Source organism: Legionella feeleii (assembly GCF_001467625.1).
In the GTDB taxonomy this organism is placed as follows: domain Bacteria; phylum Pseudomonadota; class Gammaproteobacteria; order Legionellales; family Legionellaceae; genus Tatlockia; species Tatlockia feeleii.
Genome location: NZ_LNYB01000080.1, coordinates 130,762 through 188,432, shown reverse-complemented (window position 1 = coordinate 188,432; position 57,671 = coordinate 130,762). Strand labels below are relative to the sequence as shown.

Sequence of the window (57,671 nt, the reverse complement as noted above, 5' to 3'; positions counted from 1 at the left end):
TAGAATTAAATCTGGCAACTAATGTCTTATCCTTTGATATTTCTGTTGGTGATTTTTTTATCGTGTTGTAATCACTGTTGGATTTTATTTCCAGAATATAATTATCTGCTTTTCCAGTCATTTTCTGGGACACAATGAAACAGTCTGGATTTAAGTACTCCATTGTTGCAATATGGGTTAGTGTACGAATAGTTTTTTTATCCAGATTCTCCAAAAACTCGTTTTCTATAACTATATCTCTAATATTTTTCTCTATAATAGTGTCACATGGGGGTATTTTAATCGTTGCTTTTGTGAAACCAGTTTTTTTGCATTCATAAATATGGAGTATCTCATATCCAGATTTAGGATCAGTTTCAGTCATAAAATCCTTAAATATAAGAGTCAGCCAGTGATCCCAGCTTGTTTTTTGATTCATTATTTCCTTTCGCAATAAATAACCCATTTTATTTCTACGTAGGTAATTCTATTAATTATTTATTCTTACAGTGGAATTAATTAAACTAATTAATAAATGAAAGATTTCGCCATACATGGTAATATAACCATTTGTGGCGAAAATTACTATATATGGCGAATTATGTCAATCGATTTTGTGCTAGCTGAACTTCTAGAAAAATTTAATCTAAATGTTTTAGAGTTAGAAAGGATGACGGGTGTGCCGTCAAGCACAATTTATAGATTGTTAAAAAACAAAAATGGGAATCCCACAATTGAGGTCTTAAAGAAATTATCATCTTTTTTTCAAATTACCGTGAGCCAATTAATTGGTGAAGAACCTATTGGTTGTAAACAAATACCGTTGATTCAACCTACAGAAATATGTTCATTTTTAAAACTATCCCAAGAGGGGAGAACTCAATTAAATACAATTCCTATTGAATTTCCAACAAATAACCGGTGTTTTGCAACGTTCTCTCAAGACAATATGATGGAACCATTTATACTTGTAAACTCCATAGTTATTGTCGATCCCGAGCGAGATATAACCAACAAGGATTTTGTTCTACTCATTAAAAATGAAAATGATCCCCCTAAAATTAGACAAATAATTTCAGATGGGGAGGATTTTTATATAAAAATCCTCAACTCAAATTTTCCTATACAAATTAAGAGAATAAATTTAAATGCATACACTTTTAAAGGGGTGATCGTCCATTACCGAACAAATCTTTTTGATATGGGAAAGAATAATACTCAGCATGCTTTATCTACTTCCATGAGGGTGAAGACTAATTAACAAGGATAGTCCTGTGAAACTACCCATATTAAAAAATGTAAGAAATTACTTCTATACCATTGATAAGGGCACGTATTTGGTTTTACTTGGTATGTTGTATGCGACGATATTCTTCTGCTCTTTTGTAATGGGCTATAAAACAGTAGAACTATATGGCCGAATTTTATGCTCCTCTGTCTTTGTTTTTCCATTTCTTTTCCCACTTAATGATTCAATAACAGAACTACTAGGAGCCAGAGTTTCTTATTTTATGATTTTGGCAATTATCATTTGTGAGTTCCTATTCAGTTTTGTTACATATGGTTTATCACTGTTGTCATCACCTTCTAATTGGCACAATCAGGAAATCTATTCTATTTTTACTACCGGCTTTGTGCATATAGCATTTGCAGATTCAATTTCTCTGGCAATTGGTTTTTTTGCTAATACCTATGTAATGGATAGATGGGGAATGAAATGGTTTGGAAAGGGTTTTTTTAGAAGAAGCCTAGGTGCAACTGCTATAGGGGAATTGCTTTTTACAATTTCCACTAATTTAATAACATTTCATGTTCTAAGTGACGCCAGCTTGCGGGATACAACCAATATTATTATTTCGGATTACATACTGAAGATGCTATATTCTTTCATAATTTGCATACCAAACGCTTATCTAGTAAGTAAATTTAAAAAAATAATGCCTAACAATACTATTTCATATAACAGTGAGAAGGTTCTACATTTCAATCCGTCAAGAGTAAAGTATCGAACTTAATAATATTTTCTGTCTTTGCCTCTTTTCGTATTCTAAATTCTTGTTCGGTTTCATGGCTACCAACTATATTTCCTATGCAGGCGCTATCTTCGGAACTAAACATCCTAAGACTTTCTATATTAGAATATATTTCCTTTGCTGGTTTAATATAAACTTTATTGGTTGAATCATTATAAACGATCAATGGTTGTTCCAATTGCTCAGAAAATTGATGCTTTATCAAGTGAAATTTTTTCTTATATTTAAATTCAATCAATTTTTTCTGATTCTCAAGTAGAGCTGCAATTATTCGATCGTAATCATCTTCGGAAAAAAAATTTTTAGCTCGCGCTTCTCTAAGAAGTTCTATGGGGTCTTTTTTTATCAGAGGAGTGCATTTGCCATGAAGTTGTACCCAGAAATAGATTAACCCTGTTTCTGTGTCTACATTTTCTGATTCTATTTTAAAGGACGGAATTCTTAGTTCTTTAAAATAAGAAGATATTTTGAGAAAGAGCATTCGTTTACTAATCCCTTGATAAGCAATTGCCCGCAACCAACACGATATTAACATATTCCTTGCATTCTGTATCTGTATTGTTTATTGATAAGTGTAAAAGTTCTCTCTTGCCTTAAGTTGCTCAATTATGAATGATCATGTTTACAAGAACCCAATTAAATATAGTAAAAATAATGAGTTACAATACAATTTTGCTATGAGCGTTTTAAGTAAAATATTTTTTTCCTCTAACGCAAGGGTGTTAGATATAGGATGTGGGGATGGAGTTATTACAAGCGAGGTTGCTAAAATTGTTAGCACTGGCTGTGTAATAGGCACCGACATATCAACTCAGATGATTGAATATGCTGCAGAGAAATATTCAGCTCAAGACAATATGCGCTTTATTCAAATGGATGCAAGTAAAAATATTTTCCGCGCACAATTTGATATTATAACTTCATTTAATTGTTTGCATTGGGTGAAAGATCAGATGGGAGTCCTCAAAGGAATTGCAGACTCTGCCGTTGAAGGTGCTCAAATTGCATTGCTTTTATCTCACAGGAAATCAATTTATCATTTTGTTTTGGATGAAATTTGTGCGCGTGAGAATTGGAAACAATATTTCACAGATTTTATAAATCCACGATTCTTCTTTGAGCCGAATGTGTATGAGGAAATGCTAATAGAAGCTGGATTAAAAACTATAGAGATTACTGAAGAAAAAATGACTTATACTTTTCCATCAAAAGAAAAGCTCAAAGGTTTCTTTAATGCTGCCAGTGCTCAAATTAAACAGATTCCAGTAAGTAGAACAGAAGAATTTTTAAACGATTTTGTAACTGAATATCTAAAGCAAACAAATTACGATGACGAAATAATTCCCGTCCATTTCTGGTGCTTACAAGTGATAGCAACCAAGCCTAAATTAGTGTCAACAAAAGCTGTTGAACTCGCAAACCACGGCGCATAGTGGAGAGTGGGTTGATTTAAGGGGCTATTGCGGATTTATTGGCTACCTTATGAAGGTTGGGTCGCGACCCAACCTACGGACTGAATTGGTATCAACAAAAGCCTTTGAGCTCGCGAACCATGGCGCATGGTGGCGAGTGGGTTGATTTGAAGGGCTATTGGGGATTTATTGGCTACCTTATGAAGGTTGGGTCGCGACCCAACCTACGGACTGAATTGGTATCAACAAAAGCCTTTGAACTCGCGAACCGCGGCGCATGGTGGCGAGTGGGTTGATTTGAAGGGCTATTGGGGATTTATTGGCTACCTTATGAAGGTTGGGTCGCGACCCAACCTACGGACTGAATTGGTATCAACAAAAGCCTTTGAACTCACAAACCACGGAGCATAGTGGTGAGTGGGTTGATTTGAAGGGCTATTGGGGATTTATTGGCTACCCTATGTAGGTTGGGTCGCGACCCAACTTACATCGGTTCGGAGTTTGGGATTAGCTTCCGTAATCGCTGAGAATTCCCCGCAATGATATTTCAGAGGTTTTTGTTGGGTCGTGACCCAACCTACTTCTGTTCGGAGTTTGGAATTAGCTTCCGCAATCGCTGAGAATTCCGCAATGATAGTCCAGAAGTTTTTGTTGGGTCGTGACCCAACCTACATCGGTTCGGAGTTTGGAATTAGCTTCCGTAATCGCTGAGAATTCTGAAATGATATTTCAGAGGTTTTTGTTGGGTCGTGACCCAACCTACATCGGTTCGGAGTTTGGAATTAGCTTCCGTAATCGCTGAGAATTCTGAAATGATAGTTCAGAGGTTTTTGTTGGGTCGTGACCCAACCTACCCTTACATACTCGGTGCTTGTGTTTGTGTTTCAGTGGGATCGACTAATTTATTCATACCAGTCAGTGATTTCAGAAAATCCACGACTTTTGCAAGGATTCCTCAGGTATCAAATATTTTTGTTGTCGTATCGTTGTGGTGATTTAATACCAGGTCGACGCATTCTACCGCAGGTTCTTTAGCGGTTAGATCAATAGAATAAACGGCTGTCCCACTGAGTAAATGCTCCCCTTCTGCTGCCAATAATGGCTTTACGCCGTGCTTGGAATTTGAATTCAAAAGCATTTTATCCAAATGCATGTCTTCTTTGATAATCAGCTTATTGTCTACTACAGTAAAATTCATCGTGCCATTAACGCCACTTGCCCCGACCATATGTCCTTTGGTTGAAGCGACGTCCGTAAGCCGGCTTCGCAATGCACAAGGCACACCGCCCTGATGAAATAGTTGTTCCATGAATGCAAGCATTTTATCTTGCTCGGCCTTTGGCAGCTCGGCAAGCAGCGTTTCTCGCCAAACTGTTCTTAACTGTTCGCCGGTCAGGGTTTCGGCTGACAGTCCACGCGATGCAAGTAGTCTGTCAAACCTGATTCCGTTGACGGTAATATTTTCTTCCTCACCTCTAGTCCAGTCTTTCACGCACTGTTCAATGTCACTTTTCTTTATCTTATCGTGCTTAAATAAAGAGGCTTGGCGGTACTGCCAGAATGGAGTAATAGTAGGCACGGTGACCCCTATTAATAATAGGTCTCATAGTTCTATTTTAGATCTTTTTTATTACATAAAGATTAACAGAAGATCACTTGGTTCTTTATTAATGGCTACAGGGTGGCTTGAATGCACCTCGATGTATAGAGATATTCCTAATAAACAAATCGAAAATGACCTTGCGTCTGGGAGGGAAATTATTGTAACCTTTTCTACCCTTCGAAGTATTAAATGGATTTAATTTTGTTAAGGATTAACCCGGGTCCGTGGACCCTGTCTTTGCTGTTGACCCTATTTAGTTGTTGCGCTATTAGTACTGCTTGGTCATCACAGGTTATTTATGGAACACAAAATGCGGTGCGTTTTGTGGGAAACCCCCATAAGAAAATTTATTTCTTGCAATTAGGCGCGTTTTCTAACAAAAGTAACGCTCAAACTATAGCCAGGAAAATTAAAAGCAAAACCCAATTTCCTGTCACTATTACCCCTGTATCGACTATGTTTGCTGTTCGTATAGGACCTCTCAATGCGCAGGAACTTCATCAACTTGGGGCAAAATTTTCAGGGAATTTAAAGCAATGTTGCGTGCGGAAACCGATTGTTCCCCATCAGCAAACTCATCAAGTTCAGGTTAATCCCCCACGATTAACGCCAGCCAAGACAGCAAAGAATGTTAAAGCCACAACCTGGTTCACCTCTTCTTCGGAAGCAACGAATAGTTGGTATCTGACAGCAAAGATTGGCGCTCAAAGAACCCATGTCGATGATCAATTAACAGTGGATAACGGCAGTGGTTTTTCTAGCCCTAGTGATAAAGATACCTATACGATGGACTCAGAATCCTCTGCGGTGCTAGGCGTTGGTGGCGGTTATCGCTTTACTCATTTCATTGTTCCGGCTGTATCGGTTGGAATCAATTATTCTCATTTCTTTAACAGAAAAATTAATGGGCAAATTATGCAGTACAGCTTGCCCGAATTCACCAATTATAACTATCAATGGAAGCTCTCATCCGATTTAATTTTAGCGTCATCAAAAATTAATATCCTGGAAATCCATCATGTCTCGCCCTTTGTTCAGGGTGGTATTGGCGTCAGTATTAATCATGTGAGCGACTACAGTGAAACGGTACTGCCTAATGTAACACCACGCGTGAGCCCCGGTTTTTCTAATCACAACCAAACTTCATTTGCTTACCAGTTAGGTGCTGGATTGGATTGGGCGGTCAAACCCCAATGGTTGGTTTCTTTAGGATACGAATACACGGATTTAGGTAAATTCCATTCGGGACCAGGTCTTCAAGAATGGAGTAATGCAACGTTATCGTCTCGAACCTTGACTAGCAACGCAGCGGTATTCGGAATGACCTATCTGTTTCATGGCTAGAACCAATTCCTGTGCAAAGGCGGGGATCCGCAAACAGGCCCGGGATGAGAACGAAATACCACTGATTTCAATGAGTGTAATTTTTAAGCGAGATGGCGTTTAAACGCCATCAGAATAATGAGAAGGACCATCATGAACCGCTCTGCCCGTATCATCACAAGTTTTTTTCTATTCTTGGTTGCTTTTTTTGCTTATGCAGGGAAAGATCCTATCGCCTGGCGGGTTTCGAATACCTTTCCTGCACAAACCTCAGTTGGCCAAACGTATACGATTGTCTATACATTCACTAACCAACTACCTTTTTCTTTAGTCAGGCCATTAGTTATCGAGCATCTGACAAGTCCTTCGGTGGAATTTATTTTTAATGACCAATGCACAGGCCGTCTATTAGCTTCAGGAGCATCCTGTACAGTCACTGTCGCGTTAAACCCACTGGTGATTGGCCAAAAATCCTTGAAATTGACTATCGCAGGCTATAGCAGGGATAGAGTCCCATTACCAGAAATAACGACAATCGCAACAGGCCAATCGTTAAGTGCGGTCACAGTGGCTGTGACTGACTCCTTGCCATTCCAGGTAACGAATGGTTCCTCGTCCAGCTATAAATTTACCTTCACCAACAACAGTGCAATCGATGCAACGAGTCTTTCAGTGGATGTCACGCAAACACTAGGGATACCGAATCACACCTCGACTTGTATTGGTACGCTTCTGGCAAACGGGGGAACTTGCTATGTAGAAGGGACTTATACAGTGACCTCGACTACTCCTTCTATCCAACAAGTCACTGCAACACTTTCTTATAGTGGCCCGCCCGATAGCCCGGTTCAAGCCAGTACATTAACCCAAGTAGTTAATCCGGCAGCGCCCCTGGTCGGCACCGTCGTGACGGAGTTCGCTTTACCGCCGTTGATTGTGCAAAACAGTGTCCATCAAGTTCAGTTTTTATTTACAGCAACCGGTTCTGTCGATATTCCCGGGGGGGCAACGATTAATTGTGATCAGGGAGGAAATGATTGTTCAGCAACACTATCAGCAGTCGCTGGCAGTTGTCTGATACCTCAAACCCTCACCAATGCTGCTTGCCTGTTAACCGTCACTTTCACAGCACCTGTAGCCAATAACCCACCCGATACCTATGTGTTAACAGCGCAGGTTCCTTATTCGGTTAATGGTGTTCCTCAAACCGCTGCTACGGCGATTACTTCGGGTTCTGTCGTCACGGCATTGCCAACAAGCAGAACCGTTACCTTGGTCAATGACTGTGATTTCGATGTGTGGTTTTCACTTAACGGCAGCAGCTTGACCAGTACACCTAATTGCCCAACCCAAGCTTGCCCTGCCGGTACCAGCTGTAATACGTCTACTCACAAATGCTATTGGAATAATCCCACACCCAATATTGTTGTTGCTCCCCAGGCTTATTTATTAAGTGCCAGTGGCGGTACCAATAATGTGACTATCGATGTGAATCCAGGGACCGATCCCAGTATTCAATGGAGCGGCAATATCTCTGCAAGTACGCTATGTAATGGAACATCATCCTGCCAACAAGCCTCTTGCGGTAATAATGGTGGCAGTACAGCCTGTGCACCGGGAGTAGGGTTCACCCAACCGGCAACCCAGGCTGAAATCACGATGAATCTTACCAGTGCAGATAGCTATGATGTGGAAGTGATCAATGGTTTCCATATCCCGATTTCGATGCAACCGGTTTATTATCAATCCGGGGCAACTTCAATTCCGGCCACTCCCAATAACTACAATTGCGGAACACCGGGTAATAACGTAGCAACCAATGGATTTGGTGCCTGCAATTGGAATAACGCGGTAGTACCTGTTATTAATCAAGTGCCGGGTAATGGATTTTATTGGGTTACGAACGGCGGAACATCTTGTTCTATTACTGCAGGCAATCAGGGTTGCCCAGCGAATACATTCTGCGGGCTCGATAGCAGTTTTAACCAGGTCTGTGGAAATTTCCTGGGATACTGGTCTGCTGATCAAGTCTGCGGCGCTAGTCCTCCTGCCGCAGTGCAAAGCTACTTTAAATGTAATCAGGCACTCCCCACGGCGACTACACCGTTTTATCCATCCGGAGCAGTTTTATCTAATTTGATGCTATGCGCTGTTCCTACCGGTTATTCCGGTCCAAGATATAATACCTGTTATAATGCCTATCCAGGATACTCAGCGACCGACATAGCGCAATGTTGCGGCTGTGCTGACTGGTGGAACCCGGCACAAACAAATAATGTGGCTATTGCTGCAAATTCCAATACCCAAAGTTGTACGCAAGTGGGCGCTTCGCAACCACAAACCAATGCTCAGTGGAATTCCCTTGTTCAACCGATGATTCAATGGATGAAGCAGGCGTGCCCCTCAGCCTATGTTTATCCTTTTGATGACAAAACAAGTGGTTTTGGTTGTACCAATAACATCAATGTAGCCGGGGAACCTAATTCTACCAGTTATATCATCACCTTCTGTCCTGGTGGTATTACGGGGCTTCCCGCTGGAATTAATGAGGGACGGGGATAATCTTCCGGGTTAAAGCCTGCTGGCTTTAACCCGAATTGCTGAAGGCGTCTTATTTACTGTGTTCCTGACTCACTCATTACCCTGGTTAAAAAGTCCAGTGGTTCTGCAATAATTTTTTGCTTGTCACTGTGAGACAGCTTTTTAATGTAGCGCTCTATTCTCAATGCCTGAGCCTTGGAACCATTAATTTTCCAGGACTGGGCGATACAAACCGGTTTAAAACTGCGTGTATATTTACACCGTCCCGTACCATTAACATGCGATTGATAGCGTTTATCAAGATCCGTGGTATAGCCGGTGTAATAGGTATTGTTGCTGCACAGTAAAATGTAAACCCAGTAACATTGATTATCTGCTGCCATTGCCTCTTCACCTAAATTATTCCAGTGATTTATTATATTCTTTCCAACAGGCCCGGCATAGGTAACCTGCAATAAACAATAGGAAAGCCCAATCGATTTTAACTCAATAACTCATTGAATTTATTTGATTTTTTAGGAATAAGCCACTGACAAGGGATCTGTGAACTATAATAGATAGTAATGAATGGTTTACTAATATTTTACATTGAATATGGTCAAAACATGACCACATAAATTGTATAATAGGTCTTACAGGCTGATTGATAGAGAGAAGAATGATGGCTGATCAAAAAGACAAAGAGTTGGAGCAAGAAAGAAGAGAGCTTGAAGGCGAACTGAATCACGAATTGGAGAAATCAAAAGACATCGATGAGAAGAAGCCTTTTGATTGGCTTCTCCATATGATGAAAAGTTTTTTGCTGACTTTTCAGTTAATGTTTTTCCCCCAAAGTGATAAGAAAGAAGAAGAGGATCAAAAGAAAAGTTTTGAAAAAGAAGATAGCACTGTAGAAGAAGATACTAATACAGAGCTTTCTGACTCCAAAATGCTGAAGGGGCTTGGCGCTCAACCCAAACCAAGTACTCCAAAACCCGTTCCCGTGATACCAATAAACCCATTGGATATGGATCCCGATGAGGAAGACAAAGATGAGGAGGAAGAGGACTTGGATCAAAATGATAAGTTTGCCACTCCTTTTGATATGAATCCTCTTTCAACCAAATTGCAGCGGAAAAAATAGCCGTCGAAGATCAGCCCTCACTTATTTTCAACCCCTACCGGATAGGGGTGTTTTTTATATACCGATAAATTTATTGATTTCAGGAACGATCATCTTGCGAAATTTACTGCCATTGAATAATCCATAATGGCCGACACCTTCCGCCAGATAATATTTTTTCATCTTGGCAGGAAGATTTTTGCATAAATCAATGACTGATTTCGTTTGCCCAAGTCCAGTAATGTCATCCCGCTCACCTTCAATGATTAACAGCGAAGTATTTCTTATATCGTGTAATCGAATGTCTTTTCCTTTTGATTTATAGCGTCCTTTTACCAGTAACTGTTCCTGAAAGACGGTATGAATCGTTTGCATATAAAATTCAGCAGTCAAATCCATTGTAGAAAAATATTCAAGGTAAAACTGGATAATTTTCAACGCCTTATCGCGGTGGTTTGCGGCATAGCTATTAATAGCATTTTTAAGTGATTCCATGTGCCGTGGTAAATTCATACTCATAAAACCGGACAATTGCATAAATCCCGGATAAACAAGTCTCATCGCACCAGGAAAACGATTTGGAACCATTGAAATAACATTTTGATGAAACCAATCATCATCCCTGGACGCAACGAGTTCGTTAACCGCAGTGGGTGATTGAGACGTATCAATGGGTCCACCTAACAAGATGGCAGTTTGCGGTAATTTGGGATCATTGTCGGTGGACATTAATGCGAGTGCTGCCAATACGGGAACTGTAGGTTGGCAAACAGCCAAAACATTCAGATCAGGTCCTAAGAGTTTGAAATAGGAAATGATATAAGCAATAAACTCATCCAAATCAAACCCCCCTTCTTTTAGCGGAACATCACGGGCATTTTTCCAATCGGTGATGTACACATCATAGAAAGGTAATAGGCCTCTCACCGTATCTCTGAGCAGGGTTGCATAGTGGCCTGACATAGGCGCAACCACCAGCAATTTAGGAAAGGGTTTTTCACGCAAGATCTCTCTTTTTTTAAAGCGAATTAAATTGCAAAAACTTTTTTGATCGATGGTTTCCTCATAAATATCACAATAATCATCCCCTAATTTAACTTCCTTGATACCAAATTCCGGTTTTTCATAGATATTGGTGATCATATGGTATACATACAGGTGGCCAGCAACTTCCCTGTAATTTTGTATTCCCACCTGGGCGACATTCTTTAATAGTTCATTTTGTAATTCAGAAAGAAAGGGAATAGTCATTGGTAGACTCAAGCTATCTGCCAGCCGTTGAAACCGTTTTGACAGGGTGTGGCAATAATCGGAATAAGGCTGAATAGCCCTCATGGTAAAATCGTACCAATTATAAAGGGAGCGATTATCAAGCGGGTTATGTAACATAGAAGTTCCTTGTCTATTTTGTCACGGTTTTACACCCCAATTACTCTGCTTAGTATAGGATCACTTCTGAAATAAGAGTAGAAGTGGAGAAGCCTGAGTCCTTCATATCATTTCCCTCTTAAAATAGAACAAAAATAGTAGAATTTACAGTTTCTTACTTAACCTCAGTCGTTTCAATTTAAATCACCTCTAAAAACCGGGCTATCCTTAATGTAATATGCTTTATCAATTAGCAATAGAGTAACCCATGTCAGTTAAAACGTGTAAAGACAACGATTGCAGAGAATGAAAGGGAATGGAGGCAAACTATGAAATTAAGTAAAATGGGTGCGAGTAACGAACCAAAAGATTTGCTCTATTTTCAAAACCTGGTACCTGGCACATCGGATTCACCCTTTATTGATCGGTATAAAAAAGAATGTTTGGACGATAATGATCCAGATAATGAGCAAAGAAAATCGTTGTTAGACGAATATCCACCCATTCTTTCTTTTCATCCGCAGCAGAAGAAAAAATTTTATGAAGATGAAGCAAGGATGTGTTCATTTTGCTGCGGCGGTGTGCTCACTAGCGATAATGGCCTCAAGAATATAGACAACTACATGTATTCAAACAATTCTGGCAAGCTCTATGAAGGCAGTGCTGCGAATATAAAAAGCCAGCTGCAAGAGGAGGCACGGCAGGAAAAATTTGGCAGTGCCGAGCAAAATCAGCGAATGACTGAGATAAACCAGTTTAGTGCGGTCGTGGATCAACGAGAGAAAAATAGTGCTCCCGCAATGACCAACGCCGCTACACAAAAACAATCAAGCACTCTCAACCCGTTAAAAACAGATCTTAAACCACGCGATGCTGATTCGTAGTATCCATTAGGGCAACCTGCCTGGTCTATCCTCTAATCCCATGGTTGCCCTCATTTCTCTGGCGGTGCCAAGGGATTCTGGCGGTAAAATCTCCTCAGTAATTCATAAACCTCAGGATAATGCTGTTTAATAACCATAGGCCGCTCGAAAAAAATCTCGCTAAAAACAGCAAAAAACTCGGCCGGGGAGGTCAATGCATAGGGATTAATGGGAATCGTCTTGTGCTGTTGTAACTGTACTTCCAGGTCGGCGTATGCGCGATTGAAAACCGTTGCCCATTGTCGAACTGACATCCATTTATGGAGCGGTGGCAAACCATTGGCTTTTCCATTGAGCATATCTAATTTATGGGCAAATTCATGAATTACTATATTAGAACCATCATTTTCACTGTGATTTAAAGTATCCCCCCAGGACAAAATGACCGGACCGTTTTGCCAGGATTCGCCACTAAGATTGGCTAGGCCCTGGTGAACGATGCCACATTCATCTACTTCAACGTTCTCCCTGCGGTAAGCGCCAGGATAGATAATTACGGAAACCCACCCGTTATACCAGTCTAATCCAAGATTTAAGATTGGCAGACAAGCCTGCAGGGCAATGGCTACGCGGACAGAGGGGGTTATTTCAAAACCACCCGCACCTTCCAGGGACTTATAGTGAAGAAATAGAATGGCTAATTTTTTTAACTTTATCTTCTCGCGCTCACTCAAACGATGGAGCAACGATAAATTTCTGAAAGCAGTTTGCCATTCAATATCAGTGATCGCTGAGTGCTTGATAAGATACCCATGCCACCAATTTTTTATCCAGTGAAACATTCCTATTCCCTTAACTTATTATTCTTTTCGAAACGCGCGCCCAACCACAGTGTACACGCCAGTGCATGAAGATTCGAGCACCGTATGACGAAGCAATTCTCCAGGGCAGTAGCGTTTCGAAACAAGCTCAATGATTCGAACTCGAGATATATCTAATAACTAATCCCGTATCTTTTTCCCCTCTTTCAGCCAGTAATTGATAAAATGTTATTATGATTTCTGCTGCCGCCTTTTTATCTAAAGCCGGATCATCAGGATGTTGAAAAGTCATTTCTACCTTCTCACCATACTTTGTTGATAGTGTTTCAATGATTTTGTTGAGTATCATTTGAGCCTTGATCGTATCAGCTTTAGACAACGGAGGGTGAGGCGTTTCCAATGCACTTTTTATGATGTTCTGATTGGCAGCAGGGATAGGGTTCTCAGGGCCCTCGCCGACCAATTCTATTTCCTTCTCACTCAATTTATCTGCAAAAATATTGGGGTATTCCAGGAACAAGACTAATACAGGATTAATGGCGTCAAGTTTATTGTAATAATCAATGGTCGCTTTAACCTGGTTATAAATTGCTTCATTGGTTGCCTGTGCACCGTATTTTGTCATTTGCGAGCTAACCAATTCACTGGTGTAGGCAATCACATTTTGTGAATCATTATGAATGATGTCTTTTTTCGTTTTATCGATATACTCTTTAAACGCCTGCGGTGATTTGTTGGCAAGTAAATCAAAGAAAGAAGACTCTTTCCTTAAATCACTCTCAAAGATCCAGGCCTGGTAGTAGGGTACGCCATACCATTTCGTGATCAGGAGAACAACAACGACGGCAAAGGCAGTTATCCATAATGTAGTTAGGGGTTTATTGCGGAAATAATATTGCAATCCACCGACTAGTAAAGCAGTTAGTCCACCAACAACCAGATATAGCCAAATCATAATCGATGGTCACCTTAATTGAATTGGTTTTGTCCATGCCCTTCTATTAGGATAGTTGTTATTTATCAAACTGGATCAGAGGGTCGTAAAAAACTAACTCGCAGAAACAACAGGATTGATGGTTTTATATTGGAAAAACACCGGTTATGATGTTTTATGGCAACAGGATTTAAAAAGGAATTGGTATGACGCCGACGATAAGGGACATTCTGATTAAAATAAGGGAGCAACGACCTTTCATACTTAATATGACGGACTATTTCCCGGTTGACCTTGTAGCGAATGGAGTACGAAGTATAGGTGCATTGCCTATTATGAATAATGCCAGGCAAGAAGTAGAAGAGTTACTGAACCTATCCAAGGCGGTTGTGATTAATCTGGGAAAACTGGACGATGATTTTATCAAACTTTGTAATCACATCTGTAAAACAGCCAATCAATTCAAAATCCCTATTATTTTAGATCCGGTAGGAGCGGGGGCGAGTCACTATAGAACGGATACCGCCATCCAGATTATCAATAATCACGCTATTTCTGTTATTCGGGCTTATCCCAGTGAAATTGATGGTTTATTGAGTGGGCAAATCGGGCTGCAAAATCATAATGCCACCAATTTTACTGTAATGACTGAAAAAGCGAAACTATTAGCAGGTAAATACAAGTTAACTGTTGTTGTCAGTGGAAAGAGACATATTGTGGCTGATAAGGATAGAGTGGACTCTTTTAATTTTGACTCCAATCTGCTGCAACGAGTAGCTGGTATAGGCAGTTTGCTTTCTGCCATTATTGGCGTTTTCCACTCAGTCGAGGAAGACCGTTACATCGCTGCTAAAAATGCAGTGGAGTTTTATGCCCATTGTGTTGGGCCTACTTCCTGCGATGCCCCTGGCCCCGCTTCTCTAATTACCAGGATTATTGATAAATTATATATCACGTCATCTGAAGCGTTAATTCAGTTATTGTAATTCAGCCTCCCGAGCAGTTCTCCCGGAAGGCAGAAAATCGGCTGAGCTATGGTGTGGTCGCTGTTTATGCTCCAAACCCATGCGTTCCCGCAGAGATGTCATCATTTGAATCATCATGTGGACGATTTGCAGTGCCTGCACCTGTAAGGGGCGGTGATGGAGGTTTTGAGAATAGCGGAAGCTTGGTGTTTAGATAAGTATACGCATAGGAACCCAAGGAGTAGGTTATATTGGTAACAGCTGCTGCAGCCAAAATAGTCCCAGTACCTTTGGCAGTCTGCCAGGCTGCTTGTTGGAAAAAGCGTAACATAATTCTATCCCTAATATTTAGTTGGCTTAAAAATGTCCATTATACAGCAAATGAGGCAGGAAAACCATTTTTACAGAATAAAAACAGTTTTCCCACTCAGTCCTGTAACTATTTAAGCCCTGGAGTTTCTTTTGTAGAAGAGTCAGTATTTGCTACAGAAGAAGGCGTATTTTTTACAGAAGAGGATACGTCTTCAGAAGCAGAGGGTTTGGCAAAAAATCCTTGTGAGTTATTTCCAGGCTGAAACCGCTCAGGAACAACGGCTTTCAATGGCTCAGTTCCCAATGTTTCACCAACCCCTGATACGATAGAATAAATGATTGCAGTGAGCCCCATTCTTATAGGCAGCTGTTTGGCAGCATTTCCAAAAAAAGTATGCATGGCTTGTTTTGGATTATCTCTAACTGTTTTAGCAATCTCTTGGGCTATGCTCAGAGTACTTCTACTGGATAAGATACCTTGATCGTTAACAGACGTCCGAACTACCATATAATCGCAAGTAGCAGCGAAAGGATAGGCGAAGAAGGCAGCTAATGACCCGCTGACCGCACCCGCAAGAAAGTGCTGGGCCTTTCTATCCTCGATACGTAGATTCTTCGCCATATATCCCGCAATGTAGGGCTCCATAACAAGAAGACTGGTGTAATTAGTCAGTCCAGCCAGATAAGCCGGTATAAATCCTGCTTTCATGGCCTGAAAAATGTTAGCAGGCTTGGAAAATCTAAAATTCTCAGGTAGCAGGCCGGGTATTTTTCGCAACGTCGTGTAAGTGCCGGGAACCTGGGTTACGCACATATCACCGAAAGTCGCGGACGCAACAAACCCCATCTTTTGCCTCGAGAGTTGCTTCATTCTCCCTTCCTGCATCAGTTCTTCTTCTCTGATTAAAGAAGCAGCTTCTTCACTTAAACCCTCAACAGGCTTATTCCCTTTAACGCCAGTCACATAAGCGGTTCTGAATCGGGATCATTTCGACATCAGGTAATACGTTATGTTTAGCACAAAAATCCAGCATTTCCTGTGTCTCTTTAATTCCACCAATCAGCGACCCTGCAACACTCTTGCGCCCGAAAACTAAAGGACGCGTATCTAATGGCGATTTAAGTATCTCCACTGCGCCAACGATAACCATCGTGCCATCGCGCTTTAGTAAATTCAGGTAAGGATTAAGATCATGAGTCCTGGGAATGGTATTGATCATAAAATCAAAATAGTTTGCAAATTGAGCAATCATTTCCGCATGAGTAGAAATTAAAACCTTGGATGCACCCAGGCGCCTGGCATCTTTTTCCTTATCTGGCGAGGTTGTTACCATAGTGACTTCAGCACCCAGTGCATGGGCAATTTTAATAGCCATGTGTCCCAAGCCACCTAAGCCAATCACACCTACTTTATCTCCCTTTTTAACGTTCCAGTGACGCATTGGTGAATACGTGGTAATCCCGGCACAAAGTAAGGGAGCAACAGCTTTAACATCCAGGGAGGCAGGTACTTTTAAAACAAAATCCTGATTGACGACAATGCTGTCGGAATAACCGCCATAGGTCATCGCACCCGTTTCTTTCTCCGGGCTATTATAGGTGAATACTTGCCCAGTCTCGCAATATTGCTCAAGGCCATCCTGACAGCTGGCGCATTTCTGGCAGGAGCCGACAAGACACCCAACCGCAACGGTTTCACCTTCTTTAAATCGGCTTACCTTGTCCCCGACCTTGATCACTTTGCCAACAATTTCATGGCCAGGGACAACCGGATAAACCGTCCCTTGCCATTCATTGCGCGCTGTGTGCAGATCAGAATGGCAGATACCGCAATACAGAATTGCAATGTGGACATCTTCACTGCCAGGGGTGCGGCGTTCAAAAGCAAACGGCTCAAGCAAACTGGTAGGGGATTTTGCAGCATATCCTTTGGCTTTAATCATGGTACTCTCCCTGTGCCTTACTTTATGTCATATTAGTAGGCATTTGGAGGTACTTCAAATCGCAGGCTATATTATCTGACTTTCTTCAGCACTTACGACCATTCCTCAATCCCGGTGTGTCTACCACACTCTCTTGGGCAGCTTGCTACGCTATATGCCCGTTTCTGTCATTAAGCCAACTTTCACCTGATTGCCTAGAAGCCCAATCTATTCTTTCGTTTACATTGTTTTAAATTTTGCTGAATTGCCAATACAGTTGGATGTCTGGCACCTAAGCTTTGGGTACTGATTAGCAACGCTTTTTCAAAGAGCGGTTTCGCCTTGGCGTACTGTTTTTCAGCCAGGTATAATTCGGCAAGATTATTCATATAGGTAGCCAGATCAGGGTGTTCGGGTCCCAACGTTTTTTCAACAATGCCTATGGCTTGCAAGTAAAGGGGCTCTGCTTTGGCGTATAAAGCCTGATTGGAATAGGCCTGTGCCAAATTATTCAAACTGCTAGCCACCTCAGGATGATTAACGCCTAAAGCCTTTTGTCTCAAGTTAACTACCCGTTGAGAAAGTGTTACCGCTTCGCTGTACTTACCTTCACGAAGATAAAGCTCTGCCAGATTATGCAATGCATCAGCTGCATTCGGGCTTTCCGGGGGTAAGCTTTTTTCGTTGATAGCAATGGCACGCAGATAAAGTTGTTCCGCTTTTTGGTGTTGATTTTTTTCAGCATAAACAGTCGCAAGATTATTCAAAGAAGTGGCAAACTCAGGATGTTCAGTCCCATAGGCTTTTTCTAAAATTAATACCGCTTGCTGGTATAAATCCTCAGCTTTCGCCGCCTGCCCTTGAGCGTCATAAATCCTCGCAAGATTATTCAAATCACGCCCAATGGAAGCATGATTTGCTGGTAAGAATTTTTTATCCATTTTTAGAGCTTCCAAAGCAAATTCTTCAGCCTGATGATACTGCCCGAGAATTCGATAGACTCTGGCAAGATTACTTAAAGAAGTTGCAACATCGGGTCCCTCCCTCTCTATTTTTTTATCAATTGTTAAAGAGCGCTGATACATTAATATGGCTTTCTGATAATTCCCTTGCTCCGTGTATAAGAGACCTAAATCATTGAGTGTGACCGCTGTCATAATATGTTTTGAGCCATAATATTTTTTTTCAAGGAATAAAGCACGATTCAAAAGTGGCTCTGCTTTACTATAAAGCCCTAGAGTAATATAGAGGGAGCCTAGATTATTGAAATTTGTAGCTAACGTTGGATGGTCTTGCCCTTGAGCTCGTTCGACCATTTGTATGACTTGATGGTGAAGTTGCTCGGCCATTTCATATTTCCCTTGTGTTTCATAAAGAGAAGCGAGATTGTTTAATAAAGTAGCAAGTTGACGTACGTTTTGCACAGGCTTTTTCTCCAAGAGTGCTTGTGCTTTCTTATAGAGCGCCTCAGCTTTTAAATAATTGCCTTGTTCATCTTGAATCCAACCTAAATTAGCGAGCTGTGAAGCCCACATGCGGCCATTTTTACCGTATTTTTTACCTAAGATTCTCATCGCTTTGCGAGCAAACTGCTCTGCCTCTTTATATTTTCCTTGGGCAGAATAATTTTTAGAAAGACTATCCATTGCTCCAGCAACTGCAAGGCTATCGGAGCCATAAATCTTTGTCCACAGGGACAAAGCATAGTTATACATCATTTCAGCATGCTTATAGTTACCCTGATCATGATAGGCTGCGCCTAAATAAAGACAACTCATGGGGAATTGTTTCAGCTCGCTATGCCTAGCTACCGCAAAAGCCTGGCGCGCAAACGTAAGGGCTTCCTGGAAGTGCCCTTGTTTCTTTGCGACTAAATATTGTTTCTCGAGCTTTTCCCATGGAGTTAATTGGGCAAAGCTGGCGTGACTTAACCCTAGTAAAAGGAAAAGTAGCAACACTAGCTTTGTTTTTTTCAAGTTCACCATGAACGTTTTTCCTGTTGTGAGTAACTTTCCTTTACAACATTTTCTTTTTTCTGGTCTCCAGATTTACCGGGTGTTTGGGAAAAGAAACTATTGCGATTGGGTGCGGGGGTAGGTATTTGGGGAGCCTCAGGGATTTCCCGCTTTCCTGCTACTTTATCCCAAACGTAACTAAAAGGCTTTGCGAAATAAGATGGCCATGTCAACAAATAGTGAGCGGCCTGGGCCTGACTGGCCAATTTTAGTTGTGCGGAAGCAGTAATCTGCGCGCCAAGACCTTCTGATAGCGCACCCTGGTCAAGCAATTTTTGGCCTTCACGCATCCTGCTGAGGCTATCCTTGAATAATTGATCGACGGATTTTTCATCATATAAAAATGAATCAGCAATCCCTAAACCAACAAAGGTCCAATTAATGGGGCCGGCTAAAGAGCCGGCGGTATAACTTAATAAAATACCAAAACTAATATCTCCTGCCGTATCAGTAATTGCTTCTTTAAGTAGATCTTTATCACCATCTACGGATTTCAAACCAAGATTGAAGGCAAACGTAATGAATACACCTTTAGTACCCAAATAAGTTTTGATCCCTAGTTTAGAGGCCGCATCGGGAGACGAAAGAATCTTGCCAAGTTTTTCGCTAGTCCCGGGGCCCAATTGCTTACTGAGCCGACCCCAACTATCTTCTGAAGCAGCTTTAAATACTTGCAGAATGGCAGACTTGATTTGTTGTTGAAGAACCATCTGGGACTTTGGATCAACTTTCCCAGTTTGTTTCCGCTTATTTTCAAGCTCAGAAACAAGTATTTTAATTTGCTCTTGCTCCTCACTCGGTATGAGTGAAAAAGCAGCCTCTAGAAGCGCTTTTTCTTCCTCAGGAGAGAATACAATCTTTTCTTCAGCACTCTTTTCTCGCTCAGAAGCGGATTCTTTTCTTTCACTAGTCTTGTCTTTTTCAAGACTATTGTCTATTTCTTCTTCCTCCTCTTCTTCCTCATCATCATCCTTTCTTCTTGAAGGCAGTGTTTTTTCATCCAGCAAAGGTATCTCAACTTCAGGTACCTCATTTATCCCTAAAGCTATGGAAATTTTATCTAAACCGGCTTGAATGTTGGCACGGGATTTCTCAAGATAATCACTATTAGTAACAGGAATATCTAAAGTTAAATGCAATTCATCCTGTTTAATAACCTTGGTTCCATCAACAGATTCAGTATGCAGTTCGCCAACCAATTCTTTAATCGGTGCCTGTGTCCCTTGGGTTCCGTGAATCACCGCCGTTTTTTCTGCCTTATAATCAATGCGGTCAAAACTCATCTCAGCAACAGCAATGGCCTGTTCACCTGTTTCATTTGTTGCTTTTTGACCTGTTAAACGTTGCAAGTCATTCACATTAAGGCTAATGCCAATCCCGCTGTAAGATTGGTGATCGACGACTTGCTCAGTAACTAGTCGGTCAATTTGAATAGTATTGACACCCTCCGTAAGAATTTCTCCGCCATGCATGGAGGCTTCATCAACATGAACGGAATGTCCGTTGTTATTAATCCCCTCAATAACATGGATAGCGCTATGCTCAGTAGTAATGGCTGACGTCCCTTTACCTTTATAGGCAGATACCTGACCTGACAGGCTGACACTGGCAAATTCAGTTTGAGTCACTGTCAGGTCTTGCTTGTCAATCACATCTAATTTTTCAATTTTGGCATCCAGCGTACGTGCCTCAATTCGACCGCCATCGAGCCTGACATGATGCATGGCCTCCCCTTGGTAATTTAAATCCATATTGCCGTTAGCAGATAACTCGGCATTTACATAATGGGTTGCCTGTGTCTTTTGGTGAGAATATCCGACAGACGCATCCTGCAATTCCCCAGTCAGAGAGAGCCCGAGGCTTTGGGCTGTCGTTTTTTGATCAACACAGGAATGTAACTCCGCTGCTTTAGCGATCAACTCAGGTGCATTAACTTCCATATCGCCGCCTGCATGAACCCGAACTCCATTTTCCAGGTCAATCCCTTCGCTGGCTTCGAGGTAAACATCGCCACCTCGATTAACACCACCTACCCCTTGCGTTTGGTATTGGGCTGTTGTTCTGCTTTCAGTCATAGAGAGAGTAATGGTTGGAGAAAATCCATTGGCTCCTCCAAGTCCATAGCGTGCTAATAATTCACTAGTCAGGTTATCGTTTCCAAGACCGCGCATTATGCCATTTGTGGTGTTATACAAATTAATACCCAAGTTGGCTGAGTTAGCTAATAATTCGCTCGTATTGTTACTGGATAGCATGGAATTTAGCTTGGCTAAGGTTGCATCTTCAGCAGTGAGTGTATCCATCAAGTTACCAGTGCTCTTCCAAGCTTGCCAGGCTCCCATACCAGGTACCGAGAGGCCTAAACGTCGTGTTTTTTCCACAACGTCATGGTCAAGAATATCCACGCCAAACTTAATGCGACCATGGGCTCTTAAGTCTAAATCGCCAGCACCTGTAAAATAAGCACCACGTGCGTCAATAGAGCCTTCTGAAGAATGGATACGTGTTACCCCATTGTCAATAAATAAGGTCGGGGTGGACTCCTGATCAATTTGTAATCGGGAGTGTTTTGATAATCCCCACAAACTGCGCGTGGATTGATAATCGCGCGATTCGGTCCTTAGACTATATAAATCAACATTATCACGGGCATAAATTTGCGTTCCTCCAGGCGATGAGAAACGGGTTGCTACTGATTTAACTCCTCCATGCTTAGTGACTAAAATATTCTGTCCAATTGCAGAATGAACCATAGAGTTGGTAACAGTAGTCGTCATGGTTACATGACGGGTAGTTTTTCCGTACCAATTTTTAGTGGTTGTAATATTTGAAATATGGGTTTCTTGCCGGGCAGCAAATTCAAGGCCTTTGTCCCCTTCGATATAATTGACGCCATTACTGACGAAATTGGAGGCATCTGAATAAACTTGGCCGTCAGCTTTAATATAAAGGCCAATACCATTGGTGCCCACGCCGCTACCACCGGCAATCAGGCCGCCATTATAGGTAGTAATCAAATCATAAGCACCTTGGTAAGAACCTATATTGCACTGATTAAGGACACTTCCCCGGGCAATTAACTGCGTGTAATTTCCTGAACGAATAATCCCGCCATAGTTTTCAATATTAGCTGCGGTTGCCTCTAGATAGGCATCTGTGCGGCCATTAATAATGCCAGCGTTCCCCATCGGTACCCCCCAAGCCACCGACGCGGCATGAGAGCCTGCAGAGACGTTCTTAATGGTGCTGGCTTTAATAGCGACCGTGTTAGCGTTAACTGTTCCGCCTAAATTATAAAAACCACCTGAAGCCTCAAAATTTGCTAGCCCATTACTGTAGAGAGTATGGTTAGTTCGAATACTTCCAGCAGATTTAACATACAAATTATTATTAATAATAGTGCTTAATAAGGAGACATCACCCACAGTGGAAATCAGGCTGAGATCTTTTGCCCTGTTGTAATCTGCCGTCATCGTTATGCCGCTGGCTTTTACAGTCAAATTGCAATCACGATAAAAGGGCGAATTAAGAGTCATATAATCCAGCGTATCCAATTCAAGATTGCTGGTCACACCATAGTTTCCGTATCGTCCCAGACCGGAAGTAAATTGCGTAGCATGGGCAAAATGCTCAATATCAAAAACCGCATTATCGATAGCTGAAGCCCCATGTAAATCTGCTGTTTTGGATTTTACATAAAACAGGTTGCCATTATTGCTTCCCCCATGAGGTGCGCTAAGAAAAGTTACTTTTCCACCATGTTCATAACTTTCAGTAAAGAGGGCTGCTTGACCTTGATAGAGTAATTGACTGTTATCGATTAACTTCCCGGTAGTGATGGTGGAATCTTTAATGGTTTCGCGTCCACGAGTACTTAAATTCATTTCGTCCAATGCAACCACAGAATTATCCAGGCTTAATGTACCGTCCACATTTGTCAATGCGGTACCTTTGAGCGCGGATTTTTCAAGTGACAATTGCCCATCCTGGTCTACTCGTGTTTTATCAAGCGTTACATCAAAATTTTTTAAATGAGCTAGCCCTGAAATATCACCACTCTTAGCGGCAATAGAACCATAGGTCAGATCGATATCTGCGGATTCGCCTACCTCCAGGGTCTCACATTTTTCAACAACAGCGTCTACACCTTCTGCTTTTTCAATCTGTACACCTTTGATTGACGTATAATCGCCTCCTTTAATTGCCCCATCCAACTTTACTTTTTCGGCTTCTATGGCAAACGTATTTTGCGGTTTAAATTCTTTTTCAAGGGCTGGAGTATTACCAGATTGTGTTGCTGTTTCCTCCTTGGCCACGAATAATTCATCTTCTGCGGTCTGTTTGCCGTTTATTACAGAACCGGCTTTTAAATGAGCCCTTTCCGCAGAGACTGATAAAGCATTTTGATAGTCAACTTTGCCTCCAACCTCGAAATGACCGGTAGCCACATGCACATTATCTGTCTTAAATTGGCTCGTTTCCCCGGTGACAAACTCATCGGTATAATTAAAACGGGTGCTTTGAGCTGTAAGCCCTCCTACGGAAACAAAACTTGTACCCTTTAGTGATGAATAGCCTTCTATAGCAGTAGTCGCAGTAACAGAATCAGTGACTTCACTAATCTCCCCAACACAATCATCAAGCCTCATTACAGCGTTCTGTTCCAGCTCATGCATATTTAGAGAGAATTTGGAAAGCTCCAACTGGCCTGAATTTTCTGTGGCTATGCCTTCGATAGAGCCATTGGTCAGTTTAATGTCGGCATGTTCTTCTACAGTCATTTTTTCAAACTTGGCAACCGTAGTTTCTTTATTTTCACCGGTTTGGGTCGACGCAGTCGATTGAGCTGTCTTTCCTTGGATTTGCGTGTAATCACCGCCGCTCATTTTGCCATCAAATACCACTTCACGTGCATGAATTTGCAAAATATGTTGGGGTTTAAACTCTTTTTCTACATCTACTGTAGCTGCATCGGTACCTGACATGGGTTGTTCACCTGTTGATGCAGTTTGTTCCTTGGGAATTTCGGCTTTAGGTACAAATAACTCGTCTTTACTGGTTTGTTTGCCAGTTACAATTGAATCTTCTGCTAAAACCGCTTTATCTGCTTCAATAACAAGCCCATCCTGATGTGCTAACTGCCCGCCAAGCGAGAACTCCTGCGCACCAATAAAAACCTGGGAGGTGTTGGCTGTAGAATTTTCATAGGTTCTGAATTTATCGATATAAATGAATCGGGCTCTTTGAGCAGCAAAATGGCCTTCTGACCCATAACTGGTGCCAGTAACCCACATATCAGAATATTCAGTTACGGCGTCTCTGTTATCATTAAATTCCTCTATTCTTGCTTGACCGTTACTTAAGTCAAACTGTCCTTCTTGGGTGAGGCGATCAATAGCCACATAGGCATTATTACCCCGAATGTTTCCTTTGTTTACTGTTTTACCCGCATTAAAGAGAAACCGATTAACGCCTTGTATACCACCTGTGTTATAGGCATAACGAGTTGAGAAACATGCCTCGCTACCGCCAGACCAGCCACTATTAAAAAACGCCAGGTTCTCGACATTGTGTGATAGAAGAGAACACTCCGCCCCAGTATTAATACTAAACAGACTTCTTTTCTTGGTAGTTGGGGCCACGCTTAGTCCCAAGTTGATATTAACTAAAGAGTCATCGAAGTAATTACCTAGAACAATACTTGCGGAACGTCTGCCAAAATTTTGGTAATCAAACTGAGATGCGGCTGATTTGAGATGGGAATAGGAGTAACTCTCGAGATCAAAAACCCTTTTCATAGCAGGATAATCTTTACTCAAACTGGATAATTCACCAGGAATTGAGTAAGCCATATTAAAAGCACTATATGCAGTTGAAGCAAGACCTTTAAGCTGGCAAAGCTCTGCCATCAACTCATGTCGACGCATGCTCCTATACCGCTTCCAATTAAAATCTTTAGTCATGCTATCCAAATTAAAATCTTTAGCTCTGTTATAAAGAGACGGCTCGTTGTACCAAAGCCCTAAGCCCATAAATCCCAGGTTAACCGCATTACTGTATCCGGGAAACAGGGTGGTCAAGGCTATTTTGCCTACTGCTGCAAAATTACCCCATGTAAAAAGATGCTGAGGATCTGCCGAGAAGTTAGGAAGTACTAATCCACCATTAACTGACAATAATGTAGAGTTTGAATAATTATTAGCTGCAATTAGACCAGAATTAACGCCATAAAAACCCGCTACGGATAATGATTTTCTGGCATAAACCTGCCCCATTAAATTAAGAAAATTGCTGTGAGTCGTCATATTTTCGGCAGAGAAAGAGCCAAAATTGCGTACTTGATCATCCAATCCCAGATAAAGGCTACGTGCTTCCCAGGAACCATGATTAGTGAGCATTCCTCCGGTTACGCTCAGTTTCCCAGTAAAATTTGTAGTGCCTGAATGCACATATTTTTCAGCTTCAATCAATAAATCAGAGGTCCCTTTTATCGTAGCAGCCTCAGCAGCATGTAATTCTTTATTCACCTTAATTAAAGAAATGGTTTTTTCTTGCTGTTTCCCACTATCTACTTCGGGTTTATCCTGAACATCCAAAGTACCCCTGACGAGCATGTTTTCAGCTTCTACCTTTGACCGCCCCTCCAAGGTTAACGTCGCAGAGGAAAAAACCTGTACGTCCTCTTTAGTTACCAAGGCAGAATTACTTACATCCATCCTGCCAAAGGTTGTAAGAGTATCTGCAGCTACTGCTGAATTTTCCAGCCGGGCATGACCTTCTAAAGCAATAACAATCAAGCCATCTACAGTAACCTCTGACATAGAGTTAGCTGCAAAGCCGTCATAAATAAGCAGCTCATCAGCAAGTAATAAGCTGGAGCATAACTCCGTACGTCCATATGCTTTAAATTTTTTGGCAAAAACTCTTGAGTCTGTGCTGGTAATTGTGGAATCTGAACTATTAACCAACCCAGATTGGGAAATGAGCGTACTTCCTTCGTTCAAGTTAAGTGCAGAAGCCTCCCTCAATTGAGTGGATGCTGCCAATATGACAGAGCCTTTATTTAACACGAGTTTACTGGCTTTTGTTCGAAGTTCATCCCTGATCTTAACGGCGCTTGACTCAAGCTCAAGAGCCGCATTCTCCTGCCATAAAATTTCGCAAAATAACTGCGAATCCTTAGCCTTCATAGCCCCTTGCGAATGCAACAGCCGCACCTTCATAATACTGTTGTTCTCTAACTCAATCTCACCATTCATATAATTTCTTATATGATCTTCCGTAATAAATTTTGCATTATTGAGTTTTAAATGGGCTCGCAAATCATGAATGATTTTTTTCTCAGAAACACCATAAAAAGTAGACGAGTCAAAAGTGATGTGATCCAGGCAAGAAAGTAATTGAGTGGTTAACCCACATCCTTTAAAAACAACTTGTTCTGCATTCTCGCTGCCCTGCAATTGAAGGTACCCTGAATGAGAAAATAATAAGTTAATGGTTGCTTTTTGAGATATTATTTTTAACGAATCCGCATTCAATTGGGCTTTATTAATTGACAACTCACCATCCAGAGTCATTGTCTTTCCTACAATATGTGACTCCGCTAATTCGGTAACACCTCTTAATTGCACGAGGGCATCAGCATTTATAGTTGACTTCTTACTGGTAAACTTCCCATTTATAGTTTTTAAGTAGGTTGTTTCTACATCAGTGCTTTCAAAAGACAGTTCTCCTGATGCTTCGATAGAATGATGCGCTTTAACATTACAATCATGAACTATTGAACGAGCCTCCCTGGCTAAAAATAGTTTTTCAATTTCAATCTCGGATCGATTTTGAAGTGCCAAAAAACCAGCATATACCTTGCAAAATTGACCTTTGTACGCAGTGTCGCTTACAAAAAACTCACCACCACACACATTGGTCAGGGAGGCATTAAAAACACAATCTTTTAGTTCCGTGAATGCGTGGTTATGTTGTGTAAACTCGCCAGCAACAGTTAACAGGGATTGGTGTGCGTCGAATATCCCGCTTTGTTTAACAAATTGGGTTTCCGCGCTGCATTGATCGAATAAGAGTTCACCCTGGTTATCCGTTTTATTGATAGAACATTTTGTATTAAAAAAATGAGCAACAGCAATTTCATCAACCAGTAATTCCTGGTCAACAATAAAGCTCCCTTCTTTATTTCCTTCTAAATTCCCGATACGGGCCTGCGTGTCTCCGTGCAGTTGCAAGTAGCGGGCATGGATATGATTATCACCAGAGAAACGGAAAGTAGACTGTGCTGTTTCATGTCCCCAAACCAGGATAGTCGAGGTCAAAAAGCATTCCCTGTTAACTGTTAGCTCGCCTCTCATCTCACATTGAGCAGCAATAAAGCGTAACGAGGTTACCGAGGTTTTAACAGAAGCATCTTGTTTAAAGCATTGCGTAGAGACATCCAATTGTCCTGAAAGTTGGAGGTCCGCTTCTTGGTGAATGTATGAGGCATTAATTACCAAGTGCTGCCCGTTAACCGGTGCTAAAAGGCCGACTCCTTGACGTGTGTTTAAAACAATAGTGCCTTCAGAGGTAACCGCATCAGCCAACCATAAAGCCTCTGCATCAATAGCGACAGTAGCCTCACTATCTAATTTTCCTTTGAAAAATAAAGGACCTTGGGCTTTAATCAAACATTCTTTAACTTTAAGCGCAGCAAATAAATTCACCTGCTTTTCAGTATAGGATTGCACAATTAAACGGCCATCTTCTCCATAATGCCATTCTAAAATTTTCGTTTGATTATCATAAAGCGCACAATGGGAACTGGCCTTTATCAGGCTTTCTGTGATCGTGTATTCATTGTTTTCATCGGGTTTGATTAGGGCATGCCTTTTGTGCTGGTCATGCCACTCGATCGCGGGTAAATAATCTTCTCGCCCCTTGCGGGGTAATACACCAAGATCCTGGGTTCCCACAGGTAAAAGTTCGGCTGTACCTGGCATGTTCCTTCGGTTCCTTGCTTTAGTATAAAACTGAATTGGCACCCCTGGGAGTGCACTAACGTTAGATTCTGATCTCTACGCGCTTTTTCCTTTGAGACATTGAGGTATCTGAGGCAGCTACCTGTGGTGAGGGATTAAAATTGCTCTGATTTGAACTTGCATAAAAGCCATGTTGAGTGAGTGCCTTGGCTGAATTGTCTTGAGAGTCTGCTGTGGGTAGTCCCGGAGATTGATGTTCGACTTTCTCTGGCTTGGAAAGGTCAACTCCAGTCGGGCTAGGGGAATCATCGACCCTGGATGTTCCTGGATTTAATCTGGCCTGATTTTCATGCACATGGTCTTCGAGATTAGTTATTCTAGTATTGTGTGCCTTGAAACCGCTATCAATTTCCATTTTCATAGCATCAATTTGCGGCTGCACGACATCATTTAGTGACCTCTGTTTCTCACTATTTTTCTTATCTTTCACTTTACATATTATTTTCTCAGCCAATTTTTCATTCCGCGAATCTTCGGTTTCTTTGAACTCCTCTTTCGCATCATTTTCACCATTAATGAGCCCTACTAAATTATTTATTTGACATGCTCCTGCTACTAGTAAGCCCAAAGTTGCAGCAGCGGGGAAGGTTATATGAAGAAGGACAGCAGCTCCCTTAGCAATCAGGCCTCCCGTACCTACAGACAATGCTGTACCTGTTAGTATTGATTTAATTTTCATATTGCACTTTATTATTAATTTTTAATATATTGATAGTTAACAAATTATTGGTAAGAAAATTGTGATTCCGTACGATTTTCAGATATTCCCTTTCGTTGATGTCCTAAGTTTTCAATTAGCCCCAAAACTTCTTTAGCCAGTGCCAATACTGTGGCATGATGTTCAGCCGTATCTTTGTAAATTTGGCTTATATAATGAGGATCAGAGACAGCGAGCTTAGAACAAAAATCAGGATAAGATTCAAGAGCTAAAGACAGTTGCGCAATGGTCTCTTTCATTTCTTTTGTTGTCTCAGATGCCCCTTTTAGTAACCGGTAGTCTTTTTTTAATTTAGCAGGATTTGAAAAAAATCTTTGTTGCTTACCAGGAGATTTATCTAATTGAGGTAATTTGGAAAACTCCATATTTTCTTCTTCTATAGCTTGATTTAAAACCTGACGAATCTGTTGTCTGTCTGAAATAACTTGATCAAGCAGACTATCAAAATCTTCAAGCTCCTGACGCCAGTTCGATTGTCGTTTGTATTTTTTGGGTTTTTCATGAGTAACTGACTGAATAAAAAGGGAGGCGCACAGAGTATAAGCCCCTAACCCAATCACCAAGCCAGGAGTACCCAGCACGGGATAAGACAAAAAAGTCATCGCATATGAAGCAGCAGTGAGGCTCAACCAGGTTAGCTGCGGAAAAAAAGTAGCGATGAGAAGAGTAGTTAAACGGGTCAGGTGTAAACACAGTAAACCAATATCCAACGTGAGTTTTGCAAGTACCGCCAAGGCAGCCTTTGGTGCCTTATAGAAATGCTCTTCTGCTACGGAAAAATGGAGTGTGAGCAAGGAAGAAACTGCGTTAACCAGTTCTTTAAAAGTCTCAACAACCAGGGTAAGTCCGGAATACAAATACCGCCACTGCCATAACCACATTGAGGCATTAATTTGCCTAAACTCATCGAAATTCTCGATACGATGAAAAAAATAGTCTTTGGGCTTTACCGAAAGGTTTGCTTTGAGCGCTCTTAAATGCTCAATTTCTATTTCAGAAAAATACTCTAACATGCTTTTATCCTTTAACGCATCACCAGGAAACGGTTACTGATCAGCGTCCCTTTGAAAATATGGATATCTGTCTTTCTGAACCACTCTCAATTAGAGAGTAATGATATTTGAGGTTTGTATTTTGTTCTTACTCTGACATGCAACTTTGGATTCACCCTTTAATTGACTTGGAAAAACAACCAACAATACCCGGGTAGGTTGAGGTATTGTAGAATTTTCCACCGTTTATCCATGAGTTGAACGTATAAAACCTTTTTCCATATTTCTGAGGTACAACCGGTACTTCAATGAGGGGGGCATGATACATAACTGCCTTTTTATTTTCAATAAAAAAAGCGGTTTCAATAGGAAGTGGCTTCTAAAGAAGCCTAATTTGTTCAATAAAATCAGCTAGGGGCACATAGGTTGCCCACGACTTAAAACGGAATCTTCCTACACCAGCTTTTCAAGGGTGTTAAATTCTATATACTTAGTTCCTTCGGATAATTTAGGTAATTAGCAACATTGCAGGGAACGCATAATGAGTACTATTTTTTCATCGGAAATAAAAGACAACATCGAAACTGATAAAGTCGCCGCCGTTTTAAAATGGATTCTTCTGATAACTGCAATCATCTGCTTTATGATCCTGATATGGGGTACAGTCAAGACTTATCAACTAGCCCCGCCATTACCGACGAAATTTATCAGTGAATCCGGCGAGACTATCATTACTGCCGACGATATCATTGCGGGCAAAGCGGGTTTTCAGCGTGCTGATCTGATGGATTACGGTAGCCTATATGGTATGGGCTCGTATTTCGGTGAGGATTTCACTGCGAAGTACCTTGTCCAGCTTGGACGATTAATTGAAGAAAACATCGCGCAAACAGATTTTGGGAAATCCTTTGCCAATTTATCAGCGGGGGACCAATACGTTACTCGTAACAAGATGCAGCAACTTTTGCATGGAATAAGACTCGATCAAAGCACAGCCATTTTATTACCCCCTGTTGTAAAGGCTGTCAGGCAATTGCAAGTCGACATATCGCAGGCACTTCTTAACCATAATTTTGAAACGGGTTACACCCGCGCCTATAGTCTGGACAATCAAAGCGCGTTACAAACGGCCAGTTTTTTAATTTATTCCTCGCTGACCACCATTGCCCACCGACCTGGGAAAAATTATTCCTATACGAATAACTGGCCGCATGAGCCAACCATGGGCAATCTCCCCACCTCCGCAACTTTCTACTGGACCTGGATTTCCTTTTGCTTTGTATTCCTTGGTTTTGGGGCGGTGCTTTATGTCTATCATCGCTATTTAAGCGAAGTGGATACGGGCGTCAAGAGCCCTGTCCTTTTAGGCTTTAAACCGCTTACACACAGTCAGCGAAAATTGGGCCAGTATTTTGCTATTGTGGCCGTTTTTCTATTAACCCAAATCCTGGTTGGTGCGATCATGGCGCACTACTATACCGAACGGGATGGGTTTTATGGCCTCTCTATTAATGCCTTTTTGCCATTCAATTTCCTGCGTGATGTCCATACGCAAACACCCATTATCTGGATAGGGCTTTCCTGGATTAGCGCGGCTATATTTCTCGCGCCCATCATTAGCGGCAAGGAAGCCAAAGGACAGGGGTTTTTAGTCGATTTGCTGTTTTGGGTCACGCTATTGGTGGTTGGTGGAGCGATTCTTGGCAATTATCTTGGCATTATGGGCTATGTAAATCCTGTCTGGTTTTGGTTGGGTAATCAGGGCTTGTCCTATATTCAACTGGGCAGGCTCTGGCAAATCGGCTTTTGTATCGGCCTGTTTCTCTGGAGTTTTATTGTTTTCAGGGGTATGTGGCCGACCTGGGAGCAACTAAAAACAGCCACCGTGGAGTTCTGGACTGGTCGAATCCGTCTGGAACATCTTTTTTGGGCAAGCACAATCAACGTCGCGGTACTGTATTGTTTTGGTATGATCCCTTTAACGGGCATTGAAAAATCCTTCACCATCACTGATTTTTGGCGTTGGTGGGTTGTGCATCTTTGGGTAGAACAGTCCTTTGAATTTTTTACCGCCTGCGCAACGGCCTATCTTTTAATGGGGACCGGATTAGTTTCCAGACGGTTAGCGGAACGTATTGTACTGCTTGAGTCAATCCTGATTTTTCTTGGCGGCGTTATTGGTACAGGACACCATTGGTATTGGACGGGTACACCCGATATCTGGATACCGTTGGGAACCATGTTTTCATTTATTGAAGTATTGCCACTCGTCCTGTTAATTATTGATGCGATTGAGGATTATCAACGCATCAGGAAACAAGGTAATTTTACTTATAAGTTGGCTTATCTTTATATTCTCGGCGCGGCTTTTTGGAATTTTGTCGGAGCAGGGGTATTCGGCGGCGGGACACTGAATGCCCCGCTAGTCAATTTTTATGAGCACGGTACCTTCCTTAGCCTGAATCATGCCCACACCGCCTTATTCGGCGCGTTTGGTTTACTCGCACTGGGGTTAATTTATTTTTGCCTGCGTTATGCGGCAGGGAATCAACTGATCTGGAGTGACCGGTTAGGGGTATGGGCATTCTGGCTTTATAACGCCGGTCTGGTTCTATGGATTTTTTTAAATTTCTTCCCCATTGGTTGGGCTCAATTGATGGATGTTTATGAAAATGGGCTTGCCCACGCAAGAAGTCTTGAGTTTTACAATACCACCTTGTTATGGCAATGGTTACGCCTTCCCGGGGATGTGGTATTTGCGCTGGGTGCATTATTAATGGCGTACGATTTCTTCATTAAATTGCGGCCATTTTTTCCAAAATTGGCTCGGGCACGTAGCATGCCTGCCAGGGTTATGACTGATTAAGCGTTTAAAATAAATTGATTGTCTAGAGCGCTTATTTTTGCGAGACAGCCAAAGCCCCTTGCTTTGGCTTTCCCTGACTCGTTGGCCTTGTTCTGATTTAATCCGTGGTTATCTCAGTTTTTGCGCAAAGAGGAAACCAAATAAGCCCTGGATAGGTTTCCCATGCTCATCCAGTTTATGAAGGTTGCCTACCGTTTCTTTGTATTCCAGAATTGACCAGCCACAATCCTGGTAAAAATGATACAGCTCGTCTTTCTCTGCTAAAAAACTAAACGATGAGGGGTAAATATAGGGCTCTGCCTTGATTGGAAAAACCAGGAAATGAAAGCCTTGAGGGGCGGTCATTTGTTGGAGTTCAGTTAACAACGCCGGGATGCGTTTCGCATTTAAAAATTGCAAGGTAACCGTTGAGTAGACAAAATCATAGGCTTGATGGGCTGGATTTAATGGCAAATTGAAGTCATGGATAATCGTTTGAACCGTTGTCAGCCCTTCTTTCTGAGCTATCTCGGTTATTTGTTGCATGGCGGTTTCATTGATGTCCATGCCCGTTACGGAGTGCCCTAATGATGCCAAAAATAAGGGATTCCTCCCGGAGCCACATCCTACATCCAGTACGGCCATTTTTTCTTGCTGGTGAAGATAGGTTTGGTACACCTGCAACAAGTCACTGTGGATTTGGGGAAGGCCATATTTTTTAGAGAAATAGCGCTGTGGCTTGCAATAAAACTGGAGTGATGCGCGCCAATTGTCACTGAGTGGGACGATTTTATGCCAGGAAGCTGGTGGTATTAATAATTGGGGTTCCTGCTGATTAACCCGATGCCGTGCTAACTCTTCTTCAGCGCCATTAAGAAAAATAAAATCGATTTCACCTTCCCTTAGTTGCAACAGACCCCAGGTTCCCTCTTTAGTGCTGTGTTTGTTTAAAAAGAATTGCAGTTTTCCCTGCTCGCTGAGTTCGATTTCTTTGTAGCATCGTAATTCATCGTGATTAATCAGCATGTCCTATTCCTAACTCGTGCTTCAGAACTTGAATTTTAACAAGCGTCGCCCCGTTGTAAAGGAAGCATCGGTCAACCCAGCATGATTTGGCCTTAGGCAGGGGGAGGAAATGGACGCAAAAGGCCAGGTTTTTGCCAGGCCTCAGAAAGTCCTTGCCCCATCCTGGCTATGACTTCAAACAAAAAGAGGAACGTTCCAGTAGCCAGCAAATAGTGGATATATCGTATATAATGATCAATCAATTGCCCTATTTTTCTCTATGGATAATTCTGAGCTTCTGAACATAGCGCGAGAGGCCTGTGCATATGCCAGGGAACACATCAGGCAAGGTGGGATACCTGGCGGCGATGAACTGCAAGACAACTATCCTGAGCTTTATGAGCAAAACGTTGCTGATATGCGAGCTCAAGCGGATGAGTTATGGGAAGTTTTTTGTCAGTATAAAGGTGTCGACGAACACTCTGAACGCGGTCAGTCAATTAGAAGGCACGCCCTAGAACTCCTTGTTTTAGAAAAAGGAATAGGCCATTGTGGCGAATTTGCCACACTGGCCTTCCACTATATCCAGAACAATTACCCTGAACAACTTGCAGAAATAAATCTGACTGTCCTTGGGGTTAATGGCAGCACACATATCGTAGTCAGTTTGGGGAGTGAGGAGGATAGGGTTATCTGTGATCCCACCCTGGATATTGTTTTCGAATTAAACAGGGAACCGGAAAAATTACAGGATTTCAGTCAATCTCGCAGGAAGGCTATTTATTATCCGTACTTTTCCGAGGATCCCCCTCTCAGGGAATTAGCCATACACAATCCAGACGGAGAGCTTAATCAGGAGGAATTGCAAGAATTAAGTCAATTCAAAAGAGGAGTAGACCCCGTCAATGAGTTGCCATCTACTCACGCAGGGGATGTGGAAGAAAACCTGAGTCAGGAACAAGTGTTTAAACAAATCTGTTCTGCAGCAATTGCAACGACCTATACGAAACCTGCCGAGTCTGCAGCGCCTGAGGAAAGGCTCAAATACGTTTTGCAATGCTACATCAAAGCACGAGCAGAAGAGGCTGAGACTGTTTTAAATGAAGAAGATAACTACGACGAAACCAATATAAATCCTGACCCTTTAAAACTCAGATATAAATTGATGTGGTTGAAATCACGATTTAGTGCGGAAGACAAGATTTGTACAGCAACTAAAGTGATCAAAACCTTGGATGGTATTAATAAAAATCCCATTACTGCAGGGGAATTAGAGATTCTCAAGGATGGCCGCCTTGGTGCAGCGACCAAACCCTTTCTTGATATTCTGCAAGCCATGTGTGAAACCGGGAACAAATGACAAGATTAAAAACAGCAGTGATGAAAGCAAGTTTGCAGTTGTAGCATCGTCATTGCTTCTTCGCAGCTTCAGAAATTGGATTTTAATAAGCGCTATACGGTTGTCGAGGGACTCCATTTGTCAGCCTGTCATGATTTTCAGCCTCAGGCAGCGGAGTAAACAGACGATAAATGCCAGGTTTATCCTCGTGGGTTTCAGAACGCTTTTGTTGATTGGTATGTGTCGATTGGTATGCGAGGTAGGCTGCTGTAATGAGTAAAGCAGCGGGCCAGGATATGGCAGCGACAGTGACGATAAAAGTCGGCCCTGCTGTATTATAAACTAGATTTTTCCAGAAATGGGCATTGGCGTTATGGCGTTCCAGGGTTAATTCGGTGAGTAGTTTCCGGTGTGTTGGATCGTTGGCCTGTTGGCCGTTTAATAACTCCCGTTGTACAGCGAGGTTTGCCTGGGCACACTGTTTGAATTCATTGGCAGTGGCGTATAGGGCGGAGCCTAACATCATACTGAAAACATAAGTCAGGGAAAGACTGCCAAACAACAGGAAAATCACGCCAAATCCAACAGCCTGACAGCAGGCAGCGGTGAAGTTAAACGCATAATAGGCTGATTGAGCGTCCCACTCATCCTGTAATATATCCATTTGGCGCTGAATGATTGCCATTTTTTGCGAATCGGCAGGCAAATTTTCCGTTTGTTTTTCTAATTCCTGGATCCGGCCATGATGTCTTGTTGCGTCAAATAACCAATGGGTTACTACCAGCGCGACATTAAAAACCAAAGAAACAGCAACGGTATTGACTATCGCTGCTGTTGATAAACGAAACATTTCCTGGCGGTATATTAATAAATTTACGGTACCCCAAACGATGTCATTTAACATCGTAAAACCACGTTGTTCCAGCTCATCCAGGAAAACTTTTTCACTGGATAATTGGTTACCCAGATGAGCCTGAATAGTATATTTGCACATTACCACGAGGTTAATCATGAAACGGGAGGAATAGATCCCCACACTGAGGGCGGATAAAAAATTATTTGGTTTATTGAGTATTTGCAGGAAATCATCCGTACTGTAATGGTTGCCCAGTTTCCTGTTTATCCCCTCAATAAAATCAGGCAGTGCCGGTTGCAGCGACAGCACGACATGGTGTGCAAGGTTGTGACAGTTATTCCAATAAGTACGGTAGTCATCCAAACGAGACAAATGGTCATTTAATTTGGCGGTACTGATTAAGGAACGGGCAAAATCCAGGAACTTATCGATCGCGCTATTCCAGAGGAAGGTGCCTGTGTGATTTTTATCGTTTTGATTGCCGGATAAAGGATTATTGTTTCTAAAAATCGTTATTTCACGTTTCTTTTTCTTAAGCTCATCTGACTTCGCCTGCACAAAATGGGATTCATAATATTGAATCATCAAATCACATAAAGCATCTACCATGAGGACGATTTCATTTTGACGGTCATTTTCCCAACGGGTTTTATTGGACATAAAGAGCTGATACATCGACGCAAACTCTGCATCCAGTTGATTTAATTTAAAATCATCAGCCCTGAAATCAAAATGGCCTTGCCGCCTGGAGGCTTTGTAAAAGAAGGAGTCTTTTATTTGATTTATTGGTGATAAAGGCATGCCAAATGTCTACAAGAAAGCGGTCTAAGAAAAATTAATCTCTCGATTTTAACAGTTGGTATAGCTTTTGTTCAACCTTTCGCCGCTTGCTTGAGTGAGCAAGTATAGACCATGTGGTCTATAATTTTCCTTAGTACCAATACGGAGAACCGCTATGACGAAGAGAAAAGACAAACAACCTACCGAGAAAAAGTTAAATAAATTATCTGATAAAGAGCTGAAGGAAATATCAGGTGGTGCGGAAGGAGAAAGAGTCGACAGGGCAAGAGTTGACAGGTTAGTAATGAAGCCAACAGGCGTTAGGCGCTGGAGAGAGTAAGTATTATCCTGAATGGCAAAAGACAAATGGCTGGTCCTGACGAGAAATAGACTAATCAGGCTAATGGTATTCGCAAACAGATAAGTTTACATTTATCATCTATTCTCCACTAACCAACGATTCTTTTTACTGGTTTTTCTCAGTATTGGATCAGAGAAAGATGCACAAAATAGCTATTATTGGCGCGGGTCCATCAGGCCTGACTTCCACTGTCGCAGCCATTAAAGAGGGATTAGCCCCAACCCTTTTTGAAAGGTCCTACCGGCTGGGTGGCGTTTGGGGTCCGGATAAACGAGGCATTGATGATGCAAGTACGGCCTGGCCCGGCATGCGGGTTAATATCTCTCGCCATACAGGAACTTTTTCTGATTTCAGTTGGCCTAAGGAGGCCAGTGATTTCCCTACCACTCAAGAGGTTTATGACTATTTATGTCATTATGCCCGGCATCATAAGCTTGAGCCTTATATTCAATTTAACTCACAAATTATTCAAATAGTCCCTAAAGATAGACACTGGCTTGTGCGCTGGCAAACCGATCATAAGCAAACTCAAGAAGCATGCTTCGATTCGGTCCTGATTTGTACCAGTAAATTTTCCCATCCTTTTATTCCCCCTTTTCAAGGATTGGAGACATTAAAAGACAACATGCTCCATAGCGCAAAATATCGCGGTCCAGAAACCTTTAAAGATAAAACGGTGTTAGTGGTAGGCGGTTCATTAAGCGGTACTTCCATTGCAGAAGAATTGGCAAAAATGACCTCGGTGATTCACCTGATTCGTAAAGAGCGTTGGATGGTCAAAAGATACCGCTCCTGCGATCCCAAAAATAATGGCCCTCTGCTGCCGAGAGATCTTTTGAAATCTTATGCCGATGCACAAGAAGTACTTTCAAACGAAGAACAATATCAACGGATGCTTGAGCATTGCGCTGAGCAAAATGAATGTCCTGAATGGCGTATGTACCCTCACTCACCCGTCGATTTTGTCATTGCAGATGAGTATTTGCATTGGGTTCGTAGCGGTAAACTGAAACCTGTACGGGGCGATATCAAGCAGTTCAACAAAACCAGCGTTACCCTACAAAACGGTGATCGCCTTGATTTTGACTGCGTTATTTTCTGCACCGGTTACCAGCGAAATTTATCCTTCCTGCCCGATGCGTTGCGCTTACAATCCCCACTTTTTGAAGATACCTTTCCCACCGACTTTAAGGGCATTGCTTTTATTGGTATGTACCCGGGGGCGCGTGGTGCGGTATTCCCACTGGCTGAACTCCAGGCAGAATTGGCTTGTGCCGTATTTAGCGGCCGATATACCCTGCCTTCAACCGGGCAGATGCTAAAAGAAATTGCCGAAACACCAACCAATCGCGACGAAGTACAATTTACGATCTCCTTGGCTGAGCGCTTGGGTATAGCACCCAATCCCGACTCCTTTCCTCCAGGGATTCGCCGCCTGTTAATTCATGGCGCTTACACGCCAGCGCGGTTTCGCTTGACAGGGAGGCATAGCAATCCTGCGATGGCCTTAGACCTGATGAAAGAAACAGAGCGTCATCGACGTCAACTATTACGGTCAAAAAATAAAGAGTAAATTCCCATTTTGAAATCTCGCGTTTGTTAATTATAGTGATGGCACAATAAGCGTCGGTGCAAGACGTTTTTCAGAGACATTAAAATGAAAATAAAAAAAGTATTCATTCTTGGCGGGTACGGCAATTTTGGTCGTTATATTGCAAAGGTGTTGAGTACGAATCCCAATATACAATTAATCATTGGCGGGCGACGCCTTGAGAAGGCGCAGGCCTTTGTTAAAACCCTGGAGCCGATTCATCCTGCCCAGGCCATTCGCTGCGATATTTCGCAAAACCTGGCAACGATCTTTGCAGCGGTTCAACCCGATCTTGTTATTCATACTGCGGGTCCTTTCCAAGGCCAGGACTATCGGGTCGCCGAAGCCTGTCTGGAGCAAGGTTGTCATTATATTGATTTGTCTGATTCACGGGATTTTGTGTATGGCATCTCTAAACTGGACTCGGAAGCAAAAGAGAAAAATCTTTTCATTTGCAGCGGTGCAAGCTCCCTGCCCGCATTAACCAGCGCTGTTATCGACCATTATCTTGATCAATTTTCAGTCCTTGAGAAAGTGGACTATGCCATCGCAACGGCGCAATTAACCAATCAGGGACTAGCAACCACTGCAGGTGTTCTAAGTTACGCCGGGAAACCTTTTTATACCCTGATTGATGGCAAAAAACAGCTGATTTATGGTTGGCAAGATTTGCAATTAAAACAATTCTGGCAATTGAATAAACGCTTTCTCGGTAATTGTGATGTCCCTGATTTAGCCTTGTTTCCCGAACGTTATCCCCAGTTAAACACCATTCGCTTTCAGGCGAGTCTGGAATTAAGAACCTTGCATTTAATTTTATTTTTTATGTCTTGGCTGGTCAGGCTTAACCTCTTTCCTTCTCTCGATAAATCTGCTGTAGCGCTCCTTAAAATCTCGCATTGCTTCAATAGATTTGGCCATGATAATACTGGTTTTTATATGGAACTCTCTGGCTTGGATCACCAGCAAGAGGTTAAACAAATACGCTTTGATATTTACGCAAAACACGGTGATGGCCTCTATATACCCTGTGTCCCGGCGATTTTACTCGCGGAGCGATTAAGTGATGAAGAACAGCGTTTATCCGGTGCTACGGCCTGCATGGGGCAGATTTCCCTCACTGATTATTTAGATACGTTACAGCGGCTACAATTGGATATTAGTTGGCGGGAACAATAATGAGGAAATGCAATGAATAAGGGACAATTCGCACAGCCCAAAGAAGTGATTCACGAATTAATCAGAAAAAATGGTTATTTCCCCAACAACCCTCAATACCCCTTTTTGGTTTATAAAAACATGGCTGCATTGACTGACCAACCGCCGGATGCCATTCAGGCGTTTTTGCGACACAACCAATGGATCAATTCCTGGGTTGATGGAATCTATAAAAACCATCATTACCATAGTAACACGCATGAGTTATTGGTTGTGATCGCAGGGGATTGCCAGGTTCAGATTGGCGGTGATCAGGGTAAAATTTATGAGATTGCTCGCGGAGATGTCATTATTCTCCCTGCCGGTGTTGCCCATAAAAATACGGGTTCAAGCAGCGATTTCAAATGCATCGGTGCTTATCCTTTTGATGTTGAGTGCGACATGAATTATGGCAAAGCGGAAGAGCATCCCCAGGTCGTCGACAACATCAAGCGCGTAGGGTTACCGGCCAGGGATCCTGTGTTTGGGGCAGAGGGCTTGTTATTCGATTATTGGAAATAATATCAACGCCTATAGTCATCGTGGCGGGCTTATTTTTCTCAGTCACAGCAAGTAGCCGATCAGCACTTGCTAAATTTTTTCATACTAGGCTATGATGCCAGACAAGCGCAAAGAGGGATTTTACCAACGTAATGGATTACCCACGAATTCACCGAACTCTATTCCTGTATTTCCGATATCTTGGTTTAAGTGTTTTATTGTTAACTGGATGTACGTCCATCGGGCCAAGACAAATTCATCTCGATAGGGCCCGTTATAACGATATTGTCCGTGAAACGGATAATGCACAGGTATTAAAAAATCTCGTCCGTTTACGTTATCTGGAACCTACCTCCCATTTAAAGGTAACGAGCGTTACAGCCTCCTATTCTTTAAATTCCGCCCTGGCAGGTAATGTGAACTGGCCGGTTGACAGAAATACCACGGATACGGGTTCAACGATACCCACGGTTGGCGTCGCCGTAGCGCCTAGTGTGAGCTATACCGATTCCCCCACCATTTCCTATGTCCCCATTGACAGTGCGGATTTTGTCGCTTCACTTCTCCAGCCCATAAATTTTAAGCAGCTTGTACTACTTTTTCATGGGGGTATTCACGATCACCAGTTAATTATGCGCGTAGTAATTAATCGACTTGGGGAACTGAATAACGCCTCATTTGCCACTGGCACTAATAGCACGGACATTTCACCCATTGACCACTATGAGTACAAAAAATTTCTAGGCTTCATTAATCTTCTGCAAAAAATGCTGCATGAGAAGAAAGTAAGGATTGAAACAATCAATTATCAAAAGCAGTTAGGTTTGATTATTCACTTTAACAGCCCCTACTCACGGGATGCCTTGGCCCTTAAAGCACTTCTAAAGGTACCGCAAAACAGCCCGGACATTGCTATTATGGACACGGATATCGCAACCACCACCGTGAACCATGCTGGATTCATTACCATAGCCAAAACTGCGCCGGCGAAGAATGTTGTGTTCGCCCGTCTTCGCTCCGTTTATGGAATAATGTTGTTTCTGTCCCATGCGGTGCAGGTTCCTGAAGAAGATGTCAAAGCGAATCTGGTCAAAATAACGAAGGACACGCAAGGGCGCTGTTTCGATTGGAAACCGCTCCTGCAGGGGGTCATGAGAATTTACTCCAGTAATAAAGAACCCCTGGATGCCTTTGTAAAAACGCGCTACAACGGCCATTGGTTTTTTATCCGCGCCTCGGATCATAACTCAAAAATTACCTTTGCCTTATTAGTAAGATTGACGGCATTAACCTCGGGCCTGGATGGAACTTCACAGGCTGCGCCGGTGTTAACTTTGCCTGTTAATGCAGGCCATTAAATGGTTTGGTAATTCGCACTTTGGCTAGCTTTTCCGCCGCAAACGTCAGGCGATGCTGCTGACGTCTATACTGTTATCTACGGAGCTTTATTTATCAGGCACTATGTTCCTTGTTAAGCTAAGAGCAACCAATCGCTTGTTTCTGCAAACACTGCGATTCACAGTAACCCATAAACTGTTTGTTATTCTTCCTCTGGTTGCGCTTGTTTTTACATTTGCAGGCTTCTTATTATTGGGCTGGGGCGTTCATTTGGGGGCGGAGCTTAACCTGCAGCCTAATATGCCTCAATACGATTGGTACCTGCAAATCGCCGGTTTCCTGACGTTAATTTTTTTAATCGTAGGCATCAATACCTTCAGTAGTGCGCTGTTAGTTTATATGGCGAATTTTAAATTATCGGGGAAAGACATTTCCCTTAAAGAAGGATTGCAACAATGTTGGTCACAGCGTTATGCATTAATTTCCTGGGGCGTTTTCTTTACCTGTGCCGGATTCCTTTTATCGCTCCTCTCTCGCGCCGGTAATTTCGGCAGGTTCTTTTTTAAAGCAGTCGGTGGTGGCTGGCGTCTCTGTGCTTTTTTAATTATGCCTTTTATTATGATTGAACAATTAACCCCCAGCCTTGCCTTTGACAAAGCCAAAGACTATTTTCCCAAATCAGCCGTGTTTCAGGTTAATATCTTGTTGCTCCTGGCCCTGTATTTATCACCTCTCTACCTGCTTATCCATTTGTCTCCTTATTGGATCCCTGAGCCCTACCAGGCAATTCTCGATGACTATCTGTTCTATGCTTTATTGCTGCTTATTTTATTCTGGCTAACTTGGGGTGCTGCTTTAAATGCCGTGCTAAAAACAGCCTTGTATTTGACTTTGACAGGACAAAAAGAATTGGCATTTTTGCAGAAAGAGGAGGTTGAGAAAATGATTGGTGAGGACAAAGCGAATTCTTAATTAAACCTGGCCTCCAGACAAACCCTGAGGTATTGCCAGGGTTTATTTGTCGGAAACAAAGGGATTGGCGACAGCATTAAACAGCGCTTGGGCAACGCTGTTTAATTCGCCCCACTTTCAGGCTGCGAGGGAAAAAGGTCACTGCCAATTTTTTTTAAGATATCACTCTCCGATGGCGTAGTTGCCGTCGAAGGAATGCTAAGGGTTGGCGCGGGATTTTGCAGTGCTTCAGTTAAGGTAATGAAGGTATAACCATTGTCTTTATACATCTGAATAACATCCCCCAGGAGATAGCTATTCAGTAGATTCGCATGCACTAACAGGATTTGTTTTGCATTGGGATCTTTGGCCAACCTTTCTGCTCTCAGGGTTTGTTTCCAGATAAAAGCAAGATAGCGTGCCTTCATCTTTTTTACATAAGCTTCTCGCGAGCGATAAGGGACATGATAAAGCTGTTCATTAAAGGCAAAATCCTTGCTGTCAATCGTGACCGGCGCAATGGTGTAATGATGTTCATTCAGATAATCAAGAACCTTGGGCTTCGTGTTCTTGTTGCCTTCTGCCAGATAGGGATAACGAAAATATTTTGGCTCAGTCATCAGGGGGGTAAGAATTTTATCGGCGCGTGCCACATCGGCAATGTATTTCTCAGCGCTCATTTGATTTAAATTGTAATGCGAATAAGTATGATTGCCGATTGCAAATCCTGCAGCACGAAACTGTTCAAGAAATTCCCATTGCCCTTTTCCTATGGCTCCTGCAATCACAAAGCCTGTGGCAGGGACATTATGTTCGGTGAGCGCTTGAATAATTCGATTGAAACGCTCCGTGGAGCGTTGCTGATTGCCTGGTGTATTCATTTGAGAGGCAACAAGCGGTAAATCATCGATGGTCAGGGCAATTTCGCGCGTTTGTCCCAAACAACTACAGCTAACGAATAGAAGAAACAGATAATAGACTATTTTCATTGATAATCCTTTATCAGCAGGAGTGTTTATTTAGTGTAGCAGTACTTTTACCAGCTCGCTTTTTTGATTAAATTTAAAGCAAAAACAAGTACTTTTGGTCCAGATCAGCTAACCTTGCTATTGCGAAACGCCCATTGACCAGATAAGTTAACTAACTCAGAGTGAATTTGGATTGAGAACTGGCATTCAGCAGTTGTGAATGGGCCAAAACCGTTTTTCAACAGATAAATAGGGTCAATGTGATTTTCGGGAATGCTCACATCAAATCATTATCAAACTACTTTGCGCTAATACTCTTATTAGCCGCCCTGACTGGTTGCGTCAATTATCTAGGCATTCACAGCCATAAAAAAATGGCCCATCCCGCACAGTTTCAAACCAGAAAAAGTATCCCCAAACAACATGGGCAGTGGCCTAAACTGGATTGGGCTAACCAATTTGGCGATCCGCAACTGATCACCTTAATTAATGAGGCCATTGCCTGCAATCCCGATTTGGAAGCTGCCAGGGCCCGGATCAAGCAAGCGCAAGCACTGGCATCTAATAAAGCAGCGGCTTTATATCCGCAAGCCAATGCGCGTGGTGCCATTGAACGGGTAAGGTTTGCTTCTTCTGCCGACCTTCCTTTCGATATCGATAATGCCACCTTCACACAGCGTGCTTTCCTTTTAAATATCAATCAGGATTTGGATCTGTGGGGGAAAAATATCTCTTTCCTCAGAGAAGCCATTTCACAGGAAAAGGCGGCAGAGGCTGCAGCGCAAGAAGCCAGCCTTTCCCTCGCCACTTCGGTCGCCTCAACCTACAATCAGTTGGCCTACTATTACGCGTTACGTGACGTATTAAAGGGGACAGTTGCCCAACGCGAGGGGTTGAATAAAATTTCTATGGTGCGGTTACGTACCGGCCTGGATACAAAAACGCAAGTCTACCAATCACGATCCAGCACAGAAACAGCACGTACCCAGCTGATTGCTGCCGAAGGAGAAATCATCACGTTGCGCCAGCAATTAGGTGTTTTACTCGGTGGGGGGCCGGATAGGGGATTGGGGATTACCCAGCCGCGATTAAAAATGGCCAGGACACCGCAATTGCCCGACAATTTGCCCTTAAACCTTTTGGGGCGGCGGCCTGATATTGTGGGAGCACGCTGGAAAGTAGAAGCAAGCCGCCATGGTATAAAAGGCACGAAGGCGAGATTTTATCCTGATGTGAATTTAGTTGCCGGCGCAGCCTTCCTGGCTTTTGCACTGAGCGATATTACTAACACTGCCAATGTAAGATTTATGGGCGCAGCCTTTAGTTTACCCATCTTTGATGCTGGCGCCCTGCGCGCTCAACTTCGTGACAAATACGCCCTTTATGAAGAAGCCGTCGCCGAGTATAACAGCACGCTTAATCGCGCCCTGGGTGAGGTGGCGACGCAGCTGGCTTCGATTCAATCCGTCGACAGGCAATTAGGGCCGCAGAAAGAAGCCCTCCATGCAGCCGAACATGCCTACAATCTGGCACGTGTTCAGTACCGGACCGGCCTTGCCTCGCAATTAGTGGTTTTGGATGCCCAGCTTAGCTATTTGAACGAACAACAAGCACATTTGCAACTTGTGACAAGTCGCCGTAATCTGCAAATAGCACTCATTAAAGCACTTGGCGGGGGCTTTGCAGCCCCAATTTGCTAAATGCAAAAAAGTACAGCAGGAGAGTTAATGTCAGAACAGGTTATTACCCAGCCCGATGATGAACAGCGAATGCATCAGAAGCGGAAAGTTATTCTTACCTCAATGACCCTCGTTTTTTTGCTGATAGCGGTACTTTATGGCTTGTACTGGTTGCTGGTAGGGCGTTTTTATGTGGAAACTGATAATGCTTACGTGAATGGCAACGTCATCCCCATCACCTCACAGGTGGGCGGTACGATTATCGCGGTAAAAGCGGACGACACCCAGTTTGTAAAAACCGGTCAGGTTTTAGTGCAACTGGATCCGATTGACAGTTTTATTGCACTGCAACAGGCCGAAGCCAATCTGGGATCCACCATACGCAATACCCAGCAATTATTTATTAATAACGAGGGATTAGCTGCAAGTATTAAAGACAAGGAAGCAACGCTGGCTAAAGCACATCTAGATTTAAGCCGCCGTAAAGCAGCGATAGGTTATGGCGCCGTTTCGAATGAGGAATTAACGCATGCGAAAGACAACCTTACAAGCGCTGATGCCTCGCTAACGCAAGCCCGTTCCGCGCTTTTAGCAAACCGGGCCTTAACCGAAAATACAAACCTGCAACAGCATCCCAGTGTTTTATTGGCAGCGGCACGATTCCGGGAAGCTTATATTGCCTATAAACGCAGTGAAATACGGTCACCGGCTTCTGGTGAAGTGTCCCGGCGCGTGGCGCAGGTTGGCCAACGCATCGCCCCGGGTACCCGATTAATGGCCGTTGTTCCCCTGGAGCAAGTCTGGGTAGATGCCAATTTTAAAGAGAAACAGGTCAGGGATATGCGCATTGGTCAATCAGCCACCCTGGTCGCAGAGCTCTATGGTTCTTCCGTAAAATATCATGGCAAGATTGTAGGTTTTTCCGCAGGGACAGGAAGTGCCTTTGCGCTCTTGCCCGCTCAAAATGCGACAGGAAACTGGATTAAGGTCGTACAACGGTTGCCCGTTCGTATTATGATTGATCCGCAAGAACTGAAAGCGCATCCTCTGCGTATTGGCCTATCCATGCTAGTTACCGTCAATATTCGTGATCAAAGCGGAAAATACATCAGTGAAGCCTCCGAAATACCCGGGTATACCACAACGATTTATGATGATTTAGGTAAGCAGGCCGATATCGAGACCATGAAAGTCATTCAGGAAAATGTAGCCAAAACCATGAATCTTGCACCCAAGAAGCAAGGGTCTAGCCCCAGCTCCGCAAAGGAATCGTCCCAATGACTGGCGAACAAGCGCAACATGCGTCTCCCCCTCCTTTAGAAGGGGCAAAGCTTGTCATCGCAACGATAGCGGTTGCCCTCGCTACCTTTATGATTGTCCTTGATTCATCAATCGCCAATGTCGCCATTCCCACCATTGCTGGTAATCTCGGTGTTTCTCTCGATGAAGGGACCTGGGTTATCACTGTCTTTGCAGCGGCTAATGCGATTGCGATCCCTTTAACAGGATGGCTAACCTTGCGGTTTGGCCAGGTTCGTTTGTTTACAGGGGCTATAATACTCTTTGTGCTGACCTCCTGGCTTTGTGGCCTGGCAACCAATTTACCTTTTTTACTTTTTGCCCGAATATTGCAAGGCTTTGTTGCAGGTCCCCTGATTCCCTTATCGCAGGCTATTTTGCTGGGCTCTTATCCCCGGGAAAAAAGCTCCATTGCATTAGCGCTCTGGGGAATGACTGCCACCGTCGGCCCCATTGCCGGCCCGACCCTGGGAGGCTGGATAACGGCGAGTTATGATTGGTCCTGGATTTTTTACATCAATATCCCGGTCGGCCTATTTGCTGCTGTCGTCTGTTGGTGGATTTATCATGATCGTGAGACAGAAAGAAAAATTTTTCCGATTGATACAGTCGGCCTGATACTCCTGATCATCTGGGTTGCTGCCCTGCAAATCATGCTCGATAAGGGCAAAAATCTCGATTGGTTTAACTCATCCGAAATCGTTATCCTCGCTATTATTGCAGGCGTAGGCTTTTGCTACTTTCTCGTCTGGGAGTTAACCCAGAAAAATCCGGTGATCGATCTCACCCTCTTTGCCGGCCGCAATTTTACTGGCGGTACAATCGCTATCGCAGTGGGTTATGGCGTGTTTTTTGGTAACCTGGTTTTATTACCGCAATGGCTGCAACAAGATCTGGCCTATCCTTCGCTCAATGCGGGATTAGTGATGGCGCCCCTGGGTGTTTTTGCGGTGATTTGCTCACCCATTGTCGGACGAATTTTACCCAAGAGTGATGCCCGGGTGATCACAACTATTGCCTTTCTTCTTTTTGCTCTTGTCTTCTATCTACGCTCGCTTTATACCAGCGATGTCGACACCTGGACCCTGGTGATCCCTACCTTATTGCAAGGGATTCCTGTTGCCATGTTCTTTATCCCGCTATCGCTTATTATTCTTGCCGGATTACCTACCGACAAGATCGCGGCGGCTGCAGGCCTATCCAATTTTGCACGCGTCTTCTGCGGTGCCATTGGCACCTCCATTGCGAGCACGACCTGGAATAACCGCGCGATTGTGCATCACTCGCAGTTAACCGAACAATCGACACCCTACACAACAACCTTCAATGATTTCATCAGTCTGAGCCAGAATGTTTTAGGTATCGACCAACAACAAAGTTACGCACTGTTTAACCGCATCGTCGATGTACAATCCGATACGCTGGGATTAAATGATATTTTCTGGGTCTCATCGCTTATCTTCCTGGCTCTAATTCCCATCGTGTGGATTACCAAGCCGGAACCAGGCGCAGGGCATGCCGTGGCTGTGGAAGCCTAGAAACAATTGTTATTGATACCTGCCGTAACAAATTTCCTTAGTACTTTTTTAGCAATTTGCTTTATGATACTGCTGCCTGAAGTTAGGTAACTCTGTAAATTATTTGGATTATTTACTGAGTCCTGGCTCATGCTTGCTGCAATATTATTAATCAATATAAGGTAGTAGAAAATGCGAAAATCATTTAGATCGTGCCTGTTTGTTCTATTTGCAATATTGTCGTCTGTAGCCTTGGCAAGCGTTCATGAGGATCATCCTTATACCTTTACCATTTCAAAACATGTTTATAAATATTCTGAGCAGTACCAGATTAAATCCGCACAACAAGACACCTACCCCGGAACAGTAAAGAAGAGTGCTTTCCGTATTCGTGACAACTATGACTTATCGAATAAAGATGGCTGGCAAGCGACTGGTATTACTCGCGTGTTGTCACCTGGCATCTTGTATCACTGGGCAAAAGACATTGATATTTATGATACCCGCGGTGTAAAAATTGGTTTAATCAGCGGCAAGTTTGCAACACTGGAAGCCGCAAAATTCACTATCTATGAATACGATGAAGAAGGAAATTACAAGGAGATTGCAGCAGCCTACGCAACTCCCGATTTCCACCGTTTTGCTATCCTGGAAACCCCTGACAACCCTCATCCTCTTGCTGAAATCAGTCGCAATTTGGGCGATATGACCTGGACTGTCAGCGTCCATTATCCGGAAAAACTGGATGATCGTTTAGTACGTATTTTTGCAGGATTCATCATCGACCACGAAGATAAATTCCTGGCACAAACCGACACTGAAACCGATGTTGAGTTAGACTAAGCTTTGTCATTCCTTTAATCTTCTCCGCGAAAGCGGGGAAGATGCCTTACCGCCCAATCAATAACGAAATTCTACCAATACGGCAGATCACAGGCATCCCGCCTCATACCCATCCGATTCCCCAAGCGTCACCTAATGTGCGGTTGAACAGACGGCTCTCAAACAGGCGCTGTGCTTTGCTATGCTAGAATTAACGATAAAGAAAGGATCCCTGACATGGAAAAGTTCTTCGGGTTTGGCGAAATTTGGGACTACGGTTTGTATCTACGCGGCCTGGTCATTACCTTGTATGCGATTATCTTGTTCAGGGTTAACCTGTCACGCCTTTATGGGAATCACTCCCCGCTGGATTTTATTATTTACATCATTCTCGGTGCCATATTAGGTGAAGCCATTGTCAATAATATTCCCCTCTTGCCTTCAATGATTGTCTGCACACTGATTGTTTTGGTTTACCGTTTCCTCGCTTACTTGACCTATAAAAGTCATGGGATTGGAAAGTACATCAAAGGGGAGAAAGTTATCATTATTAAAAATGGACGATACGTGAGAAAAAGCCTCCAGTGTTGCCGCATTACTTCAAATGATATTTTACAGGCATTGAGGCTCCAACACGGTATCAACACCATAGAGCCAATTTATGAGGCTATTCTTGAGCGTGGGGGACAAATTTCCTTTATGTTTAAAAAACAAAAACCCCATAAAAAATCGGCAAAGCTGGATTCCTTGCCATAATAATCATAAGATTCCCACCTCCGCACAGAGCTCGCATTTTAATGTAGCCCGGGTTAAGCCAAAGGCTGTAACCCGGGGATTCAAACACTCGCAACATCAATGAATCAACACGCTCGCCACCATGCGCCGCAACATCGTCGGCAACAAGGGTTTCACATAAACCTGATTTGCCCCCATCGCCAGACAGTGTTTCCCCAAGGGTTCATCCACATGCGCTGAAATCACAATAATGGGTGTCCTTTCATAGAGAGGGATTGCCCGAATCAACGGTAAAATTTCCTCACCCGGCCTGTCCGGTAAACCCAAATCAAGCAGGATGCAGTCGAAGTAGGTTGGGTCGCGACCCAACAAAAACTTCTGGAATATCATTTCAGGGAATTCTCAGGTTAGTAAGTTGGGTCACGACCCAACCTACATAAGGGAGCAACTCCGCAATAGTCCTTTAAATCAACGTACTCTCCACCATCCGCCGCAACATCGTCGGCAACAAGGGTTTCACATAAACCTGATTTGCCCCCATCGCCAGACAGTGTTTTCCCAAAGGTTCATCCACATGCGCTGAAATCACAATAATCGGTGTCCTTTCATAGAGAGGGATTGCCCGAATCAACGGTAAAATTTCCTCACCCGGCCTATCCGGTAAACCCAAATCAAGCAGGATGCAGTCGAAGCATTGGGTGGCCAGTGTTTCCAATGCTTGTTGTGCAGTTTCTGCGAGGGTTAATTGATACTCGTCACTCAATAACGAACGATACATCTGTTGGCAGATAACATTGTCTTCAACGATTAAAAGTTGTGTCATGATTTATTCCTTTATTGTAGATTGGACCTTTGCCCAACATCGTGTTGCCATAATTTTGGGGAACCGCTGGTTTTACACCGGCCTTACTCAGGCGCTGCGATTTCCCCATAGCGCAAACCCTTGGCAATCGCCTCCGCTATGTTTTTACAACCAAGTTTCTGAAAAATAGTATTGCGAAGCCACACAACCTGCCGTTCCGACACCGCAAAAAAGCTAGCAATCTCTTTAATACTTTTCCCCAGCGAGGATAAATACAAACACTGTTGCTCACGCGGGGTTAAGCGCCCATCGATACAAAGCGGCCGCTGTACCCAGGCCTGTGACAACAAGGTCTGCACTTCAGCAAGCTGCTTGTTGCTAGGGTTTGGATTACCTAAATAGGTTAAGTAATCACGCGCAAAGGCTTTAAAAAACTGTTTCTGTTTCGCGGTGTGGTAATGAATAAAAGCATGTTCATTCATTCTGTTACTGTCCATGTTGTTCTCCAGCGTAGGTTGGGAAACTCACCCAACAGCAGTCGGGTCAAGACCCGACCTACATTAAAAGAACACGGGCAAGAGACGTGACTGTTCCTACCCGTGCAGTGAGTATTGGAAACATTAGTGTTCGTTTAGCGATTTACTTGCGCAAATAGCTAACAAAACCTAAGGGTCACGTCGAAAAAAGGGGGATTTTATGCCGTTTCTTACGAAGGAAACGTTGAAAAAAGGAATGCAAATGAAATAACATGACGTCAGCCATAATTTATCTCCTGGATAGATTGTGGTTAGCTGGTAGCGGGGGACTGCAATCCCTCCTATCAGCGCTTTTAGTGCATTTAAACTTAAAACGCGTTTCAATCTTATTTTATTCCGCAGTGAGTTGCAACTGGAAAATTTAGTGTGTTTTCAGGGGGCTCGCTGCGGGGTGCTAATTCTTGCTCCTTGCCTCAGCTCGAAGCTTTTCTTCTTCTTTCGACAATGAAGTTACACTAATTGATCTCTTAATGTGCATATTGAAAAATAAATGACGACCCTCATGTTATCTTATACCTATAATTAAATAAGGAGTAGGTTGAGGAACAATAAGAAACTTGGGAAATAACCCGATGATTTACAAGGAATTGTGAAATGATTCTACATATAAAATCTAGTGAGAACTCGAATCAGTTTAAAAGAAATTATTACGATTTATACAGTAATGGAACATTAGCTGATGTAAAAAATATCTTATCAAAAACGTATTATAGAGGTGAAGCATTACCAAATGAGATATTTATTTACAGAGAGAAACAAGGTAGGTCATGGCTCATACCTCCCACGAAGTGAGCAAATTCAGCCCTGCCCACAAGTTCTTAAACTAAAAAAGAAGGTTGGTTTGCTTGAGAAGTACTGCATGGGATGTTGAAAGTGTCATTGCTGCACCAATGGGGCAGGCCTTGAATCTTGTGTTCAATACTCAAATTCAAGCTCTGGCCCTAAGCCCCACTTTTACTTAGTATTATGACTTATTCAGTGTATAGGTCTACTGAAACACCATCCTCCGTTTCACCACTAATATGCCCTTGCCCATCCCATTGACCCTCAAATTCAACTGAATTTCCATCCTCATCGGTTAACTCGCCGGTAACCTCTTGCTCTCCTTTATTGGAGTATATAGTGCCCTCAAGTTCTTTGCCGTTTTCATCTTCTCCTGAGACGTCATAAGAATAATCAGAGGCAAAGCAGTTTAGACTAAATATGCATGTTAATATAACAATTGCTTTTTTCATTTTACATCTCAGATATTTACATATTACCTACATTATAGAATCCACTTCTACCAATGGGTTCAGTATTCAACGCTAAAAATTCAAGCTCTGCTAAGTGCTGCCTCAAATTAAAACGATTTACAGAGTTATATTATTTCTCGACAAGTTTGTTCGTATTTTTTTAATCCGGCATTCACGCTATGAGCTAGGGTAGTTGGTAAGCTGCAGTTTAGGTTAGGTTTATTACTGAAGCTATATAAGCTTTTACATTGGGCTAGCTGATAGTTGTAAAGACGAGCACTCTCTTCGGTTGTTGTATAAGATGTTTTCATATATTTTACATAAGCATCTGCTCGGTTTCTGCAGTTCTCAAATCCATTTTTATTCTTTCTATTTTGCTGTATACAAGCCTCTGCCCAGTCTTGACTGTAAAGCTCCATAGCTTTATTCATACAAAGCTTTATTTTAATTTTGTGCTCTCTTTCTTGAACCAAACGCTTTTGTTCATTTATTCTAATTTTTTCTTCCAGTTCTTTATGACGAATTGCTAATTGGTTTTTGCTCCAAACTAAATAAGCAATAACCAACGATACTGCCAATAAAAAAGAACCTGCATAAATCAGATGAATTATATAATTTGGTTTTTTTGTGATTGTATTAGTCAATTTAACTCCGGAATTATACACAGCATCATTAGTTTTAATGACATCCATGTGTTTATTATTTTTTAATTTTTAAACACATATTAATTACGATATTGCCTTAATATGGCTGCTATATTTAAAGTGTGCTGAACTGAAGAATCCACCACATTTGTCCTTAATGGAACATTCACTACACTCAGGCATATATTCATTTTTCCAATCAGAAATACTTTTTTTAGCAAATCGCCAAAGGGTTTTATCAAGCAAGCATAACTGATGATTATAGATTGAAACATTCATACCAAACCGATGTAAAATTTGAACTGCTTGAGCAAGCTCGTTCTGATAGTTGATAGGATCAATCCATAAAGAATCAAGATTAGCTTTAGTAAAGCCCATCATTTCAAGCCCCATTAGAGCCACATGATCTACAAATAAGAGATTGCGAGTAATAAACTCAGCAAGTTGGGGTAAACGCTGATAAGTTTGCTTATGAAGAACAACCCGAATTTCAACTTTTTGATTAACTGATTTTAAATTAATAATTCCTTTGAGCGTTTCATTATAGGCATTATTAGCTTGCACCACATAATCATGGATACTTGGTACATCTGAATAAAGTGGAATGCCAAACATTAAGTCAGGGTGATCTACTTTGGCGATGTTTTTTACTAGTTGCGTATCTATGAAGTTCCTGCCATTTGTTAAAACATGGATAGCTGTCCTTGGTAGATGATTTTTAAAGCGTTTAAACATGGTAACGAGGTCGTTACCTAATAATGTAGGCTCACCGCCAGTAATACCTATTTCAGCCGCGGTTGGGCTTATTAAAGGAATCATAGATAAAATTTCATTAACTAAATATCTATCATTAATGTTTCTTGGTGGCTGAGAGCACATCAAGCAGAAATTGTTGCAATTTTCTGTGACTAATATTGAGTTAAATTGGCTATTTTTTCTGAAAGCGACTTTGATCGAATTCTTTTCTGGATTAATGACAACAATATCATCTGTTTCAAGGTAATTAAAATCCTGTGGTATAGCAAAGATATTTTCTAAAACTGTTTCTGAAGCTCTAATATTTTCAGGTACAAAAATAAGATAAGCTTTAAAACCTGATGGTAGATTTGACAAACCAGCTTTATTTATAAAAATTAAATCAGCAAGCGTAGCCTAGTTGCTTGCAACCAGGATTTCTATTTCATCTACTATTTTTAATTCACCAGAATTCACTCATATGAGTCAACACAGATAGAGAGAAAGGGGCTTTCCTTTTTTTCTTATTCCCTAAGGCGCGCTCTCATATTAACTTGGGCAAAGGGGAAAGTTTGCCTGCTCAGAGGCGCTTCCTGTAAACCCCTGGTTGCAAGTAACCAGGTTACGCTGGCTATTTATCTGAAGCACGCATGGATCAAGGCTTGACTCTTGTATTCAACAATCAATACGGATGCAAAATACAAGCAGTGCCCCCATAGTTCGCCCTCAAATTTATAAACAGTCTAAAATTAATGTATGCCCCGTTGTAACGAAGCATCACTCATGGGAAAAGGAAAATGGGAAAAATTCCGCAGCCGCTATAGTCCAGTAGATATTTCTAAAGCAAACACTGGTGATGCTAATCTTCAATTGGATTGGGTTAGAGAATCCCTGCAAGGTAGAATGAAAATTAATGGAGTTCCGATTAAGGAATATGCTGATCAGTTCAATGGATTCGAGAGTGAAGAGGATGTTGAATCTTTTTTTCAAAAAGTCATTTTAAAAGATATGCAACCTCTCGACCAAACCAAAGCCGGCGAAATCGTTGACTATTTAAAGAAGAGTTTCCACCAGGGCGGGTTTATGTACCCAGTATCAAGTCCACTGGCCGTTTCAATGAAGGAATACGATGAAGATCTGGATATGGATATACCCTTCGCCACAGTAGGTCAAATGGATGTATCAATTAACATCGTTACCAGTAAAACCGGGTTTAAAATTCAAGAGCTCGCAACAGTAAAAGACCTGATTATAAGTAATCCCCTAGTCGCTGGAAAAATGAAGGTTGATTCAGAGAACCCACGACTTTTGCCAAAAAAGGGTTCTGATTATGTCATTAAAGCGGCGGGCACAATTAATATAGATTTTTCAAATAGCGGCACAGAGCCATCTATCAACGTTGAAAATAATATGATTAGCTATGGCCATCGTGAACTGGCAAAAAGAATGGATAAGCGTAACTTCGGCCAGGTGGTTGTGGATTTCTTCAGAAATATTTTAGGAGCTAATCGTGTAAAAGACATTTCCCCAAAAAATGAACAGTTAAAAGAGAACCAAAACGAAGAGGTTTTTGAGAATAACGCGGTTGAAGCAGATGAGCCACCTCGGCCATCTCCTGGAGGCCCATAAATACAATGAGTTAACGACGGTGCCGCTGATTCATTGACATTCTAAGGCGTGATGCTTGCGAAGAGGCCCTAAAGACTGGTTATTCCTCAATAAGGTTGTTGAGGTAAGCAACGTGATACTTGCCATAAAAATTAGATAATAAGCCGGTGTGATAAGGCCTGCTCTTTCTGTCAGTAGAGTAATAATCAATGGCGCACTGCCGCCGAATAAGGCATTTCCCAAATTATAAGAGAATGCTATTCCGCTATAGCGAACGTTCTCAGGGCAATTTTCAACAATAGCAGTTAGCGTATTTCCTTGCTCGAGTGAGCTTAAAACAGTTGCTATAGCCAGAGCTAAGAGCGCCAGGAATATCGATTTGGACTGCAGGAAATAAAAGCAGGGTAAAAGTAAAACGATAACGGCTGTCGAGGTGATTATCAGTATTTTTCGTCGGGTAAAATAATCACCACACAGGCCTGCCAAAGGTACTGTAAACAGCATTAGCACTAACATCAGGCTATTCATGATGAATGCGTCGGCGAATGAAAAGCCAATATAGTGTTCCAGATAAGTTGGCATATAACCAAAGAATGCATAGTAAAAGGATGAGCCCATGCAAGTAAGTCCAAAAATTTTCAGCAACTGGTAGGGTGCGAACTTAATAGCCGCACTAAATGGGTAGGACTCAATGCGATGTCTTTTTTGTAATTGCGAGTAAACAGGCGTTTCAGCTAATTTAAACCGGTAATAAATGATTAATGAGCCTGGTAATCCTATGAGAATAAAGGGTAGGCGCCATGCCCAATGTGTAATAGCCTCTTCAGTAAAAAATAAATGAATGAGCATCAAGGTGATTGTGGCAAATAAAAACCCTAGATTTGCACCTATTGCTGCAAAACTGGTGATAAGGCCCCGTTTGTTTTGCGGGGCTGATTCAGCGAGGTAGATCATGATTCCACTGTATTCGCCACCAATCGATATCCCTTGTATTAAACGGAGTAGGATGAACAGGATTGGAGCCGTTACCCCTATCGTCTCATAAGACGGAATAACACCCACCAACAAGGTTGATATGGTGATAATCAAGATAGAAATTCTTAATGTTTTTGTACGGCCGCGCGTATCTCCAAAATAACCAAAAAAGATACCGCCGAGTGGTCGACAAAGAAAACCAACTGCAAATAAGATTAAAACGTCAATGGTTCCACTGCCAGCTGATGCTTGTGGAAAAAATTTAGCACCGATCATGGGCGCCATGAAAATAAAAAGCCCAAAATCAAACCACTCAATGGTATTGCCGAGACTGGATATCAGTACTTCTTTAGTGATCAATGGATGCCGGCTTGAGGCTATTTTTGTTTCCAATTTAATATACTTTTATCAGTGAAATTAAAAGGATGCTCGCTTGTCATTACACTATTTTTATGCTGCCGTGAGGTCGCTGTTGTTATGCCAATTCAGTGTATTAGCAGGTTCACCCACAGAAGTGAAACCAACACAATATTGCCTGAATTACCATTAAAATCAGCAACCTAATGTCTTTGCACTTTATTTCAAATAGATAGTAAAGATTACAGCATAATTCTTGCTCTGATACTACAGGTTCATCACTTTCTATCCGGTGTTACGGAGTCAGGGGCTGCCCCCATTAGCAGGAGTAGCATTAGTGTGTTATTAGATTATCGTTACAACTCGATCCTTGTTTTTAACGTCAGTGCCCATTTCTAGCCCTGACAATGCATTAATTAAATTTCTCAAAAGATGAACTAATGCGACGACGGGAACCAGAGCGATTGTAAGTGCTAATCCCACTGAGTGTCTGATCACTTCAAGTGGAATAGCAATTCCCCAGGCTATAGAGTTAATAATAGGCGTATTTTTTCTATGCTCTAAATAGGTATCAGAAATTAATTTACGTGCTAATAAAGGAAAAACCAAATAGTCTAAAACGCCTTTAATGCCTGTTTGACGGTTATGTTTATGCAGAGCATGGAGCTCGGAGCCAATCATAACCGGGATGAGATAGGGTCGGAAAAAAGCTGTCATGACTTGTTCAAATATAGTTTTTTGAGCGGCTACAGGCGGGTGCTCATAATGTTCACCCACTAAACATAAGTACGTTGCGTCAAGTGTTCTTTCCCAGGATAAATTGTCTTCCCATTGTAATTGAATAATTTCCTGAGGTAATAAATCGGTTATTTCATCCGAGGCTAATATACTCAGCATGGGTTTAGTCCGGGGAGAAATACCGGATGATTTAGAAAAAGGATTAAGTGCCCTAAAAAACCGACTCATAGATAGTAACCTGAATGGCTAACAAATTAAAATCTCAAATTGGCAAGCTCTCAAACTGCACCACTTACCTGAACACGATTGTCACTACGCGTTGTATTTC

The 57,671-nt window shown here is 42.3% G+C and carries 47 protein-coding genes (1 of these 47 running past the window's edge); 22 read left to right on the top strand and 25 right to left on the bottom strand.

Annotated elements, in window-relative coordinates; all coding sequences use genetic code 11:
• On the bottom strand, positions 1-418 hold the 5' portion of the coding sequence (locus Lfee_RS08490) for a hypothetical protein (RefSeq protein WP_058445794.1). The gene continues 80 nt to the left of window position 1, outside the view; only the first 418 of its 498 coding nucleotides appear in the window; the start codon lies at positions 416-418; its stop codon lies off the left edge, out of view.
• A gap of 162 nt (positions 419-580) precedes the next feature.
• On the opposite strand from Lfee_RS08490, the gene Lfee_RS08485 reads away from it, so the two are divergent.
• A complete protein-coding gene (locus Lfee_RS08485) occupies positions 581-1,240 on the top strand; it encodes a helix-turn-helix domain-containing protein (protein WP_165482123.1) in 660 nt (219 codons plus the stop codon).
• 13 nt (positions 1,241-1,253) lie between these two features.
• Positions 1,254-1,994: a VUT family protein gene (locus Lfee_RS08480; protein WP_058445792.1), complete on the top strand. Its 741-nt coding sequence runs from the start codon at positions 1,254-1,256 to the stop codon at positions 1,992-1,994.
• Here the strand turns inward: Lfee_RS08480 and Lfee_RS08475 are convergent.
• Positions 1,963-2,493 carry a hypothetical protein gene (locus Lfee_RS08475; RefSeq protein ID WP_131753129.1) on the bottom strand — a complete coding sequence of 177 codons (531 nt, stop codon included), beginning with the start codon at positions 2,491-2,493 and terminating at the stop codon, positions 1,963-1,965. The two genes, Lfee_RS08480 and Lfee_RS08475, sit on opposite strands and share 32 nt — an antisense overlap.
• A gap of 127 nt (positions 2,494-2,620) precedes the next feature.
• Here Lfee_RS08475 and Lfee_RS08470 point away from each other — a divergent pair, with 127 nt between their 5' ends.
• On the top strand, positions 2,621-3,445 hold the full coding sequence (locus Lfee_RS08470) for a class I SAM-dependent methyltransferase (protein WP_058445789.1): 825 nt from the start codon (positions 2,621-2,623) through the stop codon (positions 3,443-3,445).
• A 934-nt stretch (positions 3,446-4,379) separates the two neighbouring features.
• Here the strand turns inward: Lfee_RS08470 and Lfee_RS08465 are convergent.
• Entirely contained in the window at positions 4,380-5,003 is a 624-nt protein-coding gene (locus Lfee_RS08465; RefSeq protein ID WP_058445787.1) for a hypothetical protein, read from the bottom strand.
• 225 nt (positions 5,004-5,228) lie between these two features.
• On the opposite strand from Lfee_RS08465, the gene Lfee_RS08460 reads away from it, so the two are divergent.
• Positions 5,229-6,371: an outer membrane beta-barrel protein gene (locus Lfee_RS08460; RefSeq protein WP_238584903.1), complete on the top strand. Its 1,143-nt coding sequence runs from the start codon at positions 5,229-5,231 to the stop codon at positions 6,369-6,371.
• 132 nt (positions 6,372-6,503) lie between these two features.
• Entirely contained in the window at positions 6,504-8,912 is a 2,409-nt protein-coding gene (gene legT / locus Lfee_RS08455; RefSeq protein ID WP_058445783.1) for a Dot/Icm T4SS effector LegT, read from the top strand.
• A 53-nt stretch (positions 8,913-8,965) separates the two neighbouring features.
• Here legT and Lfee_RS08450 read toward each other — a convergent pair whose 3' ends face one another.
• Positions 8,966-9,274: a GIY-YIG nuclease family protein gene (locus Lfee_RS08450; RefSeq protein ID WP_058446279.1), complete on the bottom strand. Its 309-nt coding sequence runs from the start codon at positions 9,272-9,274 to the stop codon at positions 8,966-8,968.
• 278 nt (positions 9,275-9,552) lie between these two features.
• On the opposite strand from Lfee_RS08450, the gene Lfee_RS08445 reads away from it, so the two are divergent.
• Entirely contained in the window at positions 9,553-10,014 is a 462-nt protein-coding gene (locus Lfee_RS08445; RefSeq protein WP_131753134.1) for a hypothetical protein, read from the top strand.
• 54 nt (positions 10,015-10,068) lie between these two features.
• Here the strand turns inward: Lfee_RS08445 and phaZ are convergent, their stop codons facing one another.
• Positions 10,069-11,382, bottom strand: coding sequence for a polyhydroxyalkanoate depolymerase (phaZ, locus tag Lfee_RS08440; RefSeq protein ID WP_058445778.1), 1,314 nt, complete (start codon positions 11,380-11,382; stop codon positions 10,069-10,071).
• A gap of 308 nt (positions 11,383-11,690) precedes the next feature.
• Here phaZ and Lfee_RS08435 point away from each other — a divergent pair, with 308 nt between their 5' ends.
• Positions 11,691-12,245, top strand: coding sequence for a hypothetical protein (locus tag Lfee_RS08435; protein WP_058445776.1), 555 nt, complete (start codon positions 11,691-11,693; stop codon positions 12,243-12,245).
• 50 nt (positions 12,246-12,295) lie between these two features.
• Here the strand turns inward: Lfee_RS08435 and Lfee_RS08430 are convergent, their stop codons facing one another.
• Both Lfee_RS08430 and Lfee_RS08425 read right to left on the bottom strand, forming a co-directional pair.
• Complete coding sequence (locus tag Lfee_RS08430) at positions 12,296-13,066, bottom strand: M90 family metallopeptidase (protein WP_058445774.1); 771 nt, start codon at positions 13,064-13,066, stop codon at positions 12,296-12,298.
• Between the two features lie 127 nt (positions 13,067-13,193).
• Entirely contained in the window at positions 13,194-14,000 is an 807-nt protein-coding gene (locus Lfee_RS08425) for a hypothetical protein (RefSeq protein ID WP_058445772.1), read from the bottom strand.
• 185 nt (positions 14,001-14,185) lie between these two features.
• Here Lfee_RS08425 and thiM point away from each other — a divergent pair, with 185 nt between their 5' ends.
• Positions 14,186-14,965 (top strand): hydroxyethylthiazole kinase, encoded by a 780-nt coding sequence (thiM, locus tag Lfee_RS08420; RefSeq protein ID WP_058445770.1) that lies wholly within the window; start codon positions 14,186-14,188, stop codon positions 14,963-14,965.
• Between the two features lie 64 nt (positions 14,966-15,029).
• Here the strand turns inward: thiM and Lfee_RS08415 are convergent, their stop codons facing one another.
• From Lfee_RS08415 to Lfee_RS08385, 7 genes are all read right to left on the bottom strand, one after another.
• Positions 15,030-15,275, bottom strand: coding sequence for a hypothetical protein (locus tag Lfee_RS08415; protein ID WP_058445768.1), 246 nt, complete (start codon positions 15,273-15,275; stop codon positions 15,030-15,032).
• 108 nt (positions 15,276-15,383) lie between these two features.
• Positions 15,384-16,220: a hypothetical protein gene (locus Lfee_RS08410; protein WP_058445766.1), complete on the bottom strand. Its 837-nt coding sequence runs from the start codon at positions 16,218-16,220 to the stop codon at positions 15,384-15,386.
• A complete protein-coding gene (locus Lfee_RS08405; protein ID WP_058445764.1) occupies positions 16,207-17,199 on the bottom strand; it encodes an NAD(P)-dependent alcohol dehydrogenase in 993 nt (330 codons plus the stop codon). The genes Lfee_RS08410 and Lfee_RS08405 overlap by 14 nt, the downstream gene beginning before the upstream one ends.
• 194 nt (positions 17,200-17,393) lie before the next feature.
• On the bottom strand, positions 17,394-19,163 hold the full coding sequence (locus Lfee_RS08400) for a tetratricopeptide repeat protein (protein WP_058445761.1): 1,770 nt from the start codon (positions 19,161-19,163) through the stop codon (positions 17,394-17,396).
• Positions 19,157-28,180 carry a hypothetical protein gene (locus tag Lfee_RS08395; protein WP_058445759.1) on the bottom strand — a complete coding sequence of 3,008 codons (9,024 nt, stop codon included), beginning with the start codon at positions 28,178-28,180 and terminating at the stop codon, positions 19,157-19,159. Before Lfee_RS08395 ends, Lfee_RS08400 begins: the two co-directional genes overlap by 7 nt.
• 61 nt (positions 28,181-28,241) lie before the next feature.
• Positions 28,242-28,898: a hypothetical protein gene (locus Lfee_RS08390; RefSeq protein WP_058445757.1), complete on the bottom strand. Its 657-nt coding sequence runs from the start codon at positions 28,896-28,898 to the stop codon at positions 28,242-28,244.
• Between the two features lie 44 nt (positions 28,899-28,942).
• A complete protein-coding gene (locus tag Lfee_RS08385; RefSeq protein ID WP_058445755.1) occupies positions 28,943-29,950 on the bottom strand; it encodes a hypothetical protein in 1,008 nt (335 codons plus the stop codon).
• A 520-nt stretch (positions 29,951-30,470) separates the two neighbouring features.
• On the opposite strand from Lfee_RS08385, the gene Lfee_RS08380 reads away from it, so the two are divergent.
• Positions 30,471-32,795, top strand: a complete 2,325-nt coding sequence (locus Lfee_RS08380) for a nitric-oxide reductase large subunit (RefSeq protein ID WP_058445753.1) — start codon at positions 30,471-30,473, stop codon at positions 32,793-32,795.
• A 108-nt stretch (positions 32,796-32,903) separates the two neighbouring features.
• Here Lfee_RS08380 and tehB read toward each other — a convergent pair whose 3' ends face one another.
• Complete coding sequence (gene tehB, locus Lfee_RS08375; protein WP_058445751.1) at positions 32,904-33,800, bottom strand: SAM-dependent methyltransferase TehB; 897 nt, start codon at positions 33,798-33,800, stop codon at positions 32,904-32,906.
• 259 nt (positions 33,801-34,059) lie between these two features.
• On the opposite strand from tehB, the gene Lfee_RS08370 reads away from it, so the two are divergent.
• Positions 34,060-35,139, top strand: a complete 1,080-nt coding sequence (locus tag Lfee_RS08370) for a hypothetical protein (RefSeq protein WP_058445749.1) — start codon at positions 34,060-34,062, stop codon at positions 35,137-35,139.
• 82 nt (positions 35,140-35,221) lie between these two features.
• Here Lfee_RS08370 and Lfee_RS08365 read toward each other — a convergent pair whose 3' ends face one another.
• A complete protein-coding gene (locus Lfee_RS08365; RefSeq protein WP_058445747.1) occupies positions 35,222-36,775 on the bottom strand; it encodes a hypothetical protein in 1,554 nt (517 codons plus the stop codon).
• Positions 36,776-36,929: 154 nt separating this feature from the next.
• Here Lfee_RS08365 and Lfee_RS17015 point away from each other — a divergent pair, with 154 nt between their 5' ends.
• From Lfee_RS17015 to Lfee_RS08340, 6 genes are all read left to right on the top strand, one after another.
• Positions 36,930-37,094, top strand: coding sequence for a bacteriocin (locus tag Lfee_RS17015; RefSeq protein ID WP_112854677.1), 165 nt, complete (start codon positions 36,930-36,932; stop codon positions 37,092-37,094).
• Between the two features lie 160 nt (positions 37,095-37,254).
• Positions 37,255-38,688, top strand: a complete 1,434-nt coding sequence (locus Lfee_RS08360) for a flavin-containing monooxygenase (RefSeq protein WP_058445745.1) — start codon at positions 37,255-37,257, stop codon at positions 38,686-38,688.
• An 84-nt stretch (positions 38,689-38,772) separates the two neighbouring features.
• Positions 38,773-39,885, top strand: coding sequence for a saccharopine dehydrogenase NADP-binding domain-containing protein (locus Lfee_RS08355; RefSeq protein ID WP_058445743.1), 1,113 nt, complete (start codon positions 38,773-38,775; stop codon positions 39,883-39,885).
• Between the two features lie 12 nt (positions 39,886-39,897).
• The gene (locus tag Lfee_RS08350; protein WP_058445741.1) at positions 39,898-40,425 is read left to right on the top strand and encodes a cupin domain-containing protein; all 528 of its coding nucleotides are present in this window, start codon (positions 39,898-39,900) and stop codon (positions 40,423-40,425) included.
• Between the two features lie 131 nt (positions 40,426-40,556).
• Positions 40,557-41,762, top strand: coding sequence for a hypothetical protein (locus Lfee_RS08345; protein ID WP_058445739.1), 1,206 nt, complete (start codon positions 40,557-40,559; stop codon positions 41,760-41,762).
• 103 nt (positions 41,763-41,865) lie between these two features.
• Positions 41,866-42,714: a DUF6159 family protein gene (locus Lfee_RS08340; RefSeq protein ID WP_058445737.1), complete on the top strand. Its 849-nt coding sequence runs from the start codon at positions 41,866-41,868 to the stop codon at positions 42,712-42,714.
• A gap of 101 nt (positions 42,715-42,815) precedes the next feature.
• Here the strand turns inward: Lfee_RS08340 and Lfee_RS08335 are convergent, their stop codons facing one another.
• Entirely contained in the window at positions 42,816-43,682 is an 867-nt protein-coding gene (locus Lfee_RS08335; protein WP_058445735.1) for a polysaccharide deacetylase family protein, read from the bottom strand.
• A gap of 239 nt (positions 43,683-43,921) precedes the next feature.
• On the opposite strand from Lfee_RS08335, the gene Lfee_RS08330 reads away from it, so the two are divergent.
• From Lfee_RS08330 to Lfee_RS08310, 5 genes are all read left to right on the top strand, one after another.
• Positions 43,922-45,361 carry an efflux transporter outer membrane subunit gene (locus tag Lfee_RS08330; protein WP_058445733.1) on the top strand — a complete coding sequence of 480 codons (1,440 nt, stop codon included), beginning with the start codon at positions 43,922-43,924 and terminating at the stop codon, positions 45,359-45,361.
• Between the two features lie 27 nt (positions 45,362-45,388).
• Positions 45,389-46,621, top strand: coding sequence for an HlyD family secretion protein (locus tag Lfee_RS08325; RefSeq protein ID WP_238584902.1), 1,233 nt, complete (start codon positions 45,389-45,391; stop codon positions 46,619-46,621).
• Positions 46,618-48,177: a DHA2 family efflux MFS transporter permease subunit gene (locus Lfee_RS08320; RefSeq protein ID WP_058445730.1), complete on the top strand. Its 1,560-nt coding sequence runs from the start codon at positions 46,618-46,620 to the stop codon at positions 48,175-48,177. Before Lfee_RS08325 ends, Lfee_RS08320 begins: the two co-directional genes overlap by 4 nt.
• Positions 48,178-48,348: 171 nt before the next feature.
• On the top strand, positions 48,349-48,999 hold the full coding sequence (locus Lfee_RS08315; RefSeq protein ID WP_058445728.1) for a hypothetical protein: 651 nt from the start codon (positions 48,349-48,351) through the stop codon (positions 48,997-48,999).
• 216 nt (positions 49,000-49,215) lie between these two features.
• On the top strand, positions 49,216-49,734 hold the full coding sequence (locus tag Lfee_RS08310) for a DUF421 domain-containing protein (protein ID WP_058445725.1): 519 nt from the start codon (positions 49,216-49,218) through the stop codon (positions 49,732-49,734).
• A 96-nt stretch (positions 49,735-49,830) separates the two neighbouring features.
• Here the strand turns inward: Lfee_RS08310 and Lfee_RS08305 are convergent, their stop codons facing one another.
• The 6 genes from Lfee_RS08305 to hxsC form a co-directional block, all read right to left on the bottom strand.
• Positions 49,831-50,103: a response regulator gene (locus tag Lfee_RS08305; protein ID WP_058445723.1), complete on the bottom strand. Its 273-nt coding sequence runs from the start codon at positions 50,101-50,103 to the stop codon at positions 49,831-49,833.
• A gap of 73 nt (positions 50,104-50,176) precedes the next feature.
• Entirely contained in the window at positions 50,177-50,536 is a 360-nt protein-coding gene (locus tag Lfee_RS08300) for a response regulator (protein WP_058445721.1), read from the bottom strand.
• Positions 50,537-50,619: 83 nt separating this feature from the next.
• Complete coding sequence (locus tag Lfee_RS08295) at positions 50,620-51,012, bottom strand: helix-turn-helix transcriptional regulator (RefSeq protein WP_058445720.1); 393 nt, start codon at positions 51,010-51,012, stop codon at positions 50,620-50,622.
• Between the two features lie 1,010 nt (positions 51,013-52,022).
• Complete coding sequence (locus Lfee_RS08285; RefSeq protein ID WP_058445716.1) at positions 52,023-52,286, bottom strand: hypothetical protein; 264 nt, start codon at positions 52,284-52,286, stop codon at positions 52,023-52,025.
• Between the two features lie 125 nt (positions 52,287-52,411).
• Positions 52,412-52,978, bottom strand: a complete 567-nt coding sequence (locus Lfee_RS08280) for a hypothetical protein (RefSeq protein ID WP_058445714.1) — start codon at positions 52,976-52,978, stop codon at positions 52,412-52,414.
• A 36-nt stretch (positions 52,979-53,014) separates the two neighbouring features.
• Complete coding sequence (gene hxsC, locus Lfee_RS08275; RefSeq protein ID WP_058445712.1) at positions 53,015-54,043, bottom strand: His-Xaa-Ser system radical SAM maturase HxsC; 1,029 nt, start codon at positions 54,041-54,043, stop codon at positions 53,015-53,017.
• A 405-nt stretch (positions 54,044-54,448) separates the two neighbouring features.
• Between hxsC and Lfee_RS08270 the strand changes: the two genes are divergently transcribed.
• Positions 54,449-55,294 carry a hypothetical protein gene (locus Lfee_RS08270; protein WP_058445710.1) on the top strand — a complete coding sequence of 282 codons (846 nt, stop codon included), beginning with the start codon at positions 54,449-54,451 and terminating at the stop codon, positions 55,292-55,294.
• A 30-nt stretch (positions 55,295-55,324) separates the two neighbouring features.
• Here Lfee_RS08270 and Lfee_RS08265 read toward each other — a convergent pair whose 3' ends face one another.
• A complete protein-coding gene (locus Lfee_RS08265; protein ID WP_238584901.1) occupies positions 55,325-56,641 on the bottom strand; it encodes an MFS transporter in 1,317 nt (438 codons plus the stop codon).
• Positions 56,642-56,950: 309 nt separating this feature from the next.
• The gene (locus Lfee_RS08260; protein WP_058445708.1) at positions 56,951-57,571 is read right to left on the bottom strand and encodes a hypothetical protein; all 621 of its coding nucleotides are present in this window, start codon (positions 57,569-57,571) and stop codon (positions 56,951-56,953) included.
• Positions 57,572-57,671: the final 100 nt, after the last annotated feature.

Excerpts from the sequence above, each read along its gene's own strand:
- Lfee_RS08370 (WP_058445749.1), top strand. The coding sequence starts at position 34,060 with ATGGATAATTCTGAGCTTCTGAACATAGCGCGAGAGGCCTGTGCATAT.
- Lfee_RS08280 (WP_058445714.1), bottom strand. The coding sequence starts at position 52,978 with ATGGATGTCATTAAAACTAATGATGCTGTGTATAATTCCGGAGTTAAA.
- Lfee_RS08360 (WP_058445745.1), top strand. The coding sequence starts at position 37,255 with ATGCACAAAATAGCTATTATTGGCGCGGGTCCATCAGGCCTGACTTCC.
- Lfee_RS08390 (WP_058445757.1), bottom strand. The coding sequence starts at position 28,898 with ATGAAAATTAAATCAATACTAACAGGTACAGCATTGTCTGTAGGTACG.
- legT (WP_058445783.1), top strand. The coding sequence starts at position 6,504 with ATGAACCGCTCTGCCCGTATCATCACAAGTTTTTTTCTATTCTTGGTT.
- Lfee_RS08470 (WP_058445789.1), top strand. The coding sequence starts at position 2,621 with ATGAATGATCATGTTTACAAGAACCCAATTAAATATAGTAAAAATAAT.
- Lfee_RS08335 (WP_058445735.1), bottom strand. The coding sequence starts at position 43,682 with ATGAAAATAGTCTATTATCTGTTTCTTCTATTCGTTAGCTGTAGTTGT.
- Lfee_RS08445 (WP_131753134.1), top strand. The coding sequence starts at position 9,553 with ATGGCTGATCAAAAAGACAAAGAGTTGGAGCAAGAAAGAAGAGAGCTT.
- Lfee_RS08385 (WP_058445755.1), bottom strand. The coding sequence starts at position 29,950 with ATGTTAGAGTATTTTTCTGAAATAGAAATTGAGCATTTAAGAGCGCTC.
- Lfee_RS08365 (WP_058445747.1), bottom strand. The coding sequence starts at position 36,775 with ATGCCTTTATCACCAATAAATCAAATAAAAGACTCCTTCTTTTACAAA.
- Lfee_RS08260 (WP_058445708.1), bottom strand. The coding sequence starts at position 57,571 with ATGAGTCGGTTTTTTAGGGCACTTAATCCTTTTTCTAAATCATCCGGT.
- Lfee_RS08270 (WP_058445710.1), top strand. The coding sequence starts at position 54,449 with ATGGGAAAAGGAAAATGGGAAAAATTCCGCAGCCGCTATAGTCCAGTA.
- Lfee_RS08315 (WP_058445728.1), top strand. The coding sequence starts at position 48,349 with ATGCGAAAATCATTTAGATCGTGCCTGTTTGTTCTATTTGCAATATTG.
- Lfee_RS08310 (WP_058445725.1), top strand. The coding sequence starts at position 49,216 with ATGGAAAAGTTCTTCGGGTTTGGCGAAATTTGGGACTACGGTTTGTAT.
- Lfee_RS08380 (WP_058445753.1), top strand. The coding sequence starts at position 30,471 with ATGAGTACTATTTTTTCATCGGAAATAAAAGACAACATCGAAACTGAT.
- Lfee_RS08400 (WP_058445761.1), bottom strand. The coding sequence starts at position 19,163 with ATGGTGAACTTGAAAAAAACAAAGCTAGTGTTGCTACTTTTCCTTTTA.
- Lfee_RS08285 (WP_058445716.1), bottom strand. The coding sequence starts at position 52,286 with ATGAAAAAAGCAATTGTTATATTAACATGCATATTTAGTCTAAACTGC.
- Lfee_RS17015 (WP_112854677.1), top strand. The coding sequence starts at position 36,930 with ATGACGAAGAGAAAAGACAAACAACCTACCGAGAAAAAGTTAAATAAA.
- Lfee_RS08355 (WP_058445743.1), top strand. The coding sequence starts at position 38,773 with ATGAAAATAAAAAAAGTATTCATTCTTGGCGGGTACGGCAATTTTGGT.
- tehB (WP_058445751.1), bottom strand. The coding sequence starts at position 33,800 with ATGCTGATTAATCACGATGAATTACGATGCTACAAAGAAATCGAACTC.
- Lfee_RS08300 (WP_058445721.1), bottom strand. The coding sequence starts at position 50,536 with ATGACACAACTTTTAATCGTTGAAGACAATGTTATCTGCCAACAGATG.
- Lfee_RS08325 (WP_238584902.1), top strand. The coding sequence starts at position 45,389 with ATGTCAGAACAGGTTATTACCCAGCCCGATGATGAACAGCGAATGCAT.
- Lfee_RS08475 (WP_131753129.1), bottom strand. The coding sequence starts at position 2,493 with ATGCTCTTTCTCAAAATATCTTCTTATTTTAAAGAACTAAGAATTCCG.
- Lfee_RS08395 (WP_058445759.1), bottom strand. The coding sequence starts at position 28,180 with ATGCCAGGTACAGCCGAACTTTTACCTGTGGGAACCCAGGATCTTGGT.
- Lfee_RS08405 (WP_058445764.1), bottom strand. The coding sequence starts at position 17,199 with ATGATTAAAGCCAAAGGATATGCTGCAAAATCCCCTACCAGTTTGCTT.
- Lfee_RS08350 (WP_058445741.1), top strand. The coding sequence starts at position 39,898 with ATGAATAAGGGACAATTCGCACAGCCCAAAGAAGTGATTCACGAATTA.
- Lfee_RS08340 (WP_058445737.1), top strand. The coding sequence starts at position 41,866 with ATGTTCCTTGTTAAGCTAAGAGCAACCAATCGCTTGTTTCTGCAAACA.
- Lfee_RS08320 (WP_058445730.1), top strand. The coding sequence starts at position 46,618 with ATGACTGGCGAACAAGCGCAACATGCGTCTCCCCCTCCTTTAGAAGGG.
- Lfee_RS08450 (WP_058446279.1), bottom strand. The coding sequence starts at position 9,274 with ATGGCAGCAGATAATCAATGTTACTGGGTTTACATTTTACTGTGCAGC.
- phaZ (WP_058445778.1), bottom strand. The coding sequence starts at position 11,382 with ATGTTACATAACCCGCTTGATAATCGCTCCCTTTATAATTGGTACGAT.
- Lfee_RS08305 (WP_058445723.1), bottom strand. The coding sequence starts at position 50,103 with ATGATATTCCAGAAGTTTTTGTTGGGTCGCGACCCAACCTACTTCGAC.
- Lfee_RS08345 (WP_058445739.1), top strand. The coding sequence starts at position 40,557 with ATGGATTACCCACGAATTCACCGAACTCTATTCCTGTATTTCCGATAT.
- Lfee_RS08295 (WP_058445720.1), bottom strand. The coding sequence starts at position 51,012 with ATGGACAGTAACAGAATGAATGAACATGCTTTTATTCATTACCACACC.
- Lfee_RS08415 (WP_058445768.1), bottom strand. The coding sequence starts at position 15,275 with ATGTTACGCTTTTTCCAACAAGCAGCCTGGCAGACTGCCAAAGGTACT.
- Lfee_RS08435 (WP_058445776.1), top strand. The coding sequence starts at position 11,691 with ATGAAATTAAGTAAAATGGGTGCGAGTAACGAACCAAAAGATTTGCTC.
- Lfee_RS08430 (WP_058445774.1), bottom strand. The coding sequence starts at position 13,066 with ATGTTTCACTGGATAAAAAATTGGTGGCATGGGTATCTTATCAAGCAC.
- Lfee_RS08425 (WP_058445772.1), bottom strand. The coding sequence starts at position 14,000 with ATGATTTGGCTATATCTGGTTGTTGGTGGACTAACTGCTTTACTAGTC.
- thiM (WP_058445770.1), top strand. The coding sequence starts at position 14,186 with ATGACGCCGACGATAAGGGACATTCTGATTAAAATAAGGGAGCAACGA.
- Lfee_RS08485 (WP_165482123.1), top strand. The coding sequence starts at position 581 with ATGTCAATCGATTTTGTGCTAGCTGAACTTCTAGAAAAATTTAATCTA.